This window comes from Prevotella pectinovora (genome assembly GCF_000834015.1).
Taxonomy (GTDB): Bacteria; Bacteroidota; Bacteroidia; order Bacteroidales; family Bacteroidaceae; genus Prevotella; species Prevotella pectinovora.
In genome coordinates this window covers 1-57,671 of record NZ_JXQI01000011.1, presented here as the reverse complement: position 1 = coordinate 57,671, position 57,671 = coordinate 1, and the positions used below count along the sequence as shown (strand labels likewise).

The 57,671-nt window shown below is 52.0% G+C and carries 50 protein-coding genes and 1 pseudogene (1 of these 51 running past the window's edge); 34 read left to right on the top strand and 17 right to left on the bottom strand.

Features of this window, described 5'->3' with window-relative positions; translation table 11 throughout:
- From ST42_RS01395 to ST42_RS01385, 3 genes are all read left to right on the top strand, one after another.
- Positions 1–1,161, top strand: partial view of a glycosyltransferase family 4 protein gene (locus ST42_RS01395; protein ID WP_042518195.1) — the 3' portion only. 114 nt of this gene lie to the left of the window's left edge; 1,161 of the gene's 1,275 nt are visible here — the last part of the coding sequence; its start codon lies beyond the left edge, outside the window; the stop codon is at positions 1,159–1,161.
- Positions 1,158–1,961: a glycosyltransferase family 2 protein gene (locus ST42_RS01390; protein WP_042518196.1), complete on the top strand. Its 804-nt coding sequence runs from the start codon at positions 1,158–1,160 to the stop codon at positions 1,959–1,961. Before ST42_RS01395 ends, ST42_RS01390 begins: the two co-directional genes overlap by 4 nt.
- Positions 1,962–2,149: 188 nt before the next feature.
- The gene (locus ST42_RS01385; protein WP_044071977.1) at positions 2,150–2,497 is read left to right on the top strand and encodes a hypothetical protein; all 348 of its coding nucleotides are present in this window, start codon (positions 2,150–2,152) and stop codon (positions 2,495–2,497) included.
- A gap of 307 nt (positions 2,498–2,804) precedes the next feature.
- Here the strand turns inward: ST42_RS01385 and ST42_RS01380 are convergent, their stop codons facing one another.
- From ST42_RS01380 to ST42_RS01360, 5 genes and pseudogenes are all read right to left on the bottom strand, one after another.
- The gene (locus ST42_RS01380; RefSeq protein ID WP_022315627.1) at positions 2,805–3,737 is read right to left on the bottom strand and encodes a peptidoglycan DD-metalloendopeptidase family protein; all 933 of its coding nucleotides are present in this window, start codon (positions 3,735–3,737) and stop codon (positions 2,805–2,807) included.
- A 282-nt stretch (positions 3,738–4,019) separates the two neighbouring features.
- Positions 4,020–6,131, bottom strand: a pseudogene (gene recG / locus ST42_RS01375) (ATP-dependent DNA helicase RecG); the annotation flags it as partial.
- Between the two features lie 50 nt (positions 6,132–6,181).
- Positions 6,182–6,967, bottom strand: a complete 786-nt coding sequence (gene ispD / locus ST42_RS01370; RefSeq protein WP_394364883.1) for a 2-C-methyl-D-erythritol 4-phosphate cytidylyltransferase — start codon at positions 6,965–6,967, stop codon at positions 6,182–6,184.
- 7 nt (positions 6,968–6,974) lie between these two features.
- Positions 6,975–7,541 carry a DJ-1 family glyoxalase III gene (locus ST42_RS01365; RefSeq protein WP_044071997.1) on the bottom strand — a complete coding sequence of 189 codons (567 nt, stop codon included), beginning with the start codon at positions 7,539–7,541 and terminating at the stop codon, positions 6,975–6,977.
- Between the two features lie 227 nt (positions 7,542–7,768).
- Positions 7,769–8,482 (bottom strand): pyridoxine 5'-phosphate synthase, encoded by a 714-nt coding sequence (locus ST42_RS01360; protein WP_044071975.1) that lies wholly within the window; start codon positions 8,480–8,482, stop codon positions 7,769–7,771.
- Between the two features lie 140 nt (positions 8,483–8,622).
- On the opposite strand from ST42_RS01360, the gene ST42_RS01355 reads away from it, so the two are divergent.
- The 5 genes from ST42_RS01355 to pgeF all read left to right on the top strand — a co-directional run bounded on the left by ST42_RS01355 (position 8,623) and on the right by pgeF (position 13,926).
- The gene (locus ST42_RS01355; protein WP_044071974.1) at positions 8,623–9,525 is read left to right on the top strand and encodes an NAD kinase; all 903 of its coding nucleotides are present in this window, start codon (positions 8,623–8,625) and stop codon (positions 9,523–9,525) included.
- Between the two features lie 4 nt (positions 9,526–9,529).
- Positions 9,530–11,200, top strand: a complete 1,671-nt coding sequence (locus ST42_RS01350; protein ID WP_044071972.1) for an ABC transporter ATP-binding protein — start codon at positions 9,530–9,532, stop codon at positions 11,198–11,200.
- An 83-nt stretch (positions 11,201–11,283) separates the two neighbouring features.
- Positions 11,284–11,823, top strand: coding sequence for a peroxiredoxin family protein (locus ST42_RS01345; protein ID WP_042518269.1), 540 nt, complete (start codon positions 11,284–11,286; stop codon positions 11,821–11,823).
- 127 nt (positions 11,824–11,950) lie between these two features.
- Positions 11,951–13,126 (top strand): GTPase ObgE, encoded by a 1,176-nt coding sequence (obgE, locus tag ST42_RS01340; protein ID WP_022315618.1) that lies wholly within the window; start codon positions 11,951–11,953, stop codon positions 13,124–13,126.
- Positions 13,126–13,926, top strand: a complete 801-nt coding sequence (pgeF, locus tag ST42_RS01335) for a peptidoglycan editing factor PgeF (protein ID WP_044071970.1) — start codon at positions 13,126–13,128, stop codon at positions 13,924–13,926. Before obgE ends, pgeF begins: the two co-directional genes overlap by 1 nt.
- 103 nt (positions 13,927–14,029) lie before the next feature.
- On the opposite strand, the gene ST42_RS01330 is transcribed toward pgeF, so the two are convergent.
- Together ST42_RS01330 and hpt are read right to left on the bottom strand one after the other, a co-directional pair.
- Complete coding sequence (locus ST42_RS01330; protein ID WP_022315616.1) at positions 14,030–14,602, bottom strand: adenylate kinase; 573 nt, start codon at positions 14,600–14,602, stop codon at positions 14,030–14,032.
- A 27-nt stretch (positions 14,603–14,629) separates the two neighbouring features.
- Positions 14,630–15,166, bottom strand: coding sequence for a hypoxanthine phosphoribosyltransferase (hpt, locus tag ST42_RS01325; RefSeq protein ID WP_044071995.1), 537 nt, complete (start codon positions 15,164–15,166; stop codon positions 14,630–14,632).
- A gap of 87 nt (positions 15,167–15,253) precedes the next feature.
- Here hpt and ST42_RS01320 point away from each other — a divergent pair, with 87 nt between their 5' ends.
- From ST42_RS01320 to ST42_RS01250, 12 genes are all read left to right on the top strand, one after another.
- Positions 15,254–16,768, top strand: a complete 1,515-nt coding sequence (locus ST42_RS01320) for a bifunctional ADP-dependent NAD(P)H-hydrate dehydratase/NAD(P)H-hydrate epimerase (RefSeq protein WP_044064500.1) — start codon at positions 15,254–15,256, stop codon at positions 16,766–16,768.
- Between the two features lie 103 nt (positions 16,769–16,871).
- A complete protein-coding gene (locus ST42_RS01315; RefSeq protein WP_231556858.1) occupies positions 16,872–17,951 on the top strand; it encodes a DUF4831 family protein in 1,080 nt (359 codons plus the stop codon).
- A 1,500-nt stretch (positions 17,952–19,451) separates the two neighbouring features.
- A complete protein-coding gene (gene thiS, locus ST42_RS01305) occupies positions 19,452–19,649 on the top strand; it encodes a sulfur carrier protein ThiS (RefSeq protein ID WP_044064504.1) in 198 nt (65 codons plus the stop codon).
- A gap of 4 nt (positions 19,650–19,653) precedes the next feature.
- Entirely contained in the window at positions 19,654–20,319 is a 666-nt protein-coding gene (locus ST42_RS01300) for a thiamine phosphate synthase (protein WP_231556856.1), read from the top strand.
- A gap of 94 nt (positions 20,320–20,413) precedes the next feature.
- Entirely contained in the window at positions 20,414–21,187 is a 774-nt protein-coding gene (locus tag ST42_RS01295; protein WP_044071968.1) for a thiazole synthase, read from the top strand.
- Positions 21,188–21,223: 36 nt separating this feature from the next.
- Entirely contained in the window at positions 21,224–22,810 is a 1,587-nt protein-coding gene (thiC, locus tag ST42_RS01290; protein WP_022315767.1) for a phosphomethylpyrimidine synthase ThiC, read from the top strand.
- Positions 22,807–23,610, top strand: a complete 804-nt coding sequence (locus tag ST42_RS01285; protein ID WP_231556855.1) for a HesA/MoeB/ThiF family protein — start codon at positions 22,807–22,809, stop codon at positions 23,608–23,610. The genes thiC and ST42_RS01285 overlap by 4 nt, the downstream gene beginning before the upstream one ends.
- Before the next feature lie 16 nt (positions 23,611–23,626).
- On the top strand, positions 23,627–24,763 hold the full coding sequence (thiH, locus tag ST42_RS01280; protein WP_022315769.1) for a 2-iminoacetate synthase ThiH: 1,137 nt from the start codon (positions 23,627–23,629) through the stop codon (positions 24,761–24,763).
- Positions 24,763–26,094, top strand: coding sequence for a bifunctional hydroxymethylpyrimidine kinase/phosphomethylpyrimidine kinase (gene thiD, locus ST42_RS14185; protein ID WP_231556854.1), 1,332 nt, complete (start codon positions 24,763–24,765; stop codon positions 26,092–26,094). The genes thiH and thiD overlap by 1 nt, the downstream gene beginning before the upstream one ends.
- Positions 26,095–26,352: 258 nt before the next feature.
- Complete coding sequence (locus tag ST42_RS01260) at positions 26,353–28,398, top strand: tetratricopeptide repeat-containing sensor histidine kinase (protein ID WP_082028546.1); 2,046 nt, start codon at positions 26,353–26,355, stop codon at positions 28,396–28,398.
- 25 nt (positions 28,399–28,423) lie between these two features.
- Entirely contained in the window at positions 28,424–29,251 is an 828-nt protein-coding gene (locus ST42_RS13045) for a LytR/AlgR family response regulator transcription factor (RefSeq protein WP_022315772.1), read from the top strand.
- 239 nt (positions 29,252–29,490) lie between these two features.
- Positions 29,491–30,501, top strand: coding sequence for a class II fructose-bisphosphate aldolase (locus ST42_RS01250; RefSeq protein WP_022315773.1), 1,011 nt, complete (start codon positions 29,491–29,493; stop codon positions 30,499–30,501).
- A gap of 290 nt (positions 30,502–30,791) precedes the next feature.
- Here ST42_RS01250 and ST42_RS01245 read toward each other — a convergent pair whose 3' ends face one another.
- Entirely contained in the window at positions 30,792–31,916 is a 1,125-nt protein-coding gene (locus tag ST42_RS01245; RefSeq protein WP_044071964.1) for an AAA family ATPase, read from the bottom strand.
- A gap of 56 nt (positions 31,917–31,972) precedes the next feature.
- A complete protein-coding gene (locus ST42_RS01240; RefSeq protein WP_044071963.1) occupies positions 31,973–33,274 on the bottom strand; it encodes a UDP-N-acetylmuramoyl-tripeptide--D-alanyl-D-alanine ligase in 1,302 nt (433 codons plus the stop codon).
- 925 nt (positions 33,275–34,199) lie between these two features.
- Here ST42_RS01240 and ST42_RS01235 point away from each other — a divergent pair.
- From ST42_RS01235 to cdaA, 8 genes are all read left to right on the top strand, one after another.
- Entirely contained in the window at positions 34,200–36,992 is a 2,793-nt protein-coding gene (locus ST42_RS01235; protein WP_082028545.1) for a DUF5123 domain-containing protein, read from the top strand.
- A 914-nt stretch (positions 36,993–37,906) separates the two neighbouring features.
- Positions 37,907–38,602, top strand: a complete 696-nt coding sequence (locus ST42_RS01230) for a PASTA domain-containing protein (RefSeq protein WP_044071960.1) — start codon at positions 37,907–37,909, stop codon at positions 38,600–38,602.
- A gap of 93 nt (positions 38,603–38,695) precedes the next feature.
- The gene (locus ST42_RS01225; RefSeq protein WP_022315793.1) at positions 38,696–39,754 is read left to right on the top strand and encodes an RluA family pseudouridine synthase; all 1,059 of its coding nucleotides are present in this window, start codon (positions 38,696–38,698) and stop codon (positions 39,752–39,754) included.
- 43 nt (positions 39,755–39,797) lie between these two features.
- Entirely contained in the window at positions 39,798–40,814 is a 1,017-nt protein-coding gene (locus ST42_RS01220) for a D-alanine--D-alanine ligase (RefSeq protein ID WP_022315792.1), read from the top strand.
- A 24-nt stretch (positions 40,815–40,838) separates the two neighbouring features.
- Positions 40,839–41,990 (top strand): 1-acyl-sn-glycerol-3-phosphate acyltransferase, encoded by a 1,152-nt coding sequence (locus tag ST42_RS01215; RefSeq protein ID WP_044071958.1) that lies wholly within the window; start codon positions 40,839–40,841, stop codon positions 41,988–41,990.
- Positions 41,990–42,703: a NigD1/NigD2 family lipoprotein gene (locus ST42_RS01210; protein ID WP_082028544.1), complete on the top strand. Its 714-nt coding sequence runs from the start codon at positions 41,990–41,992 to the stop codon at positions 42,701–42,703. The genes ST42_RS01215 and ST42_RS01210 overlap by 1 nt, the downstream gene beginning before the upstream one ends.
- 42 nt (positions 42,704–42,745) lie before the next feature.
- Complete coding sequence (locus tag ST42_RS01205; RefSeq protein WP_044071955.1) at positions 42,746–43,627, top strand: dihydropteroate synthase; 882 nt, start codon at positions 42,746–42,748, stop codon at positions 43,625–43,627.
- A gap of 29 nt (positions 43,628–43,656) precedes the next feature.
- Complete coding sequence (gene cdaA, locus ST42_RS01200) at positions 43,657–44,430, top strand: diadenylate cyclase CdaA (protein ID WP_022315788.1); 774 nt, start codon at positions 43,657–43,659, stop codon at positions 44,428–44,430.
- 260 nt (positions 44,431–44,690) lie between these two features.
- Here cdaA and rpmH read toward each other — a convergent pair whose 3' ends face one another.
- A complete protein-coding gene (rpmH, locus tag ST42_RS01195; protein ID WP_013063965.1) occupies positions 44,691–44,846 on the bottom strand; it encodes a 50S ribosomal protein L34 in 156 nt (51 codons plus the stop codon).
- A 239-nt stretch (positions 44,847–45,085) separates the two neighbouring features.
- On the opposite strand from rpmH, the gene efp reads away from it, so the two are divergent.
- The 5 genes from efp to ST42_RS01170 all read left to right on the top strand — a co-directional run bounded on the left by efp (position 45,086) and on the right by ST42_RS01170 (position 48,899).
- A complete protein-coding gene (gene efp / locus ST42_RS01190; protein WP_042518237.1) occupies positions 45,086–45,652 on the top strand; it encodes an elongation factor P in 567 nt (188 codons plus the stop codon).
- Positions 45,653–45,856: 204 nt separating this feature from the next.
- A complete protein-coding gene (locus tag ST42_RS01185; RefSeq protein WP_042518238.1) occupies positions 45,857–46,897 on the top strand; it encodes a glycosyltransferase in 1,041 nt (346 codons plus the stop codon).
- Positions 46,898–46,914: 17 nt separating this feature from the next.
- Positions 46,915–47,613, top strand: coding sequence for a RadC family protein (gene radC, locus ST42_RS01180; protein WP_082028543.1), 699 nt, complete (start codon positions 46,915–46,917; stop codon positions 47,611–47,613).
- Between the two features lie 115 nt (positions 47,614–47,728).
- Positions 47,729–48,049 (top strand): DUF59 domain-containing protein, encoded by a 321-nt coding sequence (locus tag ST42_RS01175; protein ID WP_022315784.1) that lies wholly within the window; start codon positions 47,729–47,731, stop codon positions 48,047–48,049.
- Positions 48,050–48,134: 85 nt separating this feature from the next.
- Positions 48,135–48,899: a UDP-2,3-diacylglucosamine diphosphatase gene (locus ST42_RS01170; protein ID WP_022315783.1), complete on the top strand. Its 765-nt coding sequence runs from the start codon at positions 48,135–48,137 to the stop codon at positions 48,897–48,899.
- Positions 48,900–49,003: 104 nt separating this feature from the next.
- On the opposite strand, the gene ST42_RS01165 is transcribed toward ST42_RS01170, so the two are convergent.
- The 7 genes from ST42_RS01165 to ST42_RS01130 all read right to left on the bottom strand — a co-directional run bounded on the left by ST42_RS01165 (position 49,004) and on the right by ST42_RS01130 (position 55,474).
- Positions 49,004–50,197 (bottom strand): acetate kinase, encoded by a 1,194-nt coding sequence (locus ST42_RS01165; protein WP_042518240.1) that lies wholly within the window; start codon positions 50,195–50,197, stop codon positions 49,004–49,006.
- A gap of 33 nt (positions 50,198–50,230) precedes the next feature.
- A complete protein-coding gene (gene pta / locus ST42_RS01160) occupies positions 50,231–51,241 on the bottom strand; it encodes a phosphate acetyltransferase (protein WP_022315781.1) in 1,011 nt (336 codons plus the stop codon).
- Between the two features lie 350 nt (positions 51,242–51,591).
- Complete coding sequence (locus ST42_RS01150) at positions 51,592–51,873, bottom strand: hypothetical protein (RefSeq protein WP_044071950.1); 282 nt, start codon at positions 51,871–51,873, stop codon at positions 51,592–51,594.
- A gap of 237 nt (positions 51,874–52,110) precedes the next feature.
- The gene (locus tag ST42_RS01145) at positions 52,111–52,668 is read right to left on the bottom strand and encodes a TlpA family protein disulfide reductase (RefSeq protein WP_082028542.1); all 558 of its coding nucleotides are present in this window, start codon (positions 52,666–52,668) and stop codon (positions 52,111–52,113) included.
- Between the two features lie 33 nt (positions 52,669–52,701).
- Complete coding sequence (locus ST42_RS01140; protein WP_042518242.1) at positions 52,702–53,484, bottom strand: pyrroline-5-carboxylate reductase family protein; 783 nt, start codon at positions 53,482–53,484, stop codon at positions 52,702–52,704.
- A gap of 33 nt (positions 53,485–53,517) precedes the next feature.
- A complete protein-coding gene (locus ST42_RS01135) occupies positions 53,518–53,997 on the bottom strand; it encodes an arginine repressor (protein ID WP_022317032.1) in 480 nt (159 codons plus the stop codon).
- A 760-nt stretch (positions 53,998–54,757) separates the two neighbouring features.
- Entirely contained in the window at positions 54,758–55,474 is a 717-nt protein-coding gene (locus tag ST42_RS01130) for a Bax inhibitor-1/YccA family protein (protein WP_044071949.1), read from the bottom strand.
- A gap of 278 nt (positions 55,475–55,752) precedes the next feature.
- On the opposite strand from ST42_RS01130, the gene ST42_RS01125 reads away from it, so the two are divergent.
- On the top strand, positions 55,753–57,171 hold the full coding sequence (locus ST42_RS01125) for an aspartate ammonia-lyase (protein WP_042518243.1): 1,419 nt from the start codon (positions 55,753–55,755) through the stop codon (positions 57,169–57,171).
- Positions 57,172–57,671: the final 500 nt, after the last annotated feature.

Below are 57,671 nucleotides of genomic sequence, written 5' to 3'. Positions count from 1 at the left end.
GACAAGGCCACGGACAATATCACCGTGGCGCAGCTTGACAAGTCGTGGCGTCAGAGATGGAACTTCCTCTGGGAACGCTTCGTCATCTTCTGCCACCTGCGCTTCAAACGCGACAACCTCTTCCAGATAGACATCGCCAACGCCGGCACCGACATCACCCGGACACGGGAATTCCGCGAGGCAGATGTAATACACCTGAGCTGGGTGAACCAGGGCATGCTCTCCATCGGAGGCATAAAGAAGATCCTGGCAAGCAAGAAACCGGTGGTGTGGACGATGCACGACCTGTGGCCGGCTTCGTCGATATGCCATTACGCCCGCAACTGCCACCGCTATGAGAGCAGGTGCGGCAACTGTCCGCTGCTGCCCGGCGGCGGATCCAGGAACGACCTTTCTGCCAAGGTGTGGCGCCGCAAGCGTCAGGCCCTCGGCACCAACAGCATACTCTTCGTCACCTGCAGCCGCTGGCTCGCCGACAAGGCTAAGAAGAGCGGACTGCTCAGCGGCCAGAAGTTGATGAGCATCCCCAATCCCATCGACACCCACGTGTTCTGTCGGGAAGACCAGGAGAAGGCACGCATCTATGCCGGACTGCCAGCCGACAAGCGTCTGATACTCTTCGTGTCGCAGCGCGTCACCGACCAGCGCAAGGGAATGGACTATTTCATCACCGCCATGAACAAGATGGTGGAGCAGCATCCCGAGATGCGCCAGAACACCGGCATCGCCATCCTCGGCGGACAGGCAGAGGAACTTGCCGGGAAGCTGCCGTTGCCGTCGTATCCGCTGGGCTACGTGAGCGACGAGAAGAAGATAGCGAGCGTATACAATTCTGTGGATATGTTCGTGCTGCCGTCGCTCGAAGACAACCTGCCCAACACCATCATGGAGGCAATGGCATGCGGAGTGCCGTGTGTGGGATTCAACACCGGCGGCATCCCTGAGATGATAGACCATCTGAAAAACGGCTACGTGGCAGAATACAAGAGCGTGGACGATCTGGCCAAAGGCATGCATTGGGTGATGTGTGAGGCCGACCGCGAGGCGCTCGCCGCCGAGGCGCTGCGAAAGGTGAACACCTGCTATTCGCAGTATTCTGTGGCAATGAAATACATCGAGGCTTATAATGAGGCATTGGCCCTAAAACGCTATAAACTATGATAAAGATTACTCTGATCACCGTTACATACAATGCCGAGAAGCTCTTGCAGCCCACTCTCGACAGCGTGTTCCGGCAGAATTATGCCGCTCTGGAGCATATCGTCATCGACGGAGCTTCTACCGACGACACCGCCGTAGTGGCAAAAGACTATATGGAACGCTCGTTCGCCTCTGACAATGGTCATGAAGTGAGATTGCTCGTGGAGCCTGACAATGGCATCTACGACGCCATGAACAAGGGACTGCAGATGGCAACCGGCGACTATGTGTGCTTTCTGAATGCCGGCGACTCGCTGCCTGCCGACGATACCATCGCCGAACTCGTGGCAAACACGGGAGTGGACAGCTATGTGGCTGCCGATGGGGGAGAGGACGCACTGCCTGCCGTGCTCTATGGCAATACCGACATCGTGGACGGGAACCGCCAGTTTCTTGCCCACCGCCGGCTGTCGCCTCCAGAGAAGCTTACGTGGCGGTCGTTCCGCCACGGCATGCTCGTATGCCATCAGGCGTTTTACGCCCGCACCGACATCGCCAAGCGCACGCCCTTCAATCTGATGTATCGCTATTCGGCAGACTTCGACTGGTGTATAAGGATAATGAAACAGGCTGAGGACAAGAACCTGCCGCTCGCCAACAGTGGCATCGTGCTCGCCGATTATCTGAAAGAAGGCACCACCACACGCCATCACAAGGCGTCGCTCGGTGAGCGTTTCAAGATAATGGCGACATATTACGGTCTTTTAACCACTTATCTGCTCCACGCCTGGTTTGTGGTGAGGGCTGTGGTGAAGCGTTGACGTTTTTTATATCCTTTAGGTATTAATAACTAAAAATATTTCTCATTTATCTGACTAAAGGCTACATTTGCAGCGTGAACAGTGGATTGTTGCACGATGTCGCTGCCGTGGATACGGTGGCGGGTGGCAATAAGATTCCTGTTTCGTATCTTAACTTAATAATATAAACTAAAAAGGAGACAAAAGAAATGAGAAAATCAATTATCGCAGCTGTCGTGATGGCGGCTTTGAGCTTTTCGGTAAGCGCCAGCGCCCAGACCGTATGCCAGAAGAAGTGTGACGGCAAGACACAGTGTGACAAGGCAAAGAAGGAATGCAAGAAAGACGGCAAGAAGGACTGCAAGATGCAGTGTGACAAGGCAAAGAAGTGTGACAAGGCTGCCACCTGCTGCAAGGCGAAGACTAATGGCGTAAGTTCTGCCGCCATGAAGGATCCCAAGATGGCTTCCTGCTGCAAGGTGAAATGCGACAAGAAGAGCGCTACTTGCGACAAGAAATGCAAGACTGCCGCTAAGAAGTGTGACAAGAAGAAGTAACGATAAATTCCAAGCGGCCGCAGGCAGTTATAAATAACTGCATAATGACCGTTGGGGGATGAATATCTCACGATGAGGGCTATCGGTTTCCGCTGGTAGCCCTTGTTGTTTTTTTGAGGGTGTCATTCCGATTGTCCATGTCGGGCCCAAGGCGGTTTGATGACCGGTTGGAGTAGGATGATGCCGTGGCAAAGTGTGCAGGTTGACGCCAATAAGAAAGGCCACCAGGAATATTCCTGATAGCCTTTTCCTTGCCTGTGTTGTTTATACAGTTTCGCTATGGTTCGATAGTGTATGAGCACCCTCGTTATGAGTATCTCAGGATCTGTCCCGGCTTCACGCGCATGTTCTTGCTGATGTGGTTGAGCTTGCAGATCTTGTCGATTGTGGTGCCGCGCTTTCTGGCGATGGCAGCGAGCGTCTCGCCCTTTGCCACTTTGTGGTAGCGCACGTCGCCACTCTCCACATTGTCTCCGATGTTGTTCGAGTTGTTGTCGTTTGCGGCAGCCAGATCGTCGTTCTTGCCGCGCTGACGTGTGGCAGCCAGCGACTCCCTGTTGTAAGACTCCTTGCGGAAGAGGTATGTGTCGCCAGTCACGTCCTGGTTGCGGAAGTCGAACATCAATGCCGGGTTGAGAGCCACGCCGCAGAGACGGGTCTCGAAGTGCAGGTGAGAACCGGTGCTTCGTCCGGTGTTGCCGCCCAGTCCGATAGGGTCTCCGGCACGTACCTGCTCGTTTTCTGCCACGAGATGCTTCGACATGTGTCCGTAGATGGTCTCCAGACCGTTGTTGTGGCGTATCACAACGTAGTTGCCGTATCCGTTTGCCTCATATCTCACGATGCGCACCTTTCCGTCGAATGCCGCACGGATGGTGTCGCCGATATATACCTTGATGTCGAGACCCTTGTGCATGCGTCCCCAACGGCTTCCGAAGTTGGAAGTGATGATTCTGCTGGATGTAGGCATGCAGAAATGTTTCAGGTTTATGCTGAAAGAGTCTGGAAGTTCTGTGGCGCGGTGAGCGTATCTGTTGTTCCAGTCTTTGTATAGCTGAGCTGAAGGAGCTCCAGCCTGTTCTCTTTGTATGAGTTCGCGAAGTGCGAGAGTGTCAACTGCTTTAAGTTTCTTGTCTACTGGTGCCTGGCGTGCCAAGAGGTCTTGTGCTGCTGCTGGTACTGTGGCCAGAGCCATGACTGCCGTTAATGCCAGTGTCTTGATTGTCTTTTTGAATTGCATAAAATAAATATTTTATAATGCAACAGTATGTCTTCCTGTCTGTCGCATTATGTTTGTGTAAGACTAATCATGATGACGGACTGTCAATCGCGCGTTCGTCATTGTGATTAAATTTTCGCTGCAAAGGTAGTAAAAAATTTTTAAAGTTGCTTGTCAGTTAACAGTTTTTAGGTCGTCGTTAACATATAGGCATGTTGTATAACAACTTATAAATGAGCACTGTTAAGCTCCTTGTGCCGTCTCCTGCCCCTCTTTTCCCATCACAGTCTGTGATGTCGCCGGTCATGATATCGCCGCCCAGTTCACGTTGGTCTTTCTCAGTGCGGCAAGGCGTTGCCAGAGCATGCTGTTTTCCGTTTTGTTGCATTCCGGGTCCTGCTCTATTATCTTCTGTGCCTCCTCCCTTGCCATCTGCACTATCTGTCCGTCTCTCGCTATGTCGGCAATCTTCAGGTCGAAAGCCATTCCGCTCTGCTGGGTGCCCTCCAGGTCGCCGGGACCGCGCAGTTTCAGGTCGGCTTCGGCAATGAGGAATCCGTCGTTGGTGTCACACATGATGTCGATGCGTTTGCGCGTCTCGTTGGTCAGTTGAGGCTTCGTCACGAGGATGCAGTACGACTGGCTCGCCCCTCTGCCCACACGGCCCCGCAGCTGGTGCAGCTGCGACAGTCCGAAGCGTTCGGCGTTGAGAATCACCATCACCGAAGCGTTCGGCACGTTGACGCCCACCTCTATCACCGTTGTGGCGACGAGAATCTGCGTCTCTCCGTTAACAAACTTTTGCATCTCCTCGTCCTTCTCAGCCGGTTTCATCTTGCCGTGCACCTTGCTGAGGCGGAATTCCGGGAACACCTCCTTCAGTATTTCAAACCCCTCCTCAAGGTTCTGTATGTCGAGCTTCTCGCTCTCCTTGATGAGCGGAAACACGATATACACCTGTCTGCCCTCTTTTATCTGCTGTCTGATGCCAGAGTACAGACTTGTGGTCTGGTTGTTGTATTTGTGTATCGTTACGATCGGTTTCCTTCCCGGCGGCAGCTGGTCGATAACGCTCACGTCGAGGTCGCCGTATATTGTCATTGCGAGGGTTCGCGGTATCGGTGTGGCGGTCATCACGAGCACATGGGGCGGGTTCTGGCTTTTGCTCCATAGCCTTGCCCTCTGTGCCACTCCGAAGCGGTGTTGCTCGTCCACCACCACGAGTCCCAGTTTGCTGAACTGCACCGTGTCTTCAATCACGGCGTGTGTTCCCACGAGGATGTCCACGCTGCCGCTGGCGAGTCCGTCGAGCACGGTCTTGCGCCGTTTGCCCTTCACGATGCCGGTGAGCAGTTCCACCCATATGTTCATGTCGCCCAGAAACTCGCGTATCGTGGCGAGATGCTGTTCGGCGAGAATTTCCGTCGGTGCCATTATGCAAGCCTGGTATCCGTTGTCGAGAGCTATCAGCATTGTCATCAGTGCCACGAGAGTCTTTCCGCTGCCCACGTCGCCCTGCAGCAGCCTGTTCATCTGCCGTCCGCTGCCCAGGTCGCTCCTTATCTCCCTCATCACCCTTTTCTGGGCGTCGGTGAGTGAGAATGGCAGATGGTCGGAATAGAAGCTGTTGAATATCTCGCCGATGCGCGGGAAGGCATATCCGCGGTATTTCTTCTTTTGGTCGGAGGCATAGCGCAGGATGTTGAGCTGCACGTAGAACAGCTCTTCAAACTTCAGTCTGAAGCGTGCGCTCTGCAGTTCTTCGGCGGTCTTCGGATAGTGTACGTGGCGCAGTGCCGTGTCCCTCTCCACCAGACGCAGTCTGTTGGCGATAAACGGCGGCAGTGTCTCCGGCAGCGGCTGGTTCATCTTTTCGAGCATCGCCTTCGTGATTTTCTCTATCGACCTCGATGTCAGTCCCGCCTTCTTCATCTTCTCCGTGGTGATATAGTAGGGCTGCATTCCCATCTGTGAGAGCTGCAGGTCTTCCGCCTTGTCGATGTCGGGATGTGCAAACTGGTATCTGCCGCCATAGAGAGTAGGTTTGCCGAATACGATATACTCCGTGTTCACCTTGAATTGCTGCGTGGCATATTTGATGCCGGAAAACCATACTATGTCCGCTATCCCCGTTCCGTCGGTGAAGTGGGCCACGAGGCGCTTCTTGCGCGGTCCGCTGCCAAACTCCTCGAAACCGAGAATCCGTCCCTTCACCTGCACGAAGGGCATGTCGCTGCGCAGTTCGTTGATGGTGTATATGCGGCTGCGGTCCACGTATTTGTATGGGTAATACTCCAGAAGGTCGGATATCTTCGAGATACCCAACTCCTTCTGCAGCATGTCCCTCTTCTTCGGCCCCACGCCCGGCAGATATTGTATGTCCTGGTTCAGTATGTCAAGCACTTGTGATGTTCGGTTGTGACAGGTTGAATTGGCTGCTTGTCGGCTTCACTCCCCCAGATTGGTCATCTGGAGTTGCCTGAAGTCTGTTGCTTCAGAAGGATGGACTCCTGTTGCAGTATCACCTCCGCCACAGCCATGTCGAAAGGTCTTGTAATCTTGATGTTCTCCTGGTTGCCCTCCACGAGAGCCACCTCATGGCCGAGGTGTTCCACTACAGAGGCATCATCGGTGAAAGCCTCGGAATAGTCCTGTGCATAAGCCTCCTTCAGCAGTCTGATGCCGAATGCCTGCGGAGTCTGCACGATGCGGTATTCGCTTCTCGGCACCGTCTCCGACGGTGTTTCTCCGCCATCCTGAGAAGTGGCGGCGGTTGTCGTGGCGTCAGAAGCATTCTGCTTGTCGCTCTTCAGGAGATGTCTGAGCGTGTCCACCACAGGCACCACCGGTACGGCAGCCCCCATCTCCGCGGCTTTCGCGTATGTGCGGTGTATGGTGTCGGCAGATACGAATGGGCGCACGCCGTCATGCACCCCCACCGTTCCGCAGGCATCGTCGGGGATGCAGCCGAGTCCGTTTTTCACGGAGTGGAAACGCGTCTCTCCGCCGTCGGCAATCACAATCGGTTCGCAGAACGAATGCCGTTCGCACAACTCCTTCCAATACTCCTGCTGATGTTTGGGCAATACGAGGATGATGCGCATGCGGTCGTTGAAGTTCCTGAACCTGCGTATCGTGTGCATGAGCACAGGCAGTCCGCCTACAGGCAGGAACTGCTTTGGAACGTCAGCCCCCATGCGCATCCCCTTGCCGCCGGCAACGATTATCACATAGTCGTGATTCTCCATCATGCGGCGCTTATTTGTTTTTCATGAGATGCAGATACATCATTCCCTCAGCCACGCTCTCTGCTGTCTGCTTCGTGGTGAGCATTTCGAGCAGCGTGTAGGCATAGGGGAATGTTGCGGCAGGACCTTCGCCTGTCACCACATTGCCGTCAACGGTGCACAGTTCATGGGTATATTCCGCTCCGTCGAGATATTTCTCGAATCCGGGGTAGCATGTGGCACGTCTGCCTTTCACGATGCCCAGGCTTCCGAACACCATCGGTGCGGCACAGATGGCAGCAACGAGTTTCCCCTTCTCATACTGGCTGAGCACGGCATTGCGCACACCCTCGTGGTCGTTGAGGTTTGTGGCGCCTGGCAGTCCTCCGGGCAGCATCAGCAGGTCGGCATCCTCCAGCTTGGCGTCCTCGAATTTGAGGTCGGCCTTCACGGTCACGCCGTGTGCCATCTCTACTAACTCTGAGCCTGTGATGCTCACTGTCTTTATCTCCACTCCGCCGCGGCGGAAAACGTCAACGGGAATCAGGGATTCTATTTCCTCTGAACCGTTGGCAAGAAACATATACGCTTTTGCCATAATCTTTTGTTGTTTAATTATTCTATTGATAGACCGTTTGTCTTTCTTGATGTATCGCTGGAATATGTCGGTAGTAGCCGTCTTGTCGTCTTTTTCCTGCGTGTCGCGCTTCAGCTTGTATTCTCGTGCCATAATTCTTTAATTTGCAAGTGATACCAATCCTGACTTTTCCAAGGGGAAGTGACAGGCTTCCTTGTATGCCTGTAGCCTTTGTCAGCTTCGGGGCCTTACTTTAGGCACTGGAGATACGCCTCGATAGTGTTCTTCAGTCCGATGTAGAGGGCATCGCAGATGATGGCGTGTCCGATGCTCACCTCGTCGGTCCATGGAATCATCCTGTGGAAGTAGGCAAGGTTCACCAGGCTGAGGTCGTGGCCGGCGTTCAGACCCAGTCCCAAATCGCGGGCAGCCACGGCAGCGTCGATAAACGGCTTGATGGCCTCCTCCCTGTTTTCGTCATATCCAGATGCGTAAGATTCGGTGTAGAGCTCCACTCTGTCGGTTCCACACTCCTTGGCTCCCCTCACCATTTCGGCAGAAGGGTCCACGAAGATGCTCGTTCTGATGCCTGCCTCCTTGAATCTTCCTATCACGTCGGTAAGAAACGCCTTGTTCTCTATCGTGTTCCATCCGTGGTTGCTCGTCAGCTGGGCGTCGCCGTCGGGAACGAGCGTTACCTGTGTCGGCGTCACCTCAAGCACGAGGTCGATATATCTGTCGATAGGGTTTCCTTCGATGTTGAATTCCGTAGTGATGAGCGGTTTTATCTCCCTCACGTCTTGATAGCGGATGTGTCTTTCGTCAGGTCTTGGATGTACGGTTATGCCCTGGGCGCCAAACAACTGGCAGTCAACGGCGGCCTGCTCCACGTCGGGATTGTTGCCGCCTCTGGCGTTGCGCAGGGTGGCTATCTTGTTTATGTTTACACTTAATTTTGTCATGTCTCTTCAATTTGTTAATATCACAGTGCCCGAAATTCGGTAGAAAACCGTATATTTGCAGACACTTTCAAGCGCAAAGTTACGAAAACATTTGCAATGGAGGCTTATTAATTCGTCAGAAAGATAAAAAACTCCCAATTATGTCGTTGAGAAAACTCAGATTTGCCATTTTCGGCAATATTTACCAGGCCAGGAAGTCGGCGGACATACAGCGCTTGCTGTTGTCGCTCAATGAACGGATGGCGCAGGTGAGCATGGAGAGAAGTTTCTACGATTTCCTCTGCTCGTCCCACGGTTTGCCGCTGCATGGCGTCACTGTGTTTGAAGGAAACGACTTTGATGCCGACTTCGTGATATCCATGGGAGGCGACGGCACATTGCTGCGGTCGGCATACAGCGTGGGCAGCCGCAGCATTCCCATTATCGGCGTGAACATGGGGCGCCTGGGATTCCTCGCCGGTGTCGGCGTTGACGATTTCGACAGTGTGCTCGACAGCATATACGCCGACAGCTATATGGTAGACAGTCTTGCCATGGTGAAGGTGGAGAGCGATGGCGCCAACGGCGACGAGCGGATTTCGGAATGCGCCCTCAACGAGATAGCCATACTGAAACGCGACAATGCTTCGATGATTTCCATCCGTGCCAGCATCAACGGCGAATATATCGTGACGTTCCATGCCGACGGACTGATAGTGAGCACGCCGACGGGGTCGACAGCCTATTCCTTGTCTAACGGCGGACCGATAATCGTGCCGCACACCGGAATATTGTGTCTCACTCCCGTTGCGCCGCATAGTCTCAACATGCGTCCTATCGTCGTTGCCGACGACTCTGTGATAACCCTTGAGGTGGAGAGCAGGAGCCATAACTATCTCGTCGCCGCCGACGGACGTTCCATCAAATGCGGTGAGGGACAGACGCTCACCATACGCCGTTCCCCCTACGACGCACATATCGTGAAGCCCAAGGATTCTACATATTTCTCCACGCTGCGTGCCAAGATGATGTGGGGCGCCGACATGAGGATGAAGAACGAGTAAGCCAATGAGATATTTGAGAAAATTCCTGAAGATACCCAAGAGCCGGTATTCAGCCAGACAGATAATAGGATGGCTGTGGAGGGCATGGCGCGGCAACCGTCTGCAGGCGTCGCTCAATGCCATCCTCGGACTCATCGATGTGGCGATAAGTCTGCTGTCGGTGTGGGCGGTGAAACACGCCATCGACGTGGCGTCGCATGCCGTGGAGGGTTCTTTGTATTGGGCGGTGGCAATCATGGCGCTGCTCATCCTCGGCGGATTTGCCGTGAACATCGCTTCGATATGGGTGAAGAACATATTGGGAATAAAGGCACAGAACAGAATGCAGCAGCGTCTGCTCGCCCGCATCCTGCGCTCCGAATGGCATGGCAAGGAGAAATGGCACAGCGGCGATGTGCTGAACCGCCTGGAATTCGACGTCAGCAACGTGGTGGGGTTCCTCACCGAAACGTTGCCAAGCACTCTCTCCGTGTTCGCCCTCTTTCTGGGTTCCTTCTTCTATCTCTTCTCCATGGACCCCGTGCTGGCTCTGGTCATCATTGCCATGCTGCCGGTGTTCATCCTGTCGAGCAAGGTGTATATGGGCCACATGCGCAAACTGACACGCCAGGTGCGTAACTGCGACAGCAAGGTGCAGAGCGTGTTGCAGGAAACGATACAGCACCGTATGCTGATAAAGACCCTTGAGAAAGACGACGAGATGGTGGGCAGACTGGAGAACATGCAGGGAGAACTGAGACATAACGTGGTGAGACGCACCAGATTCTCGGTGTTCTCAAACCTCATACTCAATACAGGTTTCGCCATCGGATATCTCGTGGCATTCCTGTGGAGCGCCCTGCGGATGTATCACGGCACACTCACCTTCGGCGGAATGACAGCATTCCTCCAGCTCGTGTCCAAGATACAGGGGCCGGCACGCAACCTCACCAAGCTCGTGCCGGCATTCGTCTCCGTGTTCACTGCAGCGGAGCGACTGATGGAACTTGAAGAGAACCCTCTCGAAGAACAGGGCGACCCCGTGTCGATGGCGATGACGGGTGGTGTGGGAGTGAGGTTCGACGACGCCTCCTTTGCCTACGCCGACGGCAGCAGGGATGTGATAGACCATCTCTCTTTCGATTTCCGTCCAAACCCCTGCACCGCCATACTCGGAGAGACGGGAGCCGGAAAGACCACAATGGTGAGACTCATCCTCGCCCTGATACAGCCCACCAGCGGCCATGTATACATATATAATAAGGAAAGAGAGCAAGACATCTCGCCTCTCACACGCTGCAACCTCATCTACGTGCCACAAGGCAACACGTTGCTCAGCGGCACCATCCGCGACAATCTGCGCATGGGACGGTTCGATGCCACCGACGAGGAGATGATGCAGGCCCTCGACAAGGCATGTGCCGGTTTCGTGAGAGACATCCCCGGAGGGCTCGATGCCAGCTGCAGCGAGGCGGGCGGCGGATTGAGCGAGGGACAGGCTCAGCGCATCTCCATAGCCAGGGCATTGCTCAGGGAGGGAAGCGTGATGATATTCGATGAGGCTACGAGCGCTCTCGACCCGGAAACGGAAAGGCAGCTCCTCGCCAACCTGCTCCAGGAACGCCGGCAGACCATCATATTCATCACCCACCGCCCGGCAGTGGTGGACTATTGCGACCAGGTGTTGAGGATATGATGAACATCCGACGAACCGCTATGGCGCCTGACGGCCACATCGCAAGTGTAAAAGAGAGTATAACATCAAAAAGAGAAAACGATATGAAAATAAAGAAACTATTCATCTTCGTGGCGATATTCCTCGCCGCAGTGGTCTCGTCGCAGGCTCAGAATGCGCCGGACCAGACAAAAGACCTCGACTCGCTCTATGCACAGAAACTGTTGAAGCCCGGAACGGTGGCTCCCGATTTCATCCTTCCGATGATGAACAACTACAAGGTGCAGCTCTCAGAATTCAAGGGCAAATATGTGCTGCTTGACTTCTGGGCAACGTGGTGTCCGGACTGCCGCAAGGACGTACCTGCCGTGAAGGAACTCTACGACAAGTATGGCTCAAAGGTGGAGTTCATCGGTGTGTCGTTCGACGTAGACCACAACCGCTGGACAAAATATGTTGTAGACAACGGGATGAAATGGCGACAGGTCAGCGAACTGAAGAAGATGCGCGATGCCGAAATCTCCAAGGCATACGGAGTGGAGTGGATTCCGTCGATGACGCTCATCGGTCCCGACGGCAAGGTGGTGCTCTCCACGGTAGTGCTGGAGAGAATGGCAAAGGCACTCGCCGACATAGCGAAATAATCCCACACCATTTTCCGCAAGTCTTTCGGCTTGCGAACTTGTTGACTCGTCAAGACAAATCTCTTTGTCAACTCGTTTACTTGTCAACTCGTCAACTTTATAAAAATAAAACTCAAGACATACAGATATGCCAGAATCAAATTTCGTAGACTACGTGAAGATATACTGCCGCTCCGGTAAGGGCGGCAAGGGATCTATGCACCTCCGCCACGTGAAGTATCAGCCCAACGGCGGTCCCGACGGCGGCGACGGCGGTAAGGGAGGAAGCATCATCCTGCGTGGAAACCATAACTACTGGACCTTGCTCCATCTGAAATACCAGCGCCACATCAAGGCGGAACACGGCGGCAACGGCGGTAGAGACAAATGCCATGGCACCGACGGCAAGGACGTATATATAGACGTGCCTTGCGGTACTGTGGTATACGACGCCGAGACAGGAAAGTTCATCTGCGACGTCATGCACGACGGACAGGAAGTGGTGCTCCTCAAGGGAGGCCGCGGCGGACTCGGCAACTATCAGTTCCGTACCGCCACCAACCAGGCTCCGCGCTATGCCCAGCCGGGAGAGCCGATGCAGGAGATGACGGTCATAATGGAGCTTAAGCTCCTTGCCGACGTCGGTCTCGTCGGGTTCCCCAATGCCGGCAAGAGCACGCTGCTCTCCGCCGTGTCGAGTGCCCGGCCCAAGATTGCCAACTATCCCTTCACCACCCTCGAACCGTCACTCGGCATCGTGGGCTATCATGACAACAAGTCGTTCGTCATGGCAGACATCCCTGGAATCATAGAGGGAGCGAGCGAGGGCAAAGGTCTCGGACTCCGTTTCCTGCGCCACATCGAGCGCAACTCCCTGTTGCTCTTCATGGTGCCGGGTGATACCGACGACATAAAGAAGGAATACGAGATACTGCTCAACGAGCTTACCAACTTCAATCCCGAAATGCTCGACAAGCATCGCGTGCTTGCCGTGACAAAATGCGACCTGCTCGACGATGAACTCATTGAGATGCTCAAGGAGACGCTGCCGTCAGACCTCCCCGTGGTATTCATCTCGTCGGTGTCGGGAATGGGAATCTCCGAACTGAAGGATGTGCTGTGGAAGGAACTCAACAGCGAGAGCAACAAACTCGCTGATATAATGGCAGAGGACACCCTCGTGCATCGCGACAAAGATCTCAACACCCTGCCCGAAGAACTGCGCAAGGAGGGAGAAGACGAAGTGGTGTTCCTCGACGAGGATGATATCGAGGACGTGGAAGACCTCGACGACTTCGAATATGATATGGAGGACGAGGACTGATGCAGAAACCACAACTCCATTATTACGACCTCGACGACAATGTGGTGGCGTTCAGCTCCACACGTCATGGAGGATATAGCATCGGCAGCCACGGTGAGTTCAACATCAACGAGCATTGTGGCGACGATGCCTCTGCCATAGCCCGAAACCGTCAGATCCTCTGTGAGGAGCTTGGCGTCGCCGACGCTAATGTCATTGTGCCACACCAGACGCATGGTGTGGAGGTGAGACAGATTGCTGCCGACTTCCTCGCCCTCCCGCTTCCGGTAAGGAAGATGATTCTGGATGGCGTGGATGCCGTGATGACAAATCTGGAGAACGTATGCGTCGGTGTGTCTACAGCCGACTGCATCCCCATTCTCCTGTCCGACTCCAGGCATGGAGCCGTGTGTGCCGTGCATGCAGGATGGCGGGGCACTCTGTCGCGTGTCGTGATGAGAGCCGTGGCGGAGATGCGTCTTGCCTACGACACCAATCCCGCAGACCTCAAGGCTGTGATAGGTCCCGGCATCTCCTTTGATGCCTTTGAAGTGGGCGACGAGGTGTATGAACAGTTCGTGGCGGCAAACTTCGACATGCAGGACATCAGCCGCCAGATGAAGATGAATGGCAGTGAGGAATACAAATGGCACATCGACCTCGTGGAATGCAACCGCCAGCAGCTGCAGCAATGCGGACTTGCCGCCGGCAACATACAGTCGTGTGACATCTGCACATATTCCAATACCGACGATTATTTCTCTGCCCGCAAGCTCGGCATCGACTCCGGCAGGATATACTCGGCTGTGATGAGAAAATAAAACATCTCGTCAACCCGTCAACTTGTCAACTCGTCAACTGATATAACAACAAAGCCTCAAAGCTTGAATGCTTTGAGGCTTTATTATAGGGGGATGATGTGATTTAGAGATTGTCGATCACGGTGCAGATGTCACCGAAGATACGGTCGAGCGCTCCCAGTCCGTTGATGTGGTGATGGATGTTCTCATTCTTATACCATTCGATGAGAGGAGCGGTCTGGTTGTGGTAAACGTCGAGGCGCTTCTTTATCGTCTCCTCGTTGTCGTCAGAGCGTCCGCTCTCCTTGCCGCGCTTCACGAGGCGCACCATCAGTTCGTTCTCCGGAACGTCGAGCTCTATCATTGCAGCGATTTTGTGTCCACGCTCGTCGAGCATCTTCTTCAGAGCTTCTGCCTGTGGGATAGTGCGAGGGAATCCGTCGAATATCACTCCCTCATGCTCCTTGCCGAAAGAGTCGTATACGCTGGCGAGGATGTTTACCATCAGCTCGTCAGGAATGAGCTGACCCTTGTCGATGTAAGCCTTGGCAGTCTTGCCCAGCTCAGTTTCGTTTTTGATTTCATTGCGGAGCACGTCACCAGTAGAGATGTGTCCCAGTCCGTACTTCCTGATAAGGAGATCGCTTTGTGTGCCCTTTCCTGATCCGGGCGCACCGAAAATAACAATATTCTTCATGTGTTTTGTTGATATGTAATTTATTGCTTATTCCTTTACTACGTAAATGTCTCTCAGGTTTCGTCCCAGTCCGTCGTAGTCAAGCCCATATCCGACTATGAAGTCGTTTGGAATCTCCATGGCGATATATTCGATGTCGAGATTCCTCTTCAGGTTGTCAGGTTTGAGCAGCAGCGTGCAGATGTGTATCTCTGCCGGTTTGAACTCCTTCAGATATTCTATCATCTTCTCCATGGTGAGACCCGAGTCCACGATGTCTTCCACGATGACCACCGTGCGTCCCTCGATATTCTCGTTGAGGCCCACGAGTTTCTTCACTTTTCCTGTAGATTCTGTGCCCTGATACGATGTCATCTTCACGAACGAAATCTCGCTCTCTATGGTGAGCATCCTCATCAGGTCGGCGGCAAAAATGAACGATCCGTTCAAGACTCCGAGCAGCAGAGGCTTCTTTCCTTTCAGGTCGTTGCTGATCCTGTCTGCCACGGTTTTCACTCGGCGCATTATCTCCTCCTCGGGTATCAATGTCTCGAAGGTTTTGTCTTTGATATCTATTGTTGCCATAAGAATTATATTGTTTTTGCGCACAAAAGTAATAAAAATATTCAAACAATAAGTCAATCTATCCAATTAATTAGTATTTTTGCAGATATGAAGATTCTTACAGGCACACAGATACGTGAGCTCGACAAATATACGATAGAACACGAGCCGATAAAATCCATCGATCTGATGGAGCGCGCGGCAAAGGCATTGACGCGCGCCATAACGAGAGTATGGGACGACAACACCAGCGTGGTGGTCTTTGCCGGACCCGGCAACAATGGTGGCGATGCGCTTGCCGTGGCACGCATGATGGGAGAGCAGGGCTACAGCGTGAAGGTCTACCTCTTCAATGTGTCAGGCACCCTCTCCGCCGACTGCAGCGCCAACAAGGAGCGTCTTGCTGGAGCCGCCGGCGTCACCTTCATTGAGGTGACCAACGAGTTCGACCCGCCGGAGCTGCCGGCATCGGTGCTTGTCATCGACGGACTCTTCGGTTCGGGACTCAGCAAACCCCTAAGCGGCGGTTTCGCCTCGCTGGTGAAATACATCAACCAGTCGGAATGCCGGGTGGTTAGCATCGACATCCCGTCGGGCCTCATGACCGAAGACAACTCCTACAACACGCGTACCAACATCATACGCGCCGACTACACCTTCACCCTGCAGCAGATGAAGCTGGCGTTCCTCTTTCCTGAGAACCAGCGCTATCTGGGCCGCCTCGGTGTGCTCGACATCCGTCTCAGCGCCGAAGGCATAGAGAAGGCAGACGCCAAATACGAAATTGTGGACGAGAGCTTCGTCCGCACGCTGCTCCGTCCGCGTGGCGACTTCTGGCACAAAGGTGATGCCGGCACCTCGCTCATCGTTGCCGGCAGCTATGGCATGGCAGGTGCTGCAATCCTTGCTTCCAGAGCCTGCTTCCGTTCCGGAGCGGGCAAGGTGATAACCCACGTTCCGGCACGCAACAACGATATCATGCAGATTGCCGTGCCGGAGGCCATCGTCAGCCGCGATGCCGACGACAACCTGTTCACCGAACCCGTTGCCGACGACAGTTTCGACGCCATGGGCATCGGTCCGGGCATCGGCACCGACGAGGTGACGGCAACGGCATTCATCTCGCAGCTGCGCCGTGCGCAGGTGCCTACGGTGGTAGATGCCGACGGACTCAATATCCTGGCTTCCCACAGGGCATGGTTCCAGAGAATCCCCGTGGGCACCATCCTCACACCGCATCCTCTGGAGTTTGAACGACTCGCCGGAGTGCGTTTCAACGATGGTTTCGAACAGCTCTCCAAGGCTGTCGAGATGGCGCAGACCATGCAGATATACATCATACTGAAAGGTCATTATTCAGCCCTCTGCATGCCCGACGGCAAGGTGATGTTCAATTCCACAGGCAATTCCGGAATGGCGACGGCAGGCAGCGGCGATGTGCTCACCGGTGTGCTCACCGCACTCCTCGCACGAGGCTACAACCAGAAAGACGCCTGTCTGATAGGCACCTACGTGCATGGTCTTGCCGGCGACCTGGCGGCAGAAGAGCTGGGAGTGGAGAGCGTTACTGCCGGCGACATCGTGAGGTTCCTGCCAAAGGCTTTCAAACGTCTCGACGACTGATGGCGACACGGTAGTGACCATGGGGCAGGGCTGCTCCCTGTCCGACTTTAGAAAATCCATAATCCAAAACGAAACGACATAAAGAATTGATATGAAGAAATATATGAAATACAGGAATGTGATGAAGGGACTAATGGCTGCCGTGGCAGTCACCCTTCTCGGTGTTCCACAGAATGCCGCGGCGCAGGACGACGTGCGCACGGTGGACGGTGCATCCTATTATCTGCCGAAGACGGAGCTTCGCTTCTCGCTCCTTGTCGAGAAGGCCACATTTACTCCCGGCGACCTCGCTCCCTATGCCTCACGTTATCTGAGGCGCGACGATGTGAGTATGGAGCCGTCAACACAATACCGCATCGTGGGCATGCAGCTCTCGCAGAAAGCTGTGCCCGACACCACGAAATTCTTCACGGCGAAAATCGACGGCAAGCATAGCGTCCGCACTCTCTCGCGTGATGAGAACGGAGTGTTGCTGGCGGTGAATGCCGAACCGAGGGAGGCGAAGACCCGCAAACCTTTCGTGGCGGCGCCGAAACCGGCTCCGGTGAACCCTCGCGACTATATGACTCAGGAAATCCTCAGCGCTGCCAACAAGGTGAAGATGGCGGAGCTTTGTGTGCAGGAGATATACGACATTCGCGAGAACAAGAGTCTGCTCAACAAAGGACAGGCAGACTTCATGCCGAAGGACGGTGAGCAGCTCCGTCTGATGATAGTCAATCTGAACGCTCAGGAGAATGCCCTGCTGCAGCTCTTCGAGGGCACTACCGACCGTGACACTACGGAGGTGGAGGTGGCATTCGTGCCCACCCGTGAGGTGGAGAAGCAGCTGCTGTTCCGCTTCTCTAAGTATTTCGGACTGACGGATGCCGACGACCTCAGCGGCAAACCTTATTATATTAAGGTGGAAGACCTTCACAGTTCGCCCACTCTCAACGGCAGTCTGGCTGACCCCAAGAAAGACAAGGACAACATCGGCATCTGCGTGAACCTGCCGGGTAAGATACGTGCCACGGTGTTCAGTGCCGACCGTGCTTTGGGAGCCTTCGAGCTGTATGCTCCGCAGTTTGGCACCACCGAGTCGTTGAGCGGTGAGATGTTCAGCAAGAAGTTCACCTCCCACCTCGTGCTCAATCCCGTCACGGGAAGCATCGAGAGTCTTGAGACAGAACCGCTGAAATGATATTCCGCCATACGATGGCAATGATATAGATTGATAGTATATGCCTTTAACCGATTCTCCTTTATCCGGTTAAAGGCATTTTTTACAGCACGGAGTGATAATATCGGTGAGCATAGTGTCCATCAGCCTGCGGCGATGGACACGGGTCTAAAATAAAACACTGATATCACAGATAAACCACGGATCAATCATCACGGATTATTTTAGACCTTTTTAGTTTTGGATTAAACCCAAAACGGTCATTAGGCCGTTTATTGTATTTTATATTTACTGCTTGCAGTCTTTTGTTTTTTATAAGGCGTCTTTTGCTTGTTTTTAATTCGTAATAGCTCGCTATTACTCATTAAAAGCCAAACAAAATCCACTCTTCTAAAAGAACAAAATCCAGGCAAGCCCTAATGACCGATTTGGGTTAAAAAAATATCCGTGAAAGACCGATCCGTGGTTCTCCGTGCAATCCGTGTTTCATTTTTTGATTTGTGTCCCTGCCGAAGGCTGGGGCACACAACTACAACAACACGGAATAGATATATCTGTGAGTCGATTAATATCGACTTCTGATTCCTCATCAACAGGAAAGAGTCTGTTATGTTGGCGCTTTGCATCCCCTTACTGACGTTTCTTTCTATGGAAACTTTGGGCACAGTTTTGGGCACTACCCGTGCCCACTTGGGGCAAGGTGCTTGCCCCAAGTGAGTAAGCTGCTTGCCCCACATGGGCAAGCATGCTGCCCATTTCATGAAGCTTTTAAGACAAAATCCAGAACCGACAAGTTGTAACTACAATCAGACAGTCAATGGTATTTGTCCCTCCCCTTCGGGGGAGGCTAGGTGGGGGCTGATGACAGTATGCGGAGTAACTAGTTTCTTCCCTTTGGGAAGGTCAGGATGGGTTTAAGGTCAGGATGGGTACCCTTTCAGACTGTCATGATACTTCAGTGATACTTCTATGATACATTTCTGTAAAGCAAAGAGAAAAGTCTCATTCCGCCATCTGCTTGCGTGTCAGACGATTATGCCCGAATGGAGGCTCGAAAATGATACCATGATACTTTCCAGGAGAAAAATCATTCATACGATGACCACCTTGCCTACACGTTAACATCGGTTAAAAACGGGAAAAACGTCGTCGTATAGTGGTGAGTGTCTCGTTTTTTATCATTACATTTGCATGCAAAGAGAAAAAACACGGGGTGCTGAGAAATTGGCTGAGATTATACCCACATTAACCTGATGCAGGTAATGCTGCCGGAGGGAATTGATATAACCTATAATAAAGCCCCTACTTCATGCGGAAGAGCATGGAATAGGGGCTTTTTCTTTTCCACTCACTTTCAGAGGCATTCCGTTAGAAAATAGATTTGGTCATCAGGCAGTTTTAATGTAATATCTTATAACTGCTTGTGGAAAATCACCCAACCGTTCATCACGGTTTGACAAGGTTTCCATCGCCCCGTAGGGCACAGCCTTGACAGGTACTAACCATAACTAAGGAAAGCAAATGAAAGTAAACATCAACAACAAAGAGACAGAGACCGCCGCAAAGAGCGTTGCCGGCCTCGCCGAGGAGCTGCAGCTGCCGGCAAAGGGAGTTGCCGTTGCCATCGACAACAAGCTCGTTGCCCGTACCGACTGGAGCACAACGCCAGTGGAAGAGGGTGACAACATAGTGATAATAAAAGCGTTCTGCGGAGGATAGCCACATGATGAACAGAGAAGCAAAGGCAAATTTCAGTCTGCAGTTCATATCCCACACCAACGGCAATACCACCTATCTCGACGGTATCAGGATGGCGCTCGAGGGCGGTTGCAGATGGATACAGCTGCGCATGAAGGGAGCCGCCGACAGCGAGGTGGAGCCGATAGCCGTCGAGGCACAGAAAATGTGTCGCGAGGCAGGCGCCACGTTCGTCATCGACGACCGCGTGGAGATGGTGAAGAGGCTGGGAGCCGACGGAGTGCATCTTGGCAAGAACGACATGCCCATCAGCGAGGCACGCCGCATCCTGGGCGACACTTTCATCATCGGCGGTACGGCAAACACCATCGCCGATGTGGAAGACCACTGGAAGAGCGGCGCCGACTATGTGGGCTGCGGTCCGTTCCGTTTCACCACCACCAAGGAGAAGCTCTCGCCGGTTCTCGGCATCGGCGGCTACGAGAACATCGTGGCAGAGATGAATCGTAGGGACATCGGTATGCCAGTGGTGGCGATAGGCGGAATAACCACCGACGACATCACCGCCATCATGGCTACGGGAGTCAGCGGCATTGCCGTGAGCGGCACGATACTCCGGGCTGACGACCCGGTGGAGAAGACGCAGGAGATAATGCGGCTGCTGGCAATTCATGAACGGCAGATGCCATAGGCAATATGATAAAAAGGAGAGACTACGACTGTCCTTTCCCGGGCGGTATGTCGCTCCCCTCGTCAATTCGTAAAACTTCAAAACAACATACAGAATGGAAAAATTAGTTATCGCAGGAAGGGAATTCAATTCCCGCCTGTTCCTGGGCACAGGAAAGTTCAACGGCAACACCCTGATGGCAGACGCCATCAAAGCGTCGGAAACGGAAATGGTTACGGTGGCAATGAAGCGCATCGAACTGGAAGACAAGAACGACGACCTGCTCGCCCACATCACCCAGAACCCTAACATCCAGCTGCTGCCAAACACCAGCGGCGTGCGCGATGCCGAAGAGGCAGTCTTCGCGGCACAGATGGCACGCGAGGCATTCGGCACCAACTGGCTGAAGCTCGAGATCCACCCCGACCCACGCTATCTGCTGCCAGACTCTATAGAGACACTGAAGGCAACGGAGAAACTCGTGAAGATGGGCTTCGTGGTATTGCCATATTGCCAGGCAGACCCCACACTCTGCAAGCACCTCGAAGAGGCAGGAGCAGCCACTGTGATGCCGCTCGCCGCACCGATAGGCACCAACAAGGGATTGAGAATGAAAGACTTCCTCAAGATCATCATCGACCAGGCCACGGTGCCAGTGGTAGTGGATGCAGGTATCGGTGCTCCGAGCCATGCCGCCGAGGCAATGGAGATGGGAGCAAGCGCCTGTCTGGTGAACACCGCCATCGCCGTGGCAGGAAACCCTGTGGAAATGGCAAAAGCCTTCAAGGAAGCCGTGGTATGCGGCAGAAGAGCCTACGAGGCAGGACTGGGAGCCATCAGCGACTGCGCCGAGGCAAGTTCGCCACTCACAGCATTCCTCGACAAATAAACCATATCAAGAATACATAACCTAATATCACACACTATGCCACAAGATAACAAAGCATACGCACAGAGAGAGAAAGCATATATGCAGGGTAAACTGTTCCCGGAGATAAGAGTGGGAATGACAAAGGTGAACCTCACCCCCACCGTGACCAAAGACGAGAATGGCATCCCCCACATGACGCCAAACGCTCCCGTGTATATCTACGACACGAGCGGCCCGTATACCGACCCTGAATACAAGGTGGACCTGAAGAAGGGACTGCCCAAGATGCGCCAGGCATGGATAGACAACCGTCCGGCATGCGAGGGCGGCACCACACAGATGGCATACGCCAAGGCAGGCATCATAACGCCGGAGATGGAGTATGTGGCTATCAGAGAGAACATGAACTGCGAGGAACTCGGCATCAAGACACATATCACACCGGAGTTCGTGCGCGACGAGATTGCCCGAGGCAGAGCGGTGATACCAGCCAACAGAAACCATCCCGAGAGCGAACCGATGATCATCGGCAGGAACTTCCTCGTGAAGATAAACACCAACCTTGGAAACTCAGCCACATCATCAGGCATCGAGGAAGAGGTGGACAAGGCGGTATGGTCGTGCAAATGGGGCGGCGACACCGTGATGGACCTCTCTACCGGAAACAATATCCACGAGACAAGAGAGTGGATTCTCCGAAACAGTCCGGTACCGGTAGGCACCGTGCCTATCTATCAGGCACTGGAGAAGGTGGACGGCAAGGTGGAAGACCTCAGCTGGGAAGTATACCGCGACACGCTCATCGAGCAGTGTGAGCAGGGAGTGGACTACTTCACTATCCATGCCGGAATCCGTCTGCACAACGTACACCTCGCCGACACACGCCTCTGCGGTATCGTAAGCCGCGGCGGAAGTATCATGAGCAAGTGGTGTCTCTACCACGAGAAGGAGAGCTTCCTCTATGAGCACTTCGACGACATCTGCGACATCGTGGCGAAGTATGACGTGGCACTTTCGCTCGGCGACGGACTGCGCCCAGGATGTATCGCCGATGCCAACGATGCGGCACAGTTTGCAGAGCTCGACACCATGGGCGAACTCGTGACAAGGGCATGGGACAAGAACGTGCAGGCGTTCATCGAAGGACCGGGCCACGTGCCGATGCAGAAAATCAAGGAGAACATGGAGCGCCAGCTCGACCACTGTCATGAGGCACCGTTCTATACCCTCGGTCCGCTCGTCACCGACATCGCCCCAGGCTACGACCACATCACGAGTGCCATCGGCGGAGCGCAGATAGCATGGCTCGGAACAGCGATGCTCTGCTACGTGACACCGAAGGAGCACCTCGCATTGCCAAACAAGGAAGACGTGCGTGTGGGAGTGGTGACATACAAGATTGCAGCACATGCCGCCGACCTCGCAAAGGGACATCCGGGAGCTATGGTGCGCGACAACGCCCTGTCTAAGGCACGCTTCGAGTTCAGATGGAGAGACCAGTTCCACTTGTCGCTCGACCCGGAACGCGCCCTGCAGTATTTTGAGGAGGCAGGACACACAGATGGCGAATACTGCACGATGTGCGGTCCGAACTTCTGTGCTGCCAAGCTGACCCACGACCTGAGGAAATTCAAGAAATGATGGAACTGACTTCAGAACAGAGACGCCGCTACGACCGACACATCATCCTCGACGGAATGGGGCGTGACCGCCAGCGGCGCCTTCTCGATGCCAAGGTGCTCGTGGTGGGTGCCGGCGGTCTGGGTTCTCCCGTGGCGATGTATCTCGCTGCGGCGGGAGTGGGACATATCGGCATCGTGGATGGCGACTTCGTCTCGGTGGCAAACCTGCAGCGACAAGTGCTCTATACCACCGATGATGTGGGGAGCGGAAAGGCAGAAACCGCCGCAAAGCGGTTGAGGGCAATGAACCCCGATGTAGAGGTGGAGGTGTATGAGACGTATCTCAACGAAGACAACGCCACCGACCTTATCCGTCCATACGACTTCGTGGTGGAGGGGACGGACAATTTCGCCTCAAAATATCTCGTCAACGATGCCAGTGTGATGCTCGGCAAGGGATTCACCATCGGCGGCATAAACAGATATTACGGACAGGTGATGACCCACCAGCCCGGTACGGCATGCTACCGCTGCATCTTCCCCGAACCGCCCGCTGTGGCAGAGGTGGAAACCTGCTCCATGGTCGGTGTGCTCGGTCCGCTGGCAGGAATGATAGGCACCGTGCAGGCTACGGAGACGATAAAGAGCATCGCCGGAATGGGCAGTACGCTCACCGATGCATTGCTCACACTCGATGCGCTGACGATGGAGTGGCGGCGCTTCGACGTGGGGCGCAACGAAGACTGTGCGCTGTGCGGCAAGTCGCCGTCGATAACGACACTGAGGGAATATGCGTACAAACCGTGCGCAAAGAAATGATAACAAGAAAAAGAATATGTTTAGCGAAGAATTAAAAAATATAAGTTGGGACGAGACCACAGAGCGCATCGCTCACATGACCGACAACGACGTGCGCCGGGCGCTCGCCAAAGACCACTGCAACGTTGACGATTTCATGGCGCTGATCTCGCCTGCCGCCACGCCATATCTTGAGACGATGGCAAGGCTCTCTCGCAAATACACCGAGGAGAGGTTCGGCAAGACGATGTCGATGTTCATACCTCTTTATATCACCAACTCGTGTGCCAACTCATGCGTCTACTGCGGATTCCACGTGGAGAACAAGATGGCGAGGACCATACTCACGATGGAGCAGATAGAAAACGAGTATAAGGCGATAAAGGAACTGGCACCCTTTGAGAATATCCTGCTCGTGACGGGAGAGAACCCGGCAAAGGCAGGTGTGCCATATCTCGCCAAGGCAATAGACCTGGCGAAGAAATATTTCTCCAACGTGAAGATTGAGGTGATGCCGCTCTCGGCAGAAGACTACAAGACTCTTGCCGACCATGGCATGAACGGAGTGATATGCTTTCAGGAGACATACAACCGCGAACACTATAACCTCTATCATCCGCGAGGCATGAAGAGCAAGTTTGAATGGCGGTGCAACGGATTCGACAGAATGGGACAGGCAGGAGTGCATTCCATCGGTATGGGAGTGCTCATCGGACTGGAAAAGGAATGGCGCACCGACGTGGTGATGATGGCATACCATCTGCGCTATCTGCAGAAGCATTACTGGAGAACGAAATACAGCGTGAACTTCCCACGTATGCGGCCGGCGCAGAACGAGGGATTCCATCCCAACTGCTATATGTCGGACAGGGAACTGGCACAGGCTACGTTTGCCATGCGAATCTTCGACCACGACGTGGACATCTCTTATTCTACACGCGAACCGGCATATATCCGCGACAACATGTGTACGCTGGGAGTCACCACGATGTCGGCAGAATCGAAGGTGAACCCCGGTGGATACCACACCTATCCGCAGGCGCTGGAGCAGTTCAGCGTGAGCGATGAGCGCAAGGCATCGGTGATAAACCAGCGGCTCAGAGAACTGGGACGTGAACCGGTGTGGAAAGACTGGGATGCCTCGTTCGACCTCTTCGGCAAACTCGGAAAATAATGAAGACAATAGTAATAACTCTACCACACTTCTTCTCTGGAGAGGCTGCGCAGATAGTGCAGCTCCTCCAGGGACAGGTGGACCTCGTGCATATACGCAAGCCCGAAGCCACGGCAGCAGAAGTGGAGAAGCTGATAAGGGAGATTCCTGCCGGATGGCACGGCAACCTCGTGCTTCACGACCACCATGAACTTGCCCTGCGGTATTCCCTCCACGGCGTGCATCTGAACAGCCGCAACCCGCTGCCTCCTGAAGGATGGACGGGGAGCGTGAGCCGCAGCTGTCATTCGCTGGAAGAAGTGGCGGAATGGAAGAAGCGGTGCGACTACGTGTCGCTCTCGCCAATCTTCGATTCCATTTCCAAGCGAGGCTATCATTCAGCATTCACGGCAGAGGAAATCAGAGAAGCCCGTGACCGGGGCATCATCGACGACAAGGTGATGGCGCTGGGCGGCGTTACCTTCGGGAAGCTCGACGATGTGTTGAGGATGGGATTCGGCGGCGCCATGATATTGGGCGATGCCTGGAAAGGCGTGTCTGCGGAGCTGACTCCCGTAGCACTGACGATAGCCGGATCCGACTCGTCGGCAGGAGCCGGCATACAGCAGGACCTGAAGACGATGGAATCGGTAGGGGTTTACTGCGCCACGGTGATAACGGCGATAACGAGCCAGAACACGATGGGCATCACTGGTGTGATGCCGGTCGGCGGCAGCGTGGTGGAGAGCCAGTTGAAGGCGGTGCTCTCGGATCTGAACGTTAAGGCGGTGAAGATAGGCATGGTGCCCGATGCCGGGGTGGCGCATGTCATAGCCGCGGCGTTGCGGGAATATAAGGCTTCTCACGACTGCCACGTCGTTTACGACCCCGTGATGATATCAACCAGCGGCAGGAGACTGATGGCTGCCGACTGTCTCGATGTGGTGGTGGAGGAGCTGATGCCGCTCTGTACGCTCGTCACCCCGAATATCCCCGAAGCGGAGTTCCTGGCAGCAAAGACAGGCATAGTCTGTGAGGGCGGCGCTCTGGCTGACGCCCTGCATGCCTCGATATTGATAAAAGGCGGACACTCCGACGGAGAGGTGCTCGCCGACAGCCTGTTCAATCCCGACGGCAGCAGCCAGAGCTTCAAGTCGGAAAGGATTGACACACGCAATCTGCACGGCACGGGATGCACCCTGTCGTCGGCAATAGCGGCATTCCTGCTGAAAGGACTCGACATCCCGTCGGCAATCCCTCAGGCGAAGGCTCTTCTTGCCCACGCCATCATGCGAGGCAAGGATGCCGGAATAGGCAAAGGAAACGGTCCGATATTGCCCGGAAAGCAATAGAAGGGCATCCAATCCGCTTATATTGATGTCATGGCAAACATAAACACAAATGTAGCTATTTTTGGATTAAATGGAGTCTGGGTGTGATTAAGCGGTCGTTATTGTGGAATATTGTGTTGACGGCAGGTTGGATGGCCGATATTGGTAATACTTTTTTCCGGCAAATCCTTAAAGATTGTAAAATTAATTTGTTATATTTGCACAATGGAAAAGTAGGAACCATACTACAAGTCAATATCCCCATCACACCGACTCGCCATGACGAATCACAGAAAAACCTACACCGCATTGTTTATGGCGCTGCTACTGATGTTTACAGTAGTGGCGGCAATCACTACCTCATGCTCACAAGGGAGAAAAGACAGGCAGACAGCCGACACATTGTCGCTGAAGCGTCTGCGGGCACTTGACGACTCCGTTTCCTTCCGTTCGCCGATGGCAAGGACGATGGCGGAGCAGGGGATGAAAGAGGCGAAAGACAGTGCCGAATACTATGAATACTACATCCGTATGGGAAAGATATACCTTACGGAATCGGAACCGGATTCCGCCACTGCCGTGACCGACAGGACTCTGCACTTTCTCGAAAAACAGGAGAAAGATGCCCATACCGAAGGAATAATAGGATTTGCCAGAAACTGCAAAGGTGTGGCACTGCATAGTTTCAGACGCCAGCCCAAGGAGGCTATACGCCAGTACCGGCTCTCATACGAGGCTCTGATGAGGAGCGACAGGATGGAGACCGCACCCGACGTGTGTGCCAATCTCGCCGATGCCTATTCCTTCGATTCCGACCTGCCGAATGCGGCGGTGTGGTATAGAAGGGCGCTTTTCCTCGTTGACTCCCTCCAGCTGGAACCCACAAGAAACATAACTCTGTATATGGGATTGGGCAGAGTATACATGATGCTCGAAGACTATAAGTCGGCAAAGAAATATCTGGATGCCACAGAGAAGATGTATAATCTCATGAGCCCCGACATGCAGATATATCTCATAACCAGCATAGGAAACTACCATTATTATAAAAAGGAATACAAAGAAGCGCTGAAGCAGTTTGTGAGACTGGAGAAACTGCACGAACGGCTCGATATGGGAAAATCTTACTCGATGTTCATCTGCAAGGTGAACATGGCGGACGTATTGCTCAATCTCAACAGACTGGATGAGGCTGAGAAGTATGTTACAGAGGCAGACACCTTCTTCACAGCATGCGACGATGCCGTGGCACTGTACTATACACACTCCGTGGAACTGGGACTCGCCATGAAACGGGGTAATATGGCAGAGGCACACCGCCTCGCCTCGCTCGATGATACGCCGGAGAGCGTGGAGCCGGGACTGAAGGCGATACGCAACAAATACAAGCGTGAATACTATGAAGCGACGGGAAACTACCGTATGGCTTTCAAGAACCTCTCAAGAGAGATGCATGAAACAGATTCGCTTGTGAACAACAGACAGCACATGATAGCGGCGGAACTGATGAACAGATTCACGCAAGACACGCTGCAGCTGCACCACCAGATACAGATGCAAAGCAAGGAGAACGACGTGAGGGAGGCGCATTACGTGATAGCCGGTGCCATAGGATCCGTCGCTGTGCTTATGCTCGTAATAGCCTACGGCATCACATATATCCGCAAGAAAAGACTTTCAGAACAGATGAAGGTGTTCACGCTAAGACTGCAGAACGCCAGAAACAGGATATCGCCGCATTTTGTGTTCAACGTGCTGAACAACAGGATAACCACCGCCGACGGAACGAAGGAGGCGGACGAACTGCTGCTGCTCTCGAAACTGATACGGCAGAACCTCGACCTGACGGGAAAGCAGATGGCTACACTCGAAGAGGAACTGGACTTCGTGGAGAACTACGTGAACGTGGAGCGCAAGACCATCGGCGACGACTTTGAATATTCACTCACGCTGGGCGACGGAATAGACAGGAAGGTGCTGGGAGAGTTCATGATACCGTCGATGACGGTGCAGATACTCGTGGAGAACTCCATCAAGCATGCCCTCAGAGGCAAGGCAGGCAAGAAGCTGCTGCATATCACCGTCAGGAGAGACGGGCGCGGAGGAATGACGGTGACGGTGGGCGACAATGGCAACGGATTCGATATCCGTCGCACCGCCTCTACAGGACAGGGACTCGACATCCTGCGCACCACGATAAGCGTGCTGAACCAGAGAAACAAGAGAAAGACCAGCCTTACGGTAAGGAACGTACATGACACAAACGGAAACACATGTGGATGCGAGGCAAGCATAAGCTTTCCGCAGGGACTGAGAGAAATATAACGAACAGATAGAAAGACGAACACTTATGGATATAATAATAGTAGACGACACACAGACGGCAATCGACGCATTGGCAAAGAAACTTAAAAACTATCCCAACGTCACCGTGGCAGGATTTGCCAACAACGGAAAGGACGGGCTGGAACTGCTCAAGACGACACACGCCGAGGTGGTATTCCTGGATGTGGAGATGCCCGACATGACAGGCATCGACTTCCTCGGCAGGATGAAAGACGAGGGATGCAAAGACACGCTCGCCGTGGTATACACCGCTTATGGCACCTACACGCTGCCGGCTCTGAGAAACAAGGCTTTCGATTTCCTCATGAAACCAATAGACGGTAACGAACTGGAGACCGTGATGGCACGCTTGGAAGAAGAACTTGAAGACATCAGAGTGGAGCGTGAGCAGCTGAAAGGAAAGGACGACAAAAACATCGACATCGACGATGAGGAAACTGACGACGACTGCTGCAGGGAGAGGGCGGTCACCAGTGCGCTGAAGAAGAAAGACAACAAATTGCTGCTATATACCAACGCCGTGGACTTCAGACTCGTCGAGATACAGGATATCTGTGTGTTCCAATACAACCACGACCTGAGAGTATGGGAAGTGGTGGCAACGCGATGCGATACACCGATACGCCTCAAGAGATGTGCCAACAAAGACATACTGATGGCGCTCGACGAGAATTTCGTGCAGGTGAACCAGAAATACATAATCAACATAAAATATCTGATGGAGGTGAGAGACAACCAGTGTTATTTCTTCCCGCCATTCGACGGCATACAATATATAAAGATAGGTAGGATGTACCGACGCAAACTCATCAAGCGCTTCAGCACCATCTGATAGCATTATTGCCAATATGACACGCATTCTGCAATCTCCGTCTTGAAAAATGCCATTTTAGTGCTCCGAGGATTTAATTTATATCAAATTCATAAAAAAGGAACATTAAAAAGCACTACTTCGCTTTGTTTACCCAAAATAAAGTGCTAACTTTGCCGATGTAACAGATTTTATGAGGATAACAGCCCCATATCCAAAAACTTAAGACAATAACTAATTTATAATTAACGTATTATACTATGGTAAGTTACAAAGAATTAGGCCTGGTAAACACCAGAGACATGTTTAGCAGAGCTATTAATGGCGGATATGCCATTCCAGCATTCAACTTCAACAACATGGAGCAGTTGCAGGCAATCATCAAGGCTTCTTCAGATCTGAAGTCTCCAGTTATCCTGCAGGTTTCTAAAGGTGCCCGCAACTACGCTAACCCAACGCTGTTGCGCTATATGGCACAGGGTGCTGTTGCATACGCCAAGGAATTGGGCTGCAAGCATCCTGAAATCGTATTGCACCTTGACCACGGTGACAGCTTCGAGCTTTGCAAGAACTGCGTAGACCTCGGTTTCTCTTCAGTGATGATCGACGGTTCTTCTCTTCCATACGACGAGAACGTGGCTCTGACAAAGAAGGTTGTAGAGTATGCTCATCAGTTCGACGTAACTGTAGAGGGTGAGCTCGGTGTATTGGCAGGTGTTGAGGATGAGGTAGCTTCTGAGGTATCTCACTACACAAAGCCTGAGGAGGTTATCGACTTCACTACAAAGACTGGCGTTGACTCACTTGCCATCTCTATCGGTACAAGCCACGGAGCTTACAAGTTCAAGCCAGAGCAGTGCACACGCGACCCGAAGACAGGCCGTCTCGTTCCTCCTCCATTGGCATTCGACGTGCTCGACGAGATTATGAAGAAACTTCCTGGTTTCCCAATCGTTCTCCACGGTTCTTCTTCAGTTCCACAGGAGTATGTTGACATCATCAACGCCAACGGCGGCAAGTTGCCAGATGCAGTAGGTATTCCAGAGGAGCAGCTCCGCAAGGCTTCAAAGAGCGCTGTCTGCAAGATCAACATCGACTCAGACTCTCGTCTCGCATTCACAGCTGCTGTGCGCAAGACATTGGCTGAAAAGCCAGCTGAGTTCGACCCACGTAAGTACTGCGGTCCTGCTCGCGACTTGATGGAGGTTATGTACAAGCACAAGATTATTGACGTGCTCGGCAGCGACAACAAGCTCGCTCAGCTCGACTAATCATAGCACGACTCATCTCTCTCCTGCTGACAACGGAGATTGCAGCGGAAGGGATTGAAAGAATAAGAGGATATGCCGAAGACTTAAAGTCTGAGGCATATCCTCTGTTTTTTGTTTATCTTCATTTGCCGGATAAGTCCAGTATTAAGCCCCTCTCCCTCAACTGGTCATTAGGGCAAGCTTGGCTTTTGGCATAGACCTTAACCCTCAACTGGTCATTAGGGCGAGCTCTGATTTTGGAATAGTTATGAAAACCAGCACCTTGTTGCCTGATGACTGTTTGGGGATAATCAGAACCGTTTTATTATCCACTCTCTGAAAAATCTGTCGCTCACTTGATACGAATCATTGTCGTATGAGATGAAATCGCGTTCTGTCAGAACTTTTATGGCTCCCTGTACCGTGCTTGATCCAAGCTTGTATTTCTGTAGGAAAGCTTGTGAAGTGACTCCGGTGGCATTTCTTTCGTTAGCGATGGCAAGCAAGACCTGCTTCTGCTTAGGCGAAAGTTGGAACAGCAGCGATTCATACACGAACCGATGGTGTGACAAGATGGCTGTCATAACGCTTTTCGCATCCTCTGTGGTGATGGTGGATTCTGATATGGCATGCGTGTAAAGCATATTCAGAATATACTGTATATACCACGTTACTCCATCAAACGACTGGTAAATCCACTCAAAAGCTTTGTGGGATATGGATCTGTTGATTTTTGACAGATGATGGTTGGCGAAATCAAAATACGCTTCTTTATTTATAGGTTCCAGTCCCATAATGCTGGAACTGTTGTAGAATGGTCGTGATTCGGATGCGAACATCAATGCCATCATGTGTCGTTTAGATCCTGAAAATACGAATTTTGCGTTGTGGCAATTCTGTATGCGTTTGCGCAATGCTGCTTCAACGGTTTTTTCCGGATAGCTCGCAATGGTTTGAAACTCGTCGATTGCCACAATACATGGCTTGTCGGCATGGTTCAGATATTCGAATATCTCGTCGAGTGTTATATCGGGGCTGGCGATGTCGCCAAGTCCGACGTTCCATTCCGGGTTGCCGTTGATGTCAAAAGTGATGGTTGATTTCAGAGATTGCATTATGTTTAGAAATGATTCCCACACTTTGCGTCCTTGTGACCTCAGTTCGCGCAATATACCTTTGCCCATGACATATACGAATTCGTTCAGGTTCTTTGTCTCATATATGTCTATGTAGATACAATGGTAGTTGTTTCTGATTTCCTCTTCGTTGAAGCAGTTGTAGATTAGTCCGGACTTTCCCATACGTCGTGGAGCGATGAGTGCCACGTTGCATCCGTTTGTAAGATGTCGTGTCAGTAGGGCTGTTTCTTCTACTCTGTCGCAAAAGTATTCTGGCGACAAATAGCCTTCTGTCAGGAATGGATTGTTCTGTAACATAGTGCTTTGCGAAATTATGGATTTTACGTAACGAAGAATCAATAATGCTCGGGATTCTATAGAAGAGCCGGCAGCTGGAAGAGTTTTATTCCGTTGCTTCCCTTTATGAGGATGTAGAACCCTTCTGGCTTGTTGGCGGCAATCTCAGCCTTCACCTCCTCCACATCGTGAAACTTGCGGAAGTTGCAGTCCGTCTTTCCGAACTCCTCACCCACCAGCCATACGTTGTCGATGCCGTTCTCCTTCAGGAAGTCCACCACCTTCTGATGCTCCTCATGGCTCACCTCTCCCAGTTCTCTCATGTCGCCGAGGATAGCCATCTTGTGGTCCACCTGCATGAGTCTGAAATTCTCCAATGCCGCCTTCATGCTCGTAGGGTTGGCATTGTAGGTGTCAACTATCAGTCTGTTTGAATCCGTCACTTCCAGCTGCGATCTGTTGTTCGTCGGCACATAGTCGCGCAGCGCCGTGCTGATATCCTCTTCGTCCACTCCGAAGAAGTCAGCTATACATGCCGCGGCAAGCATGTTCAACACGTTGTATGCGCCAATGAGATGCGTCTGCACCTCATGCCACTCTCCGTCAGCCTTTTTCCAGCGGAATTTGAGCAGCGGTGCACAGCTCACCACCTCTCCGCATACCGCCAGCGACGGGGCGTCGGCAGTGGTGCCATATCTCACGAGCTGCAGTCCGTCGGCGATACCCCTGAGATGTTCGTTCTCGTTGTGTATGAACACCTGTCCGCCGTGCTCCCTCAAGAAGTCGTATAGCTCCCCCTTGGTCTTTATCACACCCTCAAACGATCCGAAGCCCTGCAGGTGGGCCTTTCCCACGTTGGTTATTATTCCGCAGTCAGGTTCCACGATGTCCACCAGCTCCTTTATGTCGCCGGGATGACTCGCTCCCATCTCCACTACAGCGATTTCGTGTTCCGGTTTCAGTCTCAGCAGCGTCTTCGGCACACCGATGTCGTTGTTGAAGTTTCCCTGGGTATACAATACATTGTATTTCTTCTGCAACACCGTCGCCACGAGTTCCTTTGTCGTTGTCTTTCCGTTGGTTCCGGTGATGCCGATAATCTTTGTTCCGAGTTTCCTGCGGTGGTAGTTGGCGAGTTGCTGCAATGCCTTCAGACAGTTGTCCACGAGTATGAATCTCTTGTCGTCCTCCTTGGCGAATTTCTTTTCGTCTACCACGGCGAAGGCGCATCCTTCGTCAATAGCCTTCTGTGCGAAGGCGTTTCCGTTGAACGACGCTCCTTTGAGCGCGAAGAAGATGGAGTCTTTCGGGCAGTCGCGGCTGTCGGTAGTCACCACGGGGTGTTGCTCGAAGATTCTGTACAGTTCAGATATTTCCATGACTTTATATCGTTTGTTTAGACATCTGCAAAGGTAATTATTTAAATCGAGAGGAGAGAATCGCAAGGATAAGAATTGCAATTTCAACTTTATTTGTTTTTCTTCCGTGATGCAGTTTGCTTTGTATGCAGCAAGCAGTTGTAAGATATTACATTTAGTCATAGAATAATTACACAGGACGGTCTGATGACCGGAGGTTAAAAAACTCGTCAGCAGACAACAATTGCATGCTTTTGCAGAAGAAAACCATAAAAAACATGTCGGTTTTATATGTACTAATTTTAATACCTTTTAAGACTTTCTCATGCATTAAAAATAGAAAATGGCCGTTATATCAATGAAATACAAGCAAGGGCTGTGAAGTTTTGGGTATCTTTACAGCGATAAAGTTTTTATCATGTTCTGTAGTGGACAAGTAGGCGAGCGGATAGATACATAGTTTTTCACGTTTCTACAAACGTCGACAACGCTTTCTGACATATTCAATCAGCCTGTCCCCTCGTCAACTTGTCACATCTACAGTAATGACAATGCGGACTTTATCTTGCTTACATGAATTTAGATAACGTTCCTTTTTATAAATATGTCTATTAATTAGTTGCTTGGCTGGCGCTGTGAAGCGTTGGCTAAGTTTTTTTATACATACCCGTCTAAGAATTTGTATGTAAAGGGAACAACCTGTCTTGATTTTTATTAACTTTGCATAAGTTAAGCTTCGGCTCGGGATAAGAAATGAATGATGGATTCATTTCGTTCTCCTCTCGCCTTGCATTAACTTTGCATAAGTTAAGCTTCGGCTCGGGATAAGAAATGAATGATGGATTCATTTCGTTCTCCTCTCGCCTTGCATTAACTTTGCCAAAGTTAAGCTTCGGCTTTACGATAAAACTGATCTCTTTAAAATTTAATTCAAACACTTAATTCTATGAACAAAAAACTTTTACTAATCTGGACGTTCCTGTTATGCTTCGTGATGGGAATGTCGGCAGACAAGGTGATTGTCTTCAATGAAGGCACTGGAACCAATGATTCGCAGGTGAAGATTACAACGATGGAAGAAATCGTGAAATCTGGTTCCGAAAATCTTAAAAGCATTACCGATGCTAATAATGTCTACCTCGCCCGCAAGGGCAGAGGACTCAAGCTCGGAGCAAGTTCCAAGCCGGGATCCATGACCCTCAACCTCGCTGCTCCAGCAAAGCCTACAGCAATCAAGTTCAAGGCAATGTGGTATAAGAATACCGAGAAGACACTGGAAGTGGCTGGTACTGAATTTGCGGAATTGACCGGCGAGGTGAGTGAATACTCAGTGACGATGGATGGCAACACCACGGTGAATTCCATCACCATCGCTACTGCCGGAAAGCGCGCCTACATCACTGAGTTGACAATCGTTGAGGGAACAGCCGCTTCGGTAGCCACTCCTACCATCGAGGGAACGACACCGTTCATCGGCACTACCACAGTGACCCTGGCATGCTCTACAGCAGATTCCAAGATATACTACACCCTCGACGGAACCGATCCTACGGATGCAAGCACGGAGTATACCGCTCCGTTCTCTCTCGATGCCACAGCAACCGTCAAGGCTATAGCATATAAGGGAAAGGATGCAAGCGCAGTGGCAACAATGCAGTTCGTTGCCATCCCTACGGTGGCAAACATCGCCGAACTGACACAGCTTGCCGATGGCACCGAATTCGTGTTTGGCGGTGAGGCTGTCGTTACAGCCGCTCCTACAGCCAAGCATCTCTATCTGAAAGACGCTACCGGTGTTACCTTCGCATACGACGTTGCCGGAGGCTTCACCTTCGAGCCGGGACAGCATATCACTGCCGGATGGCAGGGCAAGGTTTCCTTCTACAAGGGTCTCTTCGAGGTGGTTCCTACTACTGCGCTCACTGCCGTTGAGGGAGTGAAAGACGAACTGACATACGATGAGGTGACACCAGCCGACGTTACACTGGAGAACGCTAACAAGGTGGCTGTGCTCAAGGGCGTTACCTATACCGCACCGGCTGCCGACAGCAGGAATTTCGAAATCAAGAAGGATGAGGCTGCCGTTGCCGGCTACAACCAGTTCGGTCTGACCATCGACGAACCTGTTGCCGATGCCACATACGACATCCTCGGCGTTATCAGCCGCTACAACGACAATGCCCAGTTCCAGCCTGTATCCATCACCCGCAATGCCAGATGGATTCAGATTAACAAGGATGTGGAAACAGGAAAAGACCTCGCCGCAGTGGTGGCAGAGGAGACAGAGGCTGTGACGGCTGCCGGCGACAAGGTGGGCAGCGTGACTCTTAACCTCGCTGCCAACGGTGCATATACCGTGAGCAAGGCTATCTCTTCACCGGCTTCTGTCCAGATTCTCGGCGATGCCACGGCTCCTGCCACAATCGACGCCAGCGCTCTCACAGAACCTCTCGTGAAGATAGAAGGCGGCAGCCAGCCGGCTTTCAATCAGGACGGAACGGTGAACGCCGGCTACAAGGGCGTTGACATCGTGGCTGTAAAGAACGTAAAGATCAGTTCGCTCTCTACATCTCTGCTCAACGATGCACAGAAGTCTTACGTCGGTGAGGTAGTGGTAGAGAATGCCAATGTGGAACTCGTGGGCTCTGCCAACGTGTTCGACTTTAAGGGCTATCCTGCTTCTCTCAGCATCAGCAACTCCACTCTCTGGTCTAAAGCGGGACACACAGGACAGCTTATCAAGACCGCCGGCCGAGTGAGAGACCTCGACGGTGACCAGGTGGAATACAAGCAGGCTACTTCTATCACAAACTCCACTCTCTATCAGGTGGCTGTAGGCAAGCTGTTCAACAACTTCCAGGGCAAGGGACAGAAGTCTCTCGTTCTGACTCTCAAGAACTCCATCATTGCCAACTGTACACAGGACGGCAATGAGGTGCGCGGATGGCTCGGAGGACAGAACTCCAACAATCCTACCGTGGTTTATGAGAACAACACATATATCAATGCCGGCGCTGAGCAGACCGGCTGGACCGACGAGACAAAGCAGGGTTCTGACCAGACCGCCACATCACACAACACAGACCCAGGTTTCGCTGATGCGGCAAACGGTGACTTCACCGTGGCTGCCTCTTCGCAGCAGGCTAAATTCCAGATCGGCGACTCTCGCTGGCTCGTGGAATACGTGCCGGAGGACATCACTGCCGAGAAGGCTCTCCTGGCTGAGGAAATAGCTAAGGCTACCGCTCTGCTCGGTGATGCCGATGTGGAGAACAACGAGGATGCAAAGGCTCTCAAGGCTGCCATCGACGAGGCTCAGGGCGTTTACGATTCTGCCGAGACAAAGGCTGAGGTTAACGCTGCCATCGAGAAGCTGAAGGCTGCCGAGGAGGCATACGCCATGAGTGTGGCAAGAGCGGAACTGGCTGCCGAGATTCAGAAAGCCAATGCTCTGATAGAGGGCAAGGACACTGAGGCCGACGCTGATGCCAATGCTCTCAAGACTGCCATCGACAAGGCGCAGGGCGTTTGCGACAACGCTGACGCTACTCTCGAAGATGTGGAGAAGGCTCTCGAAGACCTTAAGGCTGCCGAGGAGACCTACAAGCTGACTCTCTCTATCAGTGGCGTTGATGCTGCCGCTGCCGACGATGCCGCATGGTATACTCTGCAGGGCGTTCGTGTGGCTGCTCCTCAGAAGGGCATCTTCATCCACAACGGCAAGAAGGTAGCGAAATAAAGTAACAAATCGGCGTAGCCACGCCGACATGACGAAATAAGTGAAAGGCGGTTGCTCTGTGAATGATGTTCATGGGGCAACCACCTGTTTTCTTTGGCAACTAAGAAAAGAAGCAGAATCGTTGGGTTAAAAGCCAACCAAAATCCACTCTTCTAAAAATCAAAATCCAAGCAAGCCCTAACGACCGATTTGGGTTAAAATTGGGCACGCTGCTTGCCCAAGTGGGGCAACGTGCTTGCCCATCATGGGTAACGTGCTTGCCCCTGTTGGGCAGATTTGCTGTCAGACGTCTGCCCAATAAGTTAATATTGTAACACCCATATTCCTGTTTTCGGGATTCTGCCAACGCATCCAATTCCCATCGTCTGAATTCCTCACATCTGACAATTCCTTTCGCCAGCAAAAACCATCCAGACAATTGGCTGACAATCGCCAGACAGTCAACTCTCTGTTTGCCAGAACATTACAGTGAAAAACCAGATGGTCTGACAGTTTTTTTCGCAATTCTTGATTTTACTAAGAATCAGCGATATTGACGACTTTCACTCATATTACTTTCGAAAAGACATCGCCTAAGCTCTGTTTTACGAAGTTTCGGGCAGAAGTTTTATGACCTTTGGAGTTTTGCCGACAGCAATAAACCCAACTCGGTCATCAGGCCGTTCAATGGTAGTATTTTATGACTGCTTGCAGTCTTTTGTTTTTTATGAGGTGTCTAATGCCTGTTTTTAATTCGCAATAGCCCGCTATTACTCATTAAAAGCCAAACAAAATCCATCCTTCTAAAAAATCAAAATCCAAGCAAGCCCTAATGACCGATTTGGGATAAAAAATAAAAGATTTTATTTTGGTATTGTCTTCGTTTTCACTATCTTTGCCAATATAAAGGTAAAAACAAGACAGATAATTATTAAATGACGGCAAACGAATTCTTCAGAAAGTTGATGAGCGGCAAGTTCTGGGCAAACATCGGAGCTATGCTTATCGTTGTGGTGCTGCTTTGCCTCGGCGTTAAGTTCGGACTCGACCTATACACTCATCACGGTGAGGAGATAGTGGTGCCGAATGTGAAACACAAGGTGTTCAGCGATGCCGAACAGCTGCTCTCCAACAGGGGCCTCGACATACAGGTGGTGGACACGGGATATGTGAAGACGCTGCCGCCCGACTGCGTGCTCGACCAGATGCTCGCACCCGGGTCGAAGGTGAAGAGAGGCAGAGTGGTGTATGTGGTGATAAACTCCGCACACTCGCCGATGCTCACGCTCCCAGACATCATCGACAACAACTCCTACAGAGAGGCAAGGGCAAACCTGATAGCCATGGGGTTCAAGGTTGGACCGCCACAGTATGTGTCGGGAGAGAAAGACTGGGTGTATGGAGTGGTGTGTCACGGACAGAACCTGAGAAACGGACAGAAAGTGTCTATCGAAGACGTGCTGACGATACAGGTGGGCGACGGTGTGATGAACATGAACGACGACATAATATACACCGATCCTGAATATATGCCTAACGACGGCGACTCTACGGCAACCCATACCGACGGCGGCGTGATAGAAGGAGAGGGAGGCCACGACGACTTCGAGGTGGTGAATGGTCCGGAATAAAAAACGGCAGACCGTAATCCCTACAGCGAGAAGACAAGCCGGGCGCCGACAGCGGCACTGGCACAATGACAACAAAACGACGGAATACAGACAATGATAGAAGACTCCATGATACCGGCAACCGAGGAAGAACTGACCGACGACGAGAACGGACAGCTCTACGAACACCAGCGGTTGGTAGTGGACAAAGGACAGGTGCCGCTGCGCATCGACAAGTTCATGTGCGAACACCTGCAGCATACAAGCCGCAACAGGATACAGAAGGCGGCAGACGCCGGTTTCGTGCATGTGAACGAAAAGCCGGTGAAGAGCAACTACAAGGTGCGCCCGGGCGATGTCATCACGCTGATGCTCGACCGTCCGCAATACGACAGCAGCATAGAGCCGGAGGAGATACCGCTCAACGTGGTGTATGAAGACTCCGAGCTGATGGTTATAAACAAACCCGCCGGAATGGTGGTGCATCCCGGATGCGGCAATTATCACGGCACACTCGTCAACGCCGTGGCGTGGCACCTCAGGGATGTGCCCGGCTACGACCCCAACGACCCCGAAGTGGGACTCGTGCACAGGATAGACAAAGACACCAGCGGACTGCTCGTGGTGGCAAAGACGCCACTCGCCAAGACAAAGCTCGGAGTGCAGTTCTTCAACAAGACCACCCACCGCAGCTACAACGCCCTGGTGTGGGGCAACTTCGTGGAGGACGACGGACGCATAGAAGGAAACATCGGCCGCGACCCCAAAGACCGTCTGCGCATGGCAGTGTTCCCTCCCGGCTCCGAAATCGGCAAGCCGGCGGTGACCCACTACAGGGTGTTGCAGCGCTTCGGCTACGTCACCCTCGTGGAGTGTATCCTCGAAACGGGGCGCACGCATCAGATAAGGGCACACATGAAGCATATCGGCCATCCGCTCTTCAGCGACGAGAGATACGGCGGCAACGAGATATTGAGAGGCGAGCGCTGCGGCACATACCAGCAGTTCGTGCGCAACTGCTTCAAGATATGTCCACGTCAGGCCCTGCATGCCAAGACACTCGGCTTCGTGCATCCCAAGACGGGACAGCAGATGGACTTCACGTCAGAGCTGCCCGACGACATGCAGATGCTGATAGAGAAATGGCAGAAGAGGGTGCCGGTGAGAGAATGAAAACAATAAAACGGAAAATAACAACATTAAAATATTCATCATTATGAAAAATCTTAAACGTACGATAGCCATCGTCTGTGGTGGCGACTCATCAGAGCATGACGTGTCAATGCGCTCGGCACAGGGACTCTATTCTTTCTTCGACAAGGAGCGCTACGATGTATATATCGTTGAGATGAAAGGCTACAACTGGCGCGTGGAACTCGCCGACGGCACATGGGCACCCATCGACCGCAACGACTTCTCGTTTATGGACAACGGAAAGTTCGTGCAGTTCGACTATGCCTACATCACCATCCACGGCACACCGGGCGAGAACGGTATCCTGCAAGGATATTTCGAACTCATCCATCTGCCTTATTCCACAAGCGGAGTGCTCGTAGAGGCAATGACCTTCGACAAGTTCGTGCTCAACCAGTATCTGCGCGGCTATGGAGTGAGCGTTGCCGACAGCCTGCTCATCCGCAAAGGCTACGAGACTCTCGTTTCCGACGATGAGATAGAGGAGAAGATCGGTATGCCATGCTTCGTGAAGCCGGCAGCCGACGGCAGCAGCTTCGGTGTGTCGAAGGTGAAGAACAAAGACCAGCTCGCCCCTGCCATCCGCAAGGCAATAATGGAGAGCGACGACGTGATGGTGGAGAAATTCATCGAAGGAACGGAAATCTCCATCGGCTGCTACAAGACACGCGAGAAGAGCGTGGTGTTCCCGGCTACCGAGGTGGTGACACAGAACGAGTTCTTCGACTATGACGCCAAATACAACGGCAAGGTGACGGAGATAACACCGGCACGCCTCAGTGAGGAGACCACGGCACGCGTGAAGGAGATAACGAGCCGGATCTATGATATCCTGCACTGCAACGGTATTATCCGCATCGACTATATCATCAGCCGTGGAGTGGGAAGCAACGGCGAAGAGGTGGACAAGGTGAACATGATAGAGATAAACACCACACCGGGAATGACCGCCACCAGCTTCATACCACAGCAGGTGAAGGCAGCCGGACTGAACATGACGGATGTGCTGACGGACATCGTGGAGAACCAGTTCAGATAACGATAATACATAATACTATTCATTATGAAGACTCCATCCATTTACGACGATATACGTCCTTTCGACCCCGAAGAGCTGCCTGCAGCCTTTGAACGCCTGCTCTCGGACGCACAGTTCCAACAGGTGCTCGGATATCTTTATCCAGGAGTGCCACTGGAGGCGGTAAAGACAAAGATGATGGCATGCAAGACGAACCTGGAGTTCCAGCTCGCTTTCTGCTATGGTTTTCTGAAAGACCTTATGGCAAAGGCAAGCAAGGGGTTCGACATGAATGTGGAGGCGGTGGACGTGACGAAGCGTTACACCTTTGTGAGCAACCATCGCGACATCGTGCTCGATTCGGCGCTCCTCGACGTGCTGCTCTATGACGCTGGCTTCAACACCACATGCGAGATTGCCATCGGCGACAATCTGCTGTCGCTGCCATGGGTGAAAGACCTCGTAAGACTCAACAAGTCGTTCATCGTGCAGCGCTCGCTCTCGCCAAGGGAGTTCCTCATGGCGAGCAAGAAGATGGCGGAGTATATGCACTACGTGGTGGGCGAGAAGAACGACAACATCTGGATTGCGCAGCGCGAAGGCAGAGCCAAAGACTCCAACGACCGCACACAGCCGTCCATCCTCAAGATGATGGCGATGGGAGGGGAGGGAAGCCCCGTTGACCGTCTGCGCCAGCTGCATATCGTGCCGCTCGCCATATCCTACGAATATGACCCGTGCGACTTCCTGAAGGCTGCCGAGTTCCAGCTCAGGCGCGACGTGCCGGGATGGAAGAAGACGGCGCTCGACGACGTGAACAGCATGCGCACCGGCATCATGGGATACAAGGGAGAGGTGCATTACCACTGCGCACCGTGTATCGACGGGTTCCTCGACAACCTGTCGCCGGATATTCCGAAGACGAAGGTGTTTGACGTCATTGCCGAACATATCGACAAGGAGATATTCAAGAACTACCGCCTGTATCCGTCGAACTACATCGCCCTCGACATGCTCGAAGGAAATGAGGCGCATGCCGGCAGGTATACGGCTGAAGACAAGGCCGTGTTTGAGAAATATCTGCAGGGACAGATTGCCAGGATTGACATTCCGAACAAGGATGAGGCGTTCCTGAGAGAACGGATGCTCACCATGTATGCTAACCCGGCAAGAAACAGCCTTGCCGTAACCGATTGATGATGACGATTCTACGACACATAACGACTGCCGCCGCCGGTATGGTGATGCTCGCTCTCGCCGTTTCGGCTTGCAGCAGCGATGCTTACGACACCGGCGACGGCAGTCTGTCGTATATGCGTGCCGACTTCGTGAAGGCGTTCGCCGACCACGACGGCAAGTTCACGGCGGCAATCACCGACGACGACCTCTCGCTGACACTCCAGCCGACGATAGCGGCAGGATGGTCAGCGCCAGACACCGTGTGCCGCGCGCTGCTCTATTATGATGCCGCCCAACTGTCGGAATCGGCAAGGGAGGCAGCGGTGCGCCCCGTGGCGATTGGCAGGGTGCTGATGCCTAAGGTGGTGAACCGCTCGGCATTGGCAGCCGATTTGCCTACCGACCCCGTGGTGATGGAAACGGCATGGAGAAGCAACAACCGCAAGTATATAAACCTGGGACTGCAACTGAAAACCGGTACAACAGACGGTAATGTGGCAGCGCAGGCGATAGGTTGGGTCTATACCGGCAGCACTACGCTCGACGGCGGAGCGCAGCGCCATTCCTTCATGCTGGCACACTCGCAGAACGGAGTGCCGCAATATTATTCCACACCGCTGTATGTCAGTCTGGCGCTCGACGAACTGCCGGTGACACCCGGCGACGGCGACGAGATAGAGGTGAGCGTGAACACATACAAGGGAGTGGTCAGCCGCACATTCCAGCCATAGGCGGTGCCAACCAGCCATGACAAGACAAATGAAAAGAAAGAAATGAAAGGATTACCAAATTATACAATCAATGCCAACGGCAGACTCATCGACCTCTCAAATCCGCAGGTGATGGGAATTCTGAACGCCACTCCAGACTCCTTCTATGAGGGAAGCCGCAAGCAGACGGAACGCGACATCGCCGACCGCGCCAACCAGATTGTGGCGGAGGGCGGCAGCATGATAGACATCGGAGCCTTCTCCACAAGGCCCGGAGCGGCACAGGTGACGGCAGAAGAAGAGATGCAGAGAATGAGGCGCGCCCTGACGATAGTGAGAGGACAGCAGCCTGATGCAGTGCTCAGCATCGACACCTTCCGTCCGGAGATAGCCCGGATGGCAGTGGAGGAGTTCGGGGCGGCTATAATCAACGACGTTTCCGAGGGAAACATCAACGGAGCCTTCGGAGGCGCCGATGCCACGAATCCCAACGGAGAGACGGAGAGCGACGACAGCAGGTATCCCGCCATCTTCCGCATGGTGGCAAAGCTCGGTGTGCCATATATCCTCATGTCTACCCATGGAGAGATGGGCGACATAATGATAAACCTGGCGAGAGAGGTGCAGATGCTCCGCGACCTGGGAGTCAAGGATATCATCCTCGACCCGGGCTTCGGATTCGGAAAGACGCTCGACCAGAACTATATACTGCTGCAGCGGATGGACGAACTGAAGGCTTTCGGACTGCCCGTCCTCGTGGGGGCATCGAGAAAGTCGATGATATTCAGACTCCTGGATTCCACTCCTGCCGAAGCGCTGAACGGCACTACCGTCGTCAACACGCTGTCGCTGCTCAAGGGAGCCTCGATATTGAGGGTACACGACGTGAAGCCATGCGTGGAGACGGTGAAGATTGTGGAGAAGATGCTCGGATGCGGAGAATGAGCCTATATATATAATAAGGAGAAAAACGGATGTTTGAATTTGGAATAAAAGACATAATAGACATAGTATGCGTCGCCATGATGCTATACTATCTGTATCGGTTGATGAAGGAGTCGCGTTCGCTCAACGTGTTCATCGGCATCATCGTGTTTGTGGTGATCTGGCTCTTCGTGAGCCAGGTGCTCGAGATGCGACTGCTGGGCAGCATCATGGACAAGCTGGTGAGCGTGGGAGTGATAGCCCTCATCATCATCTTCCAGGAGGAGATACGAAAGTTTCTGTATTCGCTCGGAGCGCATCAGCGGATGAGACGCTTCGCCAGCCTCTTCTCGTCGGGCAGCAAGAACAAGAAGGATATGGACAAGACAGCCATCATGCCAATCGTGATGGCGTGTATCAACATGAGCCGCGGCAAGGTGGGAGCGCTCATCGTGATAGAGCGTATGGTGTCGCTCGACGATATCATAGAGACCGGCGACATCATAGACGCCAATATCAACCAGCGGCTTATAGAGAACATCTTCTTCAAGAACTCACCGCTCCACGACGGTGCGATGGTGGTGTCGAAACGCCGTATCCGTGCTGCCGGCTGCATCCTGCCGGTGAGCCACAGCGTGGACATACCCAAGGAGCTCGGACTGCGCCATCGTGCAGCCCTCGGCATATCGCAGGATAGCGATGCCATCGCCGTGGTGGTGTCTGAAGAAACGGGAGGCATCTCCGTGGCTATCAAGGGCGAGTTCCGCCTGCGTTTGTCAGGCGAGCTGCTTGAGAGCATACTGACCAAGGAGCTGTTGGGCTGATGCACAGACATCATGGGCTGACGGGACCGTATCTCGTCCTGTCGGCTTGTCTGATAAGTGGGTCCGATATGCTTGTCCGTCAATAGGGTATGATATGCTTGTCCGATAATTCAGTCCGGTTGGATGATCCGATAATATAGTCCGGTTGGATGGATAATGAGTCCGATTTGATGATACAATAAAAAAGCAGAGGAGAACATTCAGCGTGATGCCGATGTTCTCCTCTGCTGTTTTCCTTTCTTTGGATAAAGGCGCGCAAATTACTTGCCGTGGTTCTCGTCAGAAACAGTAAGCTTCTTGCGACCCTTTGCGCGACGTGCAGCGAGCACGCGGCGACCGTTCTTTGTTGCCATTCTCTCACGGAAACCGTGCTTGTTCACACGTCTTCTGTTGTGTGGCTGAAATGTTCTTTTCATCGTTTTTTATTTTATTTATTGTTATTGTTTATACACTTTGGGCTGCAAAAGTACTCATTTCTTTTGATTTAACCAAAGGTAAACGGATTTTTGCGCACTTCTTTTATGGTTTTTTCTGAATTTGTTGTAACTTTGCAGTCGGAAACAGGCAAAATCGCTATCCCTGACGGTGTTATGACTGTGGAGGTGGAGATTTCAGCCTCAGAAATGAGATTATAAATTATAAGCAATAAAACAAAATGATTAATTCACAGGACATTAAGAAAGGCGTTGCTGTTCGTATGGACGGCGGCATTTGGGTTTGCATCGACTTCCAGCACCGCAAGCCAGGTAAGGGAAACACCATCATGAACATCAAGTTGAAGAACGTTACAGACGGTCGTGTGCTTGAGCGTCGTTACAATATCGGCGAGAAACTTGAGGATGTTTCTATCACACGTCGCCCATACCAGTATCTCTACAAAGAGGGAGAGGACTATATCTTCATGAATCAGGAGACATACGACCAGACTCCTATCCCTGCAGAGCTCGTGTCAGGAGTTGAGTTCATGAAGGAGTCAGACATCGTGGAAGTTGTTTCTGATGCTGACACAGACACAGTGCTCTATGCCGAGATGCCTGTAAAGACAAACCTCCGCGTGGTTCACAGCGAGCCGGGAATCAAGGGCGATACAGCTACCAACGCTACAAAGCCTGCTACAGTAGAGAGCGGTGCAGAGATCCGCGTGCCTCTCTTCATCAACGAGGGCGACCTTATCCAGGTTGACACTCGCGACGGTAGCTATCTGAACCGCGTGAAGGAATAATGACCGTTGACAAGAGTCTTATTGACGGATGACATACAAGTGGTGAAGAATCCAATGGTGTCCTGCTACGAGTGGGCTGGCTGCTGGAGCTTCACCATTTTTTGTTTCCATGCCCATACGGGCAAACACTAAGAATGTCGCCATGATACCCGAAGGGGAAATTATGGTGGCAGCAACAAAACAGAAGCCCTTGACACAACAGATATGAAATACTCCATTATTGTTCCAGTATATAACCGTCCCGACGAGGTAGACGAACTGCTCGCAAGTCTCGTCGGGCAGACAGAGAAAGACTTTGAGGTGGTCATCGTTGAAGATGGCAGCAGCAAGCCGTGCAAGGAAGTGTGCGACAGATACGCCGATGCCCTCGACCTGCATTATTATATGAAGCCGAACGGCGGACCCGGACAGAGCCGCAATTATGGAGTGGAGCGTGCCAAAGGCGACTACGTGTTGATTCTCGACTCCGACGTGGTGTTGCCGCCGGGATACATCAGCAGCGTGAGCGAGGAACTGCAGCGTGAGCCTGCCGACGCTTTCGGCGGACCGGATTGCGCCCATCCGTCGTTCACCGACACGCAGAAGGCGATAAGCTATTCAATGACCAGCTTCTTCACCACCGGCGGAATACGCGGCAGCAAGAAGAAAAAGCTCGACAAGTTCTATCCGCGCTCCTTCAACATGGGAGTGAGGAGAGATGTATACAACAAGTTGGGAGGATTCTCCAAGATGCGCTTCGGCGAAGACATAGACTTCAGCATCCGGATCTTCAAGGCAGGATGCAGATGCCGCCTCTTTCCCGAATCATGGGTGTGGCACAAGCGCCGTACCGACTTCCGCAAGTTCTTCCGCCAGGTATACAACAGCGGCATAGCGCGCATCAACCTATACAAGAAATACCCGGAGTCGCTGAAGCTCGTGCATCTGCTCCCGATGGTATTCACCGTGGGCGTTATCCTTCTCGTGCTCACGTCAGCCGTCGGCAGACTGCTGATGCACTACGACGACATCGACCGCTGGTATTGGCTGTGTGCCGCTCCGTGGCTGCCAATCCTGGCATATTGCGTGTTGATATTCATCGATGCCACAAAGCAATACCGCAGCGCCAAAATCGGTGGGATGAGCATCGCCGCCGCCTTCGTGCAGCTGATGGGATATGGATGCGGATTCCTTTCGGCATGGTGGAAACGCTGCGTGTTGGGCAAAGACGAGTTCCAGGCTTTTGAGAAGACATTCTACAAATGATTCCACCCCGTCTGACTATGGAAAAACTCAACATCACACAATGGGCAGAAGAAGACAGGCCGAGGGAGAAACTCATGAGACTCGGCGCGGAGGCGCTCACCAATGCTGAGCTTCTCGCCATCCTCATAGGGTCTGGTTCGCCGGAGGAGACAGCCGTGGAACTGATGAAGCGCGTGCTCGGCGACTGCAACAACAATCTCAACACCCTCGGCAAGAAGAGCATCAGTGAGCTTACCGATGCGAGATACAAGGGACTCGGACCAGCCAAGGCCATCACCATCCTTGCTGCCTGCGAACTGGGCAAGCGCCGCCAGAGCGAGAAGGCGGAGCAGCGCCAGCGTATGGATTCGGCAGAGGCGATATATGAGTATATGCGGCCCAAGATGCAGGACCTCGCAACGGAGCAGGCGTGGGTGCTCCTGCTCAACCAGAACTTCAAACTCATAAAGACCGTCAGGATTTCGAGCGGCGGGATAAGCGAGACATCAGTAGATGTGAGGGTAGTGTTGAGGGAGGCACTGCTCTGCAATGCCACCGTAGTGGCTCTATGCCACAACCACCCGAGCAACAATCCGCGGCCCAGCGGTGACGACGACCGCATAACGCAGCGTCTGCAGAAGGCTTGTGAGACCATGAGGATATACATGCTCGACCACCTCGTGATTACAGACAGCGACTACTACAGCTATATGGAGAACGGAAAACTCAACAGATAGCTTGTGCGCTGCCTCATAAGCCCATGATTTCCCGCTGTCGGGAAATATTCTTCAAGCTTAATTCTTCATTTTTGATTTATTTCGCTATCTTTGTATTTAATTTAATTATCTAAGTATGACACAAGAAGAAAAGACAAGGATAGAGGGAAGAATCGTTGACGTGTTGAAGACCGTTTACGATCCGGAAATACCAGTGAATATCTATGACCTCGGACTCATATACAGGATTGAGGTGGGAGATGACGGCAATGTGGACATCGACATGACGTTCACCGCTCCGTCATGCCCTGCGGCAGACTTCATCCTGGAGGACGTGCGCCAGAAGGTGGACTCGCTTGAGGGAGTGAAGTCGGCTAACGTCAACCTCGTGTTTGAGCCTGCCTGGGACCAGAGCATGCTCAGCGAAGAGGCACGTCTCGAACTGGGAATCGACTGACGCAGACCTCCCGAATCGCCATGCACACGGCACGCGCACGGCGGAAACGCTGCACCCTATGTCAATAACACTCAAAACACAAGTTATGAAGAACGTATACATCCTATCTGACGCACACCTCGGCTCTCTGGCGATAGACCACAGCAGAATGCACGAGCGCCGTTTGGTGCGCTTTCTCGACGACATAAAGCATAAGGCGTCGGCGATATATCTGCTCGGCGACATGTTCGACTTCTGGTATGAATACAAATATGTGGTGCCGAAGGGCTACACACGGTTCCTCGGCAAACTCTCGGAGCTTACCGACATGGGAGTGGAGGTGCATTACTTCACCGGCAACCACGACATCTGGATGTATGGATATCTGGAGGAGGAGTGTGGCGTCATCCTGCACAAGAAGCCGGAAACGGTGGACATCTACGGCAAGGTGTTCTATCTGGCTCATGGCGACGGACTGGGCGACCCTGACTCGCGCTTCAAATTCATACGCAAGGTGTTCCACAACCGCTTCTGCCAGCACCTCTTCAGTTCGCTGCATCCGCGTTGGGGAATGTGGTTCGGACTTGAATGGGCGAGGAGAAGCCGCATGAAGCGTGCCGACGGCAAGGAGCCGCCATATATGGGCGAGGACAAGGAATATCTCGTAAGATACACCAAGGAGTATATGAAGACCCATCCCAACATCGACTATTTCGTGTATGGTCATCGCCATATCGAACTCGACCTCATGCTCTCGCGCAAGGTGCGCATGATGATTCTGGGCGACTGGATATGGCAGTTCTCCTATGTGGTATACGACGGGGAGCATATATTCCTTGAGGAGTATGTAGAGGGAGAAAGCAAGATGTGATATACAGTATCAATATCAATCAATATCAATAATAGCAATAAAGGCTGCGATGAGATTCGCAGCCTTTATTGCTATTATTGATGTCTTTGCAGTGGGTTGTCTCGTTAGAGCAGCGCCATTGTGTCTGAAGCGATCATCAGCTCCTCGTCGGTTGGGATGACGCATACAGCCACCTTAGACTCAGGAGTAGAGATGAGGGCCTCTTTGCCGCGGAGGTTCTTGTTCTTCTCCACGTCGATTTCCACTCCGAGGTAAGTCAGCTTCTTGCATACTTCCTCACGCAGACTTGGCTGGTTCTCGCCAACGCCGGCTGTGAACACGATGATGTCGCAACCGTCCATAGCTGCTGCGTATGCACCGATATACTTGCGTATGCGGTAGAAATACATGTCGAAAGCGAGTTTCGCACGCTCGTTGCCTTCCTCGAAAGCCTTCTCGATCTCACGCATGTCAGAAGAGACGCCTGTGATGCCGAGCATACCGCTCTTCTTGTTCAGCAGGTCTGACAGACCGTCGGCATCAAGTCCGAGCTTCTTCTCGATGAATGTCAGCGCACCGCCGTCAACGTCGCCGCTTCGTGTACCCATGATAAGTCCCTCCAGAGGAGTGAGACCCATTGAGGTGTCAACACACTTGCCGTCCTTTACGGCAGCGATGCTCGCACCGTTTCCGATATGGCATGTGATGATCTTCTTGCCCTCTGGCTTCACACCGAGGAATTCGCATACGCGCTGTGACACGTAGCGGTGGCTTGTTCCGTGGAAACCGTAGCGACGCACGCCATACTTCTCATACAGGTCGTAAGGAAGAGCATACATGAAAGCCTCCTTAGGCATTGTCTGATGGAATGCAGTGTCGAACACACCTACCTGTGGAAGTCCTGGCATCAGCTCCTGTACGGCGCGTACACCTTTGAGGTTTGCTGGATTGTGCAGCGGAGCGAGGTCTGTGCACTCCTCGAATACCTTGAGCACTTCGTCTGTAAGCAGCACGCTCTTGTTGAACTTCTCTCCTCCGTGTACCATGCGGTGTCCTACGGCATTGATTTCCTTCAGGTCTTTGATGACGCCGATTTCTGGGTCAACGAGCAGGCTGAAGATGAACTTTACACCCTCTGTGTGCTCAGGAATGTCGTGCATCACCGTCTTCTTCTCGCCGTTGGCGAGTTTCACTTTCACGAAAGCTCCGTCGAGTCCCACACGCTCCGCACCACCAGATGTCATTACAGTCTTGGTGTCCATGTCGTAGAGAGCATACTTGATAGAAGAGCTACCACAGTTTAAAACCAGAATCTTCATTTTGATATATTTGTTTTTTAGTGAGACTTTTGATTAATTCTTAGCGTCCATAGCCTGACAAGCGGTGATAGCCACCAGCTTGTAGATGTCGTCTACCGAGCAGCCGCGGCTCAGGTCGTTCACTGGGCGTGCGATACCCTGGAGCACTGGGCCGATAGCCTCGGCGCCACCAAGACGCTGCACCATCTTGTAAGAGATGTTGCCCACCTCGAGGCATGGATATACAAGCACGTTTGCCTTACCAGCGATTTCGCTGTCTGGAGCCTTCTTCTCGCCTACTGATGGAACGAGAGCGGCGTCAGCCTGGAGCTCACCATCGATCTTCAGTTCCGGATCCATCTCCTTGGCAAGCTTGGTAGCCTCTACCACCTTGTCTACAACCTCATGCTTCGCGCTGCCCTTTGTAGAGAAGCTCAGCATTGCCACGCGTGGCTCAGCGAAACCAGCAACAGACTTTGCTGTCTGGGCTGTGCACACTGCGATCTGTGCCAACTGTTGTGCGTCTGGCATTGGGGTAACGGCAACGTCGCCTACAACGAGCACACCGTTCTCGCCATACTGTGGCTCCTTGGTGATGAGAAGCATCGCACCGCTCACGCATGTGATGCCAGGAGCACACTTGATAATCTGCAATGCTGGGCGCAGTGTCTCGCCTGTGGTGCTCAGCGCACCGGAGATCTGTCCATCGGCATCACCGGTCTTGATGATCATGCAGCCCAGATAGAGTGGGTCTTTCACGAGCTCACGGGCCTGCTCGATTGTCATGCCCTTCTTCTTGCGGAGCTCAGCCAGCAGAGTGGCATACTCCTCGCTCTTTGGGTTGTTCTCCGGGTCGATGATGGTAGCCTTGTCGATGTTCTTCAAGCCCCATTTCTCAGCCAGAGAGTTGATCTCGGCAGGGTTGCCGATGAGGATGATGTTTGCCACGCCCTCTGCCAACACTTTGTCGGCTGCTCTAAGTGTACGCTCCTCTGTTGCTTCAGGGAGCACGATGCGCTGCTTGTTGCTTTTAGCGCGCTCGATGATTGATTGTACTAAATCCATGATTATAGTGTGTTTAAATAAGTTTGTCTTGTCAGGCAGGTACGGTGTTCAATGTATGTTCATCGTAGATGTTATGCAAAAGTAGTCATTTTATTTCTAATGTGGTGCCGTTTTGTTGAGTTTTTTATAAATATCGCCGTTCTTCCAATTTTGTAAGCCCCGTTTTGCAAAAAAAACGGTTTCTTGATATATATCACCTATATATATTATCCCGAATCGGTCATCAGGGCTTGCTTGGATTCTGATTTTCAGAAGAGTGGATTTCGTCTGGCTTTTATTGAGTGTTGATAGTGCTGCTATACTTTCTGGCAGGAACATGAAATCTCCATTCAGGGCTCTGAAAGAATATATTAATTACTGATTTGGATTTTATCGTAATTCTCTAAAAGCTCCTTTTCCTTTTGCTTTTTCTGTGCTTTCCTTGACTTTACAATTTCTCCCATATTGATTTGATAAGGTTCTGTGTCATACTCTCTCGTAAAGACATGGGTCCTGGTCTTGGGGTCGGTGATTGTGTCTGCTATGGCATCAAAGGCAGTCTCCTTGACAACACTGCATGACGACATTGAAAGTACTGATACAGCACAAAGGGATACATGGATATAGGAATAAAATTTCTTCACTTTTTTCATTGATCTTGCTTTTTGTCGTATAACGAAGGAACTGCCGTTTTATTGCGGCAGTTTAGAAGCGATTCTGTTCTTTTCTAAGTTGCCAAAGAAAACAGGCGGTTGCCCCATGAACATCATTCACAGAGCAACCGCCTTTCACAGTTTCATTCCGCTGATGGAATACATCATTCCGTCTTTCTTACGGTCTTGGGTGGCAGCATTCACGCCCAACGTCACGCCGAAGTCCTACGGTGAGATCTATTCCTTTTCCATCACTTCGTCGAGCGTGGTGTAGAAGGCAGGGTCTTCGCCGATGACGAATGTTATCAGTTTTCCGTCTTTGCCTACGATGAATTTCGTGGGGAATCCCTGTATTCCGTATTCCTGTGTGATGTCTCCGGCACCTTTGGGGTTATATACGTGAATCCAGGGCAGTGCGAGATTGCTGACGGCAGCTTTCCACTGTTCCTTGGTGTCGCCGCAGTCAACGCCGACGATTTCCATCTTGCCCTTGTATTTCTCGTAGTATTTCTTCATCTCCGGCATGCCCTTCACACACCATCCGCACCAGCTGCCCCAGAAGTCGATCACCACGATCTTGCCTCTCAGACTCGACAGCTTGAACTGTTTGCCGTTGATGTCGGTCAGTTCGAAGTCGGGAGCCATCGGCTGGTCTTCCAGTGTGTCGTTCGCCTCCTGCTGTATGGCATCGGTAGTGGCGGCTTGGTTGTTCTGCACTTTCTGGTTTCCGCAGTTTGCCATTGCCACGGCGGTAGTCAGCATGAGAGCCGTGGTCAGTGATAGTTGTAGTTTCATAATATCCGTTTTTTATTTGGGTTAATGACTTAGTTATATCTTTCCAGCTTTGAGTCCTCTTATCACGGCGCTTGAGAATCCGGCGTGCTCCATCTCGTTGAGTCCGCGGATGGTCAGTCCGCCGGGAGTCGTCACCTTGTCGATGGCGGCTTCGGGGTGTTCTCCGGATGCCTGCAGCAGTTCCACGGCTCCCTTTATCGTCTGCAGCACGATTTTCTGTGCGTCTTTCGCCTTGAAGCCGATTTCCACGGCACCCTCCACGTTTGCCCTAACATACCGCATGGCGTATCCAATGGAGCACGACATTGCCGTTGCCGCCGGGAACAGTCTCTCTTCCAGCACTATCGTCTCTCCCAGTTTGTCGAAGAGTTCCGTCACCGTCTGTTTCTCCTTTGCCGATGCTCCGCAGGCAGAGATGTATGTCATGGATGCCTTTTCGGCGATGGCGATGTTTGGCATTACGAGGAAGAGTGACGGTTTCTCCCCGTCTTTCTCCATCCATTCGTTTATCTTTTCAGACGGTATTCCTGCCGCCACCACCACGAGCAGCTGGCTCTTGTAGTCGATAACGGGCTTGATGCCTTTCAGTGTCTGTTCCACGCACCATGGCTTCACCACCACCATCACGATGTCGCTGCCTTCTGCCGCCAGCTGGTTGTCGGATGTCACGCTCGTTCCCTTTTGCGCGAAGTGGTCCATCACAGGCTGGTTGTGGTCACACACGGTGATGTCGTCGGCTCTCAGGTCGTCGCATCTGAGCAGTCCTTCGGCGATGGCTCCTCCCATCGCTCCGGCTCCTATTATTGATATTTTCATGATTCCTCCTGTTGTATGATTTTAATTTAGTGACTAATATTCAATATTCGGCAATACGTGGCGCAGTCCCTCTATCACTTCGTCGTTTGACACTCCCACGCCCTTCACGATGAATATCGTGTCGTCGCCGGCTATCGTGCCCAGGATGTGGGGTATGTTGCTGTTGTCGATGTTGTATGCTATGCTGCTCGCATATCCGGGACGGGTCTTTATCACAGCCATGTTGCCCGAGAAGTTTATCGACCTGAATCCCGATGACTGCATCATCTCTCTTGCCGTCTGCTGGCTCGGCACTCTCTTATACATCGTTTCGTTGGGCAGGACATACACGTATTTGCCGTTCATGCTCGCTGCCTTTGCCACCTTCAGCTGTTTGAGGTCGCGGCTCAGAGTGGCCTGCGTGATGGTGTAGCCCTCGCTTTTGAGAGCCTTGAGCACTTCCTCCTGACTGCCCAGGTCTTTGCTTGAGATTAACATCTTCAAGACTTCCATTCTGCTGTTCTTTACTCTCATAATCGTATAGTTTGGTGATACGTTGCAAATTTATGTATATTTACTTAAAAATGCAAGTATTTATACGTGAATTATTGATTGTTGTGTATATAGTCTAAATATTTGAGTGTTTTTCTTGTATAAATATCATTATGACACTTGTTCTGAAAAGCCGTGTTGCTTCTGATGCCGCTTTTTGCATCTCTTTTACGAACGTTTACTTTCATGGAAACTTTGGGCATTGTCTGGGGTGCGAAAGTTGCCCATATCGCTGATTCTTAGCAAAAACGAGAATTTCTGAAAAACTGTCAGATTGTCTGGTTTTTTGTCGTAATATACTGGCAATCAGACCGTTGGCTGTCAGGCAATTGTCAGCCAATTGTCTGGATGGTTTGCTGATGAAAAGAGAATTGTCAGATAAAAAGAATTATCAGATGAAAGGAATTCAGACGACAGGAATTGTATGCGTTGGCAGAATCCTGAAAACAGGAATATGGGTGTTACAACATTAGCTTATTGGGCAGACGTCTGACAGCAAATCTGCCCAACTGGGGCAAGCACGTTGCCCATGATGGGCAAGCACGTTGCCCCAGTTGGGCAAGCAGCGTGCCCAATTTAATACAAACTGACATTAGGATTAAGTGTGCACTAATCTAATTCCGCCAACGGGTAGAGAATATGAATATCCAAGAAATCAAGAAGGTAATGCCAACCCTTGTGCTGGCATTCCCTCCCGAGTTTGTTGTTCTTTATATACAATAATGTGAACTTCCCTGTATCTTTAGTCCTTGTTTCCTCCGAATATCCTCAACAACATGAGGAAGAGGTTGATGAAGTCGAGATAGAGAGTCAGCGAACCGAGCAATGCCAGTTTCTGTGCACCCTCGTTCATGGAGTCGGCCTCATAGAGCATGTGCTTGATTTTCTGGGAGTCGTATGCCGTGAGGCCCACGAATATCACTACACCCACGTAGCTCACTATCATGTTGAGCATCGAACTGCCCAAGAACAGGTTTACTATCGTGGCGATGATGATGCCGATGAGTCCGATGAACATCATCCTGCCCAGCGACGTCAGGTCTTTCTTAGTGGTGTAGCCCAGGAACGCCATCACACCGAATGTGCCGGCGGTGATGAAAAACACGTTGGCTATCGATGTCAGCGTGTATGCCAGGAATATCACCGACAGAGTGGCGCCGTTTATCACCGAATACAGGATAAACAGCAGCGTGGCGGTGGTTATCGACAGGCGGTTTATGGCTCCGCTGATGGCGACCACCAGACCGAACTCGGCGATGACGAGTCCCCAGAACAGCAGGCGGTTGGTCACTATCGTGTATGCCAGGCCGGGATTGTTGGCGATGCCGAATGCCGTGATGCCCGTTATCACGAGGGCAAGAGCCATCCATACGTACACTTTTCTCATAAGAGCAGGGAAAGCCAATGCTACCATGCCTTCCTTCTCCTCTATCATTCTGTAAAGTTTGTCTTCGTTCATAATCGTTATGTTAAAATATTCGAGATGCAAACATACGCATTTTTATCCGTTATACGGCAACAATGGGTGAAAAAACATTGATTATTAACATCTCTTTCCTTATTTCCACATCTGGGAAACGGTGTCGCTTTTTACAACCTGTTTGCTATTTTACAAATTATCGTTCGTTTTTTATAAACCGAACCTGCGGAAAAGGACGTACCTTTGCAGCGGAAATGAAAACACAATGATATTCCAACCTTGAAAAACCGAATTTAAACTATTAATGATATAATATTATGACAGACAAGACAAAATTCAGAGTAGAGTCTGACCTCCTTGGTGAACTGAACGTTCCAGCTGATGCCCTCTATGGCGTACAGACACAGCGTGGTATCAACAACTATCATATCTCACGCAAGACAATGCGTGACTATCCTGATTTCATTATCGCTGCAGCATACGTGAAACTCGCTGCCGCACAGACAAACCACTCTCTCGGAGTTATCAACGACGAGATTTCCGGAGCTATGGCACAGGCTTGCCGCGAGATTATCGACGGACAGTGGCATGAAAACTTCCCTATCGACATGGTGCAGGGAGGTGCAGGAACATCTGTAAACATGAACGCCAACGAGGTGATCGCTAACCGCGCGCTCGAAATCCTCGGACACAACAAGGGCGAATACCAGTATTGCTCTCCTAACGACCACGTGAACTGTGGACAGAGCACAAACGACGCTTACCCTACATCTATCCGCCTGGCGCTCATCCGCATGAACATCCATCTGGTACGTGCTCTGACCGGTCTTATCAGTGCTTTCCGCTACAAGGGAGAGGAGTATAACGACGCAATCAAGATGGGACGTACACAGTTGCAGGACGCCGTGCCTATGACTATCGGACAGGAGTTCAAGGCATACGCCAACAACCTCGAAGAGGAAATCCTCAACCTCGAGCGCAACGTGAAGCTGCTCCACGAAATCAATATGGGTGGTACTGCAATCGGTACTGGCTTGAACGCCGTTCCGGGATTCGCAAAACTCTGCGCTGCTAACCTGAGCAAGCTCACCGGCGAGAACTTCGTTTCTGCCACCGACCTCGTTGAGGCTACACCAGACACAGGTGCTTACGTAAGCTACTCTTCAGCTCTGAAGCGTCTGGCTGTCAAGCTCTCTAAGATATGCAACGACCTGAGACTCATGGCTTCTGGTCCTCGTTGCGGACTCAATGAAATCAACCTGCCTCCTAAGGCTCCTGGATCATCAATCATGCCAGGTAAGGTGAACCCTGTTATTCCAGAGGTGACAAACCAGGTTTGCTTCAAGGTTATCGGTAACGACGCTACTGTATGCTTCGCTGCAGAAGCTGGCCAGCTCGAGCTCAACGTTATGGAGCCAATCATCACTGAAAGCCTCTTCGAGAGCCTCACATGGCTGAAGAACGTTATCGAGACTCTCACAGAGGAGTGCGTGCTCGGCATCACAGTAAACAAGGAGCGCTGCCAGGAGATGGTGAAGAACAGTATCGGTATCGTTACTGCCCTCAACCCAATCATCGGCTACAAGAAGAGCTCAAAGGTTGCCAAAGAGGCATTCGAGACAGGTCGCTCAGTATACGACATCGTTATCGAGCAGGGACTCATGAGCAAGGAAGAGCTCGACAAAGCACTCGATCCAAAGGAGATGCTCCAGTCTCACAACTTCACATTGAAATAATATCCCATAACATCCATACGGAAATATTTAATTGACAAACGCCTGACGGTTTCAATATACCGTCAGGCGTTTTTCTGAAATTGCCCCTCATGCGTGCGCATTAATTATATAAGGTGAATAACCACGTTTTTCTTTGTTTTCTGTCAAATAAAAGGAAAACCGTCACTTTTTTCTCATTTTCTTTTGAAAACATTTGGATGGTATGAGAAAAACCCATACCTTTGCATCCGCTTTTGAGAACGAACGCTGTTACAAAACAGTTATTAAGTCAGAAAGAGCGACAAAAGAAAGAGTTCTTTGAAAAGATTACAATAAACAGAGAAGTAGTAGTACAAGAAGCAGGCTTCTTTTCCACCTTATATTATATAGGGGCATGGATAAAGGAGTTCTGGGTAGAACGAAACCTATCAATTTCTGAAGGTGATACCGGATGATTTTCGGAGGCATTCTGAACAGAGACAAAACGAACTTTCCTTCGGGAAAGGTCATTATAAAGATAT

Excerpts from the sequence above, each read along its gene's own strand:
- ST42_RS01390 (WP_042518196.1), top strand. The coding sequence starts at position 1,158 with ATGATAAAGATTACTCTGATCACCGTTACATACAATGCCGAGAAGCTC.
- ST42_RS01385 (WP_044071977.1), top strand. The coding sequence starts at position 2,150 with ATGAGAAAATCAATTATCGCAGCTGTCGTGATGGCGGCTTTGAGCTTT.
- ST42_RS01380 (WP_022315627.1), bottom strand. The coding sequence starts at position 3,737 with ATGCAATTCAAAAAGACAATCAAGACACTGGCATTAACGGCAGTCATG.
- ispD (WP_394364883.1), bottom strand. The coding sequence starts at position 6,967 with ATGATGGAGAATCACGACTATGTGATAATCGTTGCCGGCGGCAAGGGG.
- ST42_RS01365 (WP_044071997.1), bottom strand. The coding sequence starts at position 7,541 with ATGGCAAAAGCGTATATGTTTCTTGCCAACGGTTCAGAGGAAATAGAA.
- ST42_RS01360 (WP_044071975.1), bottom strand. The coding sequence starts at position 8,482 with ATGACAAAATTAAGTGTAAACATAAACAAGATAGCCACCCTGCGCAAC.
- ST42_RS01355 (WP_044071974.1), top strand. The coding sequence starts at position 8,623 with ATGTCGTTGAGAAAACTCAGATTTGCCATTTTCGGCAATATTTACCAG.
- ST42_RS01350 (WP_044071972.1), top strand. The coding sequence starts at position 9,530 with ATGAGATATTTGAGAAAATTCCTGAAGATACCCAAGAGCCGGTATTCA.
- ST42_RS01345 (WP_042518269.1), top strand. The coding sequence starts at position 11,284 with ATGAAAATAAAGAAACTATTCATCTTCGTGGCGATATTCCTCGCCGCA.
- obgE (WP_022315618.1), top strand. The coding sequence starts at position 11,951 with ATGCCAGAATCAAATTTCGTAGACTACGTGAAGATATACTGCCGCTCC.
- pgeF (WP_044071970.1), top strand. The coding sequence starts at position 13,126 with ATGCAGAAACCACAACTCCATTATTACGACCTCGACGACAATGTGGTG.
- ST42_RS01330 (WP_022315616.1), bottom strand. The coding sequence starts at position 14,602 with ATGAAGAATATTGTTATTTTCGGTGCGCCCGGATCAGGAAAGGGCACA.
- hpt (WP_044071995.1), bottom strand. The coding sequence starts at position 15,166 with ATGGCAACAATAGATATCAAAGACAAAACCTTCGAGACATTGATACCC.
- ST42_RS01320 (WP_044064500.1), top strand. The coding sequence starts at position 15,254 with ATGAAGATTCTTACAGGCACACAGATACGTGAGCTCGACAAATATACG.
- ST42_RS01315 (WP_231556858.1), top strand. The coding sequence starts at position 16,872 with ATGAAATACAGGAATGTGATGAAGGGACTAATGGCTGCCGTGGCAGTC.
- thiS (WP_044064504.1), top strand. The coding sequence starts at position 19,452 with ATGAAAGTAAACATCAACAACAAAGAGACAGAGACCGCCGCAAAGAGC.
- ST42_RS01300 (WP_231556856.1), top strand. The coding sequence starts at position 19,654 with ATGATGAACAGAGAAGCAAAGGCAAATTTCAGTCTGCAGTTCATATCC.
- ST42_RS01295 (WP_044071968.1), top strand. The coding sequence starts at position 20,414 with ATGGAAAAATTAGTTATCGCAGGAAGGGAATTCAATTCCCGCCTGTTC.
- thiC (WP_022315767.1), top strand. The coding sequence starts at position 21,224 with ATGCCACAAGATAACAAAGCATACGCACAGAGAGAGAAAGCATATATG.
- ST42_RS01285 (WP_231556855.1), top strand. The coding sequence starts at position 22,807 with ATGATGGAACTGACTTCAGAACAGAGACGCCGCTACGACCGACACATC.
- thiH (WP_022315769.1), top strand. The coding sequence starts at position 23,627 with ATGTTTAGCGAAGAATTAAAAAATATAAGTTGGGACGAGACCACAGAG.
- thiD (WP_231556854.1), top strand. The coding sequence starts at position 24,763 with ATGAAGACAATAGTAATAACTCTACCACACTTCTTCTCTGGAGAGGCT.
- ST42_RS01260 (WP_082028546.1), top strand. The coding sequence starts at position 26,353 with ATGACGAATCACAGAAAAACCTACACCGCATTGTTTATGGCGCTGCTA.
- ST42_RS13045 (WP_022315772.1), top strand. The coding sequence starts at position 28,424 with ATGGATATAATAATAGTAGACGACACACAGACGGCAATCGACGCATTG.
- ST42_RS01250 (WP_022315773.1), top strand. The coding sequence starts at position 29,491 with ATGGTAAGTTACAAAGAATTAGGCCTGGTAAACACCAGAGACATGTTT.
- ST42_RS01245 (WP_044071964.1), bottom strand. The coding sequence starts at position 31,916 with ATGTTACAGAACAATCCATTCCTGACAGAAGGCTATTTGTCGCCAGAA.
- ST42_RS01240 (WP_044071963.1), bottom strand. The coding sequence starts at position 33,274 with ATGGAAATATCTGAACTGTACAGAATCTTCGAGCAACACCCCGTGGTG.
- ST42_RS01235 (WP_082028545.1), top strand. The coding sequence starts at position 34,200 with ATGAACAAAAAACTTTTACTAATCTGGACGTTCCTGTTATGCTTCGTG.
- ST42_RS01230 (WP_044071960.1), top strand. The coding sequence starts at position 37,907 with ATGACGGCAAACGAATTCTTCAGAAAGTTGATGAGCGGCAAGTTCTGG.
- ST42_RS01225 (WP_022315793.1), top strand. The coding sequence starts at position 38,696 with ATGATAGAAGACTCCATGATACCGGCAACCGAGGAAGAACTGACCGAC.
- ST42_RS01220 (WP_022315792.1), top strand. The coding sequence starts at position 39,798 with ATGAAAAATCTTAAACGTACGATAGCCATCGTCTGTGGTGGCGACTCA.
- ST42_RS01215 (WP_044071958.1), top strand. The coding sequence starts at position 40,839 with ATGAAGACTCCATCCATTTACGACGATATACGTCCTTTCGACCCCGAA.
- ST42_RS01210 (WP_082028544.1), top strand. The coding sequence starts at position 41,990 with ATGATGACGATTCTACGACACATAACGACTGCCGCCGCCGGTATGGTG.
- ST42_RS01205 (WP_044071955.1), top strand. The coding sequence starts at position 42,746 with ATGAAAGGATTACCAAATTATACAATCAATGCCAACGGCAGACTCATC.
- cdaA (WP_022315788.1), top strand. The coding sequence starts at position 43,657 with ATGTTTGAATTTGGAATAAAAGACATAATAGACATAGTATGCGTCGCC.
- rpmH (WP_013063965.1), bottom strand. The coding sequence starts at position 44,846 with ATGAAAAGAACATTTCAGCCACACAACAGAAGACGTGTGAACAAGCAC.
- efp (WP_042518237.1), top strand. The coding sequence starts at position 45,086 with ATGATTAATTCACAGGACATTAAGAAAGGCGTTGCTGTTCGTATGGAC.
- ST42_RS01185 (WP_042518238.1), top strand. The coding sequence starts at position 45,857 with ATGAAATACTCCATTATTGTTCCAGTATATAACCGTCCCGACGAGGTA.
- radC (WP_082028543.1), top strand. The coding sequence starts at position 46,915 with ATGGAAAAACTCAACATCACACAATGGGCAGAAGAAGACAGGCCGAGG.
- ST42_RS01175 (WP_022315784.1), top strand. The coding sequence starts at position 47,729 with ATGACACAAGAAGAAAAGACAAGGATAGAGGGAAGAATCGTTGACGTG.
- ST42_RS01170 (WP_022315783.1), top strand. The coding sequence starts at position 48,135 with ATGAAGAACGTATACATCCTATCTGACGCACACCTCGGCTCTCTGGCG.
- ST42_RS01165 (WP_042518240.1), bottom strand. The coding sequence starts at position 50,197 with ATGAAGATTCTGGTTTTAAACTGTGGTAGCTCTTCTATCAAGTATGCT.
- pta (WP_022315781.1), bottom strand. The coding sequence starts at position 51,241 with ATGGATTTAGTACAATCAATCATCGAGCGCGCTAAAAGCAACAAGCAG.
- ST42_RS01150 (WP_044071950.1), bottom strand. The coding sequence starts at position 51,873 with ATGAAAAAAGTGAAGAAATTTTATTCCTATATCCATGTATCCCTTTGT.
- ST42_RS01145 (WP_082028542.1), bottom strand. The coding sequence starts at position 52,668 with ATGAAACTACAACTATCACTGACCACGGCTCTCATGCTGACTACCGCC.
- ST42_RS01140 (WP_042518242.1), bottom strand. The coding sequence starts at position 53,484 with ATGAAAATATCAATAATAGGAGCCGGAGCGATGGGAGGAGCCATCGCC.
- ST42_RS01135 (WP_022317032.1), bottom strand. The coding sequence starts at position 53,997 with ATGAGAGTAAAGAACAGCAGAATGGAAGTCTTGAAGATGTTAATCTCA.
- ST42_RS01130 (WP_044071949.1), bottom strand. The coding sequence starts at position 55,474 with ATGAACGAAGACAAACTTTACAGAATGATAGAGGAGAAGGAAGGCATG.
- ST42_RS01125 (WP_042518243.1), top strand. The coding sequence starts at position 55,753 with ATGACAGACAAGACAAAATTCAGAGTAGAGTCTGACCTCCTTGGTGAA.